General features: G+C 73.4%; 54 protein-coding genes. 39 read left to right on the top strand and 15 right to left on the bottom strand.

Annotated features, from left to right (window positions below):
- Positions 1-13: 13 nt before the first annotated feature.
- The 3 genes from AB0H57_RS23040 to AB0H57_RS23030 form a co-directional block, all read right to left on the bottom strand.
- The gene (locus AB0H57_RS23040) at positions 14-1,423 is read right to left on the bottom strand and encodes a PH domain-containing protein (protein ID WP_357509619.1); all 1,410 of its coding nucleotides are present in this window, start codon (positions 1,421-1,423) and stop codon (positions 14-16) included.
- 439 nt (positions 1,424-1,862) lie between these two features.
- On the bottom strand, positions 1,863-2,384 hold the full coding sequence (locus AB0H57_RS23035; protein WP_357509648.1) for a PH domain-containing protein: 522 nt from the start codon (positions 2,382-2,384) through the stop codon (positions 1,863-1,865).
- Positions 2,385-2,405: 21 nt separating this feature from the next.
- On the bottom strand, positions 2,406-2,636 hold the full coding sequence (locus AB0H57_RS23030; RefSeq protein WP_357509617.1) for a hypothetical protein: 231 nt from the start codon (positions 2,634-2,636) through the stop codon (positions 2,406-2,408).
- A 261-nt stretch (positions 2,637-2,897) separates the two neighbouring features.
- Between AB0H57_RS23030 and AB0H57_RS23025 the strand changes: the two genes are divergently transcribed.
- From AB0H57_RS23025 to AB0H57_RS22990, 8 genes are all read left to right on the top strand, one after another.
- Positions 2,898-4,001 carry a MoxR family ATPase gene (locus tag AB0H57_RS23025; RefSeq protein ID WP_357509615.1) on the top strand — a complete coding sequence of 368 codons (1,104 nt, stop codon included), beginning with the start codon at positions 2,898-2,900 and terminating at the stop codon, positions 3,999-4,001.
- Positions 3,980-4,960: a DUF58 domain-containing protein gene (locus tag AB0H57_RS23020; RefSeq protein WP_357509646.1), complete on the top strand. Its 981-nt coding sequence runs from the start codon at positions 3,980-3,982 to the stop codon at positions 4,958-4,960. Before AB0H57_RS23025 ends, AB0H57_RS23020 begins: the two co-directional genes overlap by 22 nt.
- A complete protein-coding gene (locus AB0H57_RS23015) occupies positions 4,957-5,907 on the top strand; it encodes a VWA domain-containing protein (RefSeq protein WP_357509613.1) in 951 nt (316 codons plus the stop codon). Before AB0H57_RS23020 ends, AB0H57_RS23015 begins: the two co-directional genes overlap by 4 nt.
- 665 nt (positions 5,908-6,572) lie before the next feature.
- Positions 6,573-6,737 carry a hypothetical protein gene (locus AB0H57_RS23010; protein ID WP_357509611.1) on the top strand — a complete coding sequence of 55 codons (165 nt, stop codon included), beginning with the start codon at positions 6,573-6,575 and terminating at the stop codon, positions 6,735-6,737.
- Between the two features lie 137 nt (positions 6,738-6,874).
- Positions 6,875-7,579, top strand: a complete 705-nt coding sequence (fabG, locus tag AB0H57_RS23005; protein WP_357509609.1) for a 3-oxoacyl-ACP reductase FabG — start codon at positions 6,875-6,877, stop codon at positions 7,577-7,579.
- Between the two features lie 24 nt (positions 7,580-7,603).
- Positions 7,604-8,371 (top strand): enoyl-ACP reductase FabI, encoded by a 768-nt coding sequence (fabI, locus tag AB0H57_RS23000; protein WP_357509607.1) that lies wholly within the window; start codon positions 7,604-7,606, stop codon positions 8,369-8,371.
- Between the two features lie 185 nt (positions 8,372-8,556).
- Positions 8,557-9,588 (top strand): ferrochelatase, encoded by a 1,032-nt coding sequence (locus AB0H57_RS22995; protein WP_357509605.1) that lies wholly within the window; start codon positions 8,557-8,559, stop codon positions 9,586-9,588.
- 33 nt (positions 9,589-9,621) lie between these two features.
- Positions 9,622-10,401 carry an HAD-IIA family hydrolase gene (locus tag AB0H57_RS22990; RefSeq protein ID WP_357509603.1) on the top strand — a complete coding sequence of 260 codons (780 nt, stop codon included), beginning with the start codon at positions 9,622-9,624 and terminating at the stop codon, positions 10,399-10,401.
- A gap of 13 nt (positions 10,402-10,414) precedes the next feature.
- Here the strand turns inward: AB0H57_RS22990 and AB0H57_RS22985 are convergent, their stop codons facing one another.
- Positions 10,415-11,209, bottom strand: a complete 795-nt coding sequence (locus AB0H57_RS22985; RefSeq protein WP_357509601.1) for a hypothetical protein — start codon at positions 11,207-11,209, stop codon at positions 10,415-10,417.
- A 219-nt stretch (positions 11,210-11,428) separates the two neighbouring features.
- Here AB0H57_RS22985 and AB0H57_RS22980 point away from each other — a divergent pair, with 219 nt between their 5' ends.
- Positions 11,429-12,241, top strand: coding sequence for a DUF3097 domain-containing protein (locus tag AB0H57_RS22980; RefSeq protein ID WP_357509599.1), 813 nt, complete (start codon positions 11,429-11,431; stop codon positions 12,239-12,241).
- A 403-nt stretch (positions 12,242-12,644) separates the two neighbouring features.
- On the opposite strand, the gene AB0H57_RS22975 is transcribed toward AB0H57_RS22980, so the two are convergent.
- Positions 12,645-13,964, bottom strand: a complete 1,320-nt coding sequence (locus tag AB0H57_RS22975; RefSeq protein WP_357509597.1) for a serine hydrolase domain-containing protein — start codon at positions 13,962-13,964, stop codon at positions 12,645-12,647.
- Between the two features lie 88 nt (positions 13,965-14,052).
- On the opposite strand from AB0H57_RS22975, the gene AB0H57_RS22970 reads away from it, so the two are divergent.
- From AB0H57_RS22970 to AB0H57_RS22955, 4 genes are all read left to right on the top strand, one after another.
- Positions 14,053-14,526: an NfeD family protein gene (locus tag AB0H57_RS22970; protein ID WP_357509595.1), complete on the top strand. Its 474-nt coding sequence runs from the start codon at positions 14,053-14,055 to the stop codon at positions 14,524-14,526.
- 4 nt (positions 14,527-14,530) lie between these two features.
- Entirely contained in the window at positions 14,531-15,640 is a 1,110-nt protein-coding gene (locus AB0H57_RS22965) for an SPFH domain-containing protein (protein ID WP_357509593.1), read from the top strand.
- Between the two features lie 152 nt (positions 15,641-15,792).
- Positions 15,793-16,596: a hypothetical protein gene (locus AB0H57_RS22960; RefSeq protein ID WP_357509591.1), complete on the top strand. Its 804-nt coding sequence runs from the start codon at positions 15,793-15,795 to the stop codon at positions 16,594-16,596.
- A gap of 212 nt (positions 16,597-16,808) precedes the next feature.
- The gene (locus AB0H57_RS22955; protein WP_357509589.1) at positions 16,809-18,989 is read left to right on the top strand and encodes a transglycosylase domain-containing protein; all 2,181 of its coding nucleotides are present in this window, start codon (positions 16,809-16,811) and stop codon (positions 18,987-18,989) included.
- A gap of 122 nt (positions 18,990-19,111) precedes the next feature.
- Here AB0H57_RS22955 and AB0H57_RS22950 read toward each other — a convergent pair whose 3' ends face one another.
- Entirely contained in the window at positions 19,112-19,714 is a 603-nt protein-coding gene (locus AB0H57_RS22950; RefSeq protein WP_357509587.1) for a dTMP kinase, read from the bottom strand.
- Positions 19,715-19,880: 166 nt separating this feature from the next.
- Between AB0H57_RS22950 and AB0H57_RS22945 the strand changes: the two genes are divergently transcribed.
- Genes AB0H57_RS22945 through AB0H57_RS22935 form a run of 3 tightly spaced genes read left to right on the top strand, consistent with a single transcriptional unit; the run spans position 19,881 to position 23,116 of the window.
- Positions 19,881-20,444 (top strand): dihydrofolate reductase family protein, encoded by a 564-nt coding sequence (locus AB0H57_RS22945; protein ID WP_357509583.1) that lies wholly within the window; start codon positions 19,881-19,883, stop codon positions 20,442-20,444.
- 25 nt (positions 20,445-20,469) lie between these two features.
- Positions 20,470-21,345, top strand: coding sequence for an RNA methyltransferase (locus tag AB0H57_RS22940; protein WP_357509581.1), 876 nt, complete (start codon positions 20,470-20,472; stop codon positions 21,343-21,345).
- A gap of 37 nt (positions 21,346-21,382) precedes the next feature.
- On the top strand, positions 21,383-23,116 hold the full coding sequence (locus AB0H57_RS22935; protein WP_357509579.1) for a PucR family transcriptional regulator: 1,734 nt from the start codon (positions 21,383-21,385) through the stop codon (positions 23,114-23,116).
- Between the two features lie 24 nt (positions 23,117-23,140).
- Here AB0H57_RS22935 and AB0H57_RS22930 read toward each other — a convergent pair whose 3' ends face one another.
- A complete protein-coding gene (locus AB0H57_RS22930) occupies positions 23,141-24,490 on the bottom strand; it encodes a hypothetical protein (RefSeq protein WP_357509577.1) in 1,350 nt (449 codons plus the stop codon).
- Positions 24,491-24,576: 86 nt separating this feature from the next.
- Between AB0H57_RS22930 and murD the strand changes: the two genes are divergently transcribed.
- Together murD and AB0H57_RS22920 are read left to right on the top strand one after the other, a co-directional pair.
- Complete coding sequence (gene murD / locus AB0H57_RS22925; protein WP_357509575.1) at positions 24,577-25,923, top strand: UDP-N-acetylmuramoyl-L-alanine--D-glutamate ligase; 1,347 nt, start codon at positions 24,577-24,579, stop codon at positions 25,921-25,923.
- A gap of 72 nt (positions 25,924-25,995) precedes the next feature.
- Positions 25,996-26,253, top strand: coding sequence for a poly-gamma-glutamate hydrolase family protein (locus AB0H57_RS22920; RefSeq protein ID WP_357509573.1), 258 nt, complete (start codon positions 25,996-25,998; stop codon positions 26,251-26,253).
- Between the two features lie 62 nt (positions 26,254-26,315).
- Here AB0H57_RS22920 and AB0H57_RS22915 read toward each other — a convergent pair whose 3' ends face one another.
- Both AB0H57_RS22915 and AB0H57_RS22910 read right to left on the bottom strand, forming a co-directional pair.
- Complete coding sequence (locus AB0H57_RS22915) at positions 26,316-27,263, bottom strand: DUF6528 family protein (RefSeq protein ID WP_357509571.1); 948 nt, start codon at positions 27,261-27,263, stop codon at positions 26,316-26,318.
- A 179-nt stretch (positions 27,264-27,442) separates the two neighbouring features.
- Positions 27,443-28,432: a hypothetical protein gene (locus AB0H57_RS22910; RefSeq protein WP_357509569.1), complete on the bottom strand. Its 990-nt coding sequence runs from the start codon at positions 28,430-28,432 to the stop codon at positions 27,443-27,445.
- A gap of 282 nt (positions 28,433-28,714) precedes the next feature.
- Here AB0H57_RS22910 and AB0H57_RS22905 point away from each other — a divergent pair, with 282 nt between their 5' ends.
- Together AB0H57_RS22905 and AB0H57_RS22900 are read left to right on the top strand one after the other, a co-directional pair.
- On the top strand, positions 28,715-30,019 hold the full coding sequence (locus tag AB0H57_RS22905) for an aminotransferase class III-fold pyridoxal phosphate-dependent enzyme (RefSeq protein WP_357509567.1): 1,305 nt from the start codon (positions 28,715-28,717) through the stop codon (positions 30,017-30,019).
- Positions 30,016-31,506 (top strand): CoA-acylating methylmalonate-semialdehyde dehydrogenase, encoded by a 1,491-nt coding sequence (locus tag AB0H57_RS22900; RefSeq protein WP_357509565.1) that lies wholly within the window; start codon positions 30,016-30,018, stop codon positions 31,504-31,506. Before AB0H57_RS22905 ends, AB0H57_RS22900 begins: the two co-directional genes overlap by 4 nt.
- Here AB0H57_RS22900 and AB0H57_RS22895 read toward each other — a convergent pair.
- Positions 31,478-32,824 carry an acyltransferase gene (locus AB0H57_RS22895; protein ID WP_357509563.1) on the bottom strand — a complete coding sequence of 449 codons (1,347 nt, stop codon included), beginning with the start codon at positions 32,822-32,824 and terminating at the stop codon, positions 31,478-31,480. The genes AB0H57_RS22900 and AB0H57_RS22895 overlap by 29 nt on opposite strands.
- A 204-nt stretch (positions 32,825-33,028) precedes the next feature.
- Here AB0H57_RS22895 and ngcE (AB0H57_RS22890) point away from each other — a divergent pair, with 204 nt between their 5' ends.
- From ngcE (AB0H57_RS22890) to AB0H57_RS22865, 6 genes are all read left to right on the top strand, one after another.
- Entirely contained in the window at positions 33,029-34,447 is a 1,419-nt protein-coding gene (gene ngcE / locus AB0H57_RS22890) for an N-acetylglucosamine/diacetylchitobiose ABC transporter substrate-binding protein (protein ID WP_357509561.1), read from the top strand.
- A 61-nt stretch (positions 34,448-34,508) separates the two neighbouring features.
- A complete protein-coding gene (locus AB0H57_RS22885) occupies positions 34,509-35,417 on the top strand; it encodes a sugar ABC transporter permease (RefSeq protein WP_357509559.1) in 909 nt (302 codons plus the stop codon).
- A 125-nt stretch (positions 35,418-35,542) separates the two neighbouring features.
- Positions 35,543-36,316 (top strand): carbohydrate ABC transporter permease, encoded by a 774-nt coding sequence (locus AB0H57_RS22880; protein WP_357509644.1) that lies wholly within the window; start codon positions 35,543-35,545, stop codon positions 36,314-36,316.
- Between the two features lie 52 nt (positions 36,317-36,368).
- Positions 36,369-36,743, top strand: a complete 375-nt coding sequence (locus AB0H57_RS22875; protein ID WP_357509557.1) for a VOC family protein — start codon at positions 36,369-36,371, stop codon at positions 36,741-36,743.
- Position 36,744: 1 nt separating this feature from the next.
- Positions 36,745-37,056, top strand: coding sequence for a metalloregulator ArsR/SmtB family transcription factor (locus AB0H57_RS22870; RefSeq protein WP_357509555.1), 312 nt, complete (start codon positions 36,745-36,747; stop codon positions 37,054-37,056).
- Positions 37,049-37,486, top strand: coding sequence for an SRPBCC domain-containing protein (locus tag AB0H57_RS22865; RefSeq protein ID WP_357509553.1), 438 nt, complete (start codon positions 37,049-37,051; stop codon positions 37,484-37,486). The genes AB0H57_RS22870 and AB0H57_RS22865 overlap by 8 nt, the downstream gene beginning before the upstream one ends.
- A 420-nt stretch (positions 37,487-37,906) precedes the next feature.
- Here the strand turns inward: AB0H57_RS22865 and AB0H57_RS22860 are convergent, their stop codons facing one another.
- Positions 37,907-38,908: a BadF/BadG/BcrA/BcrD ATPase family protein gene (locus AB0H57_RS22860; protein WP_357509551.1), complete on the bottom strand. Its 1,002-nt coding sequence runs from the start codon at positions 38,906-38,908 to the stop codon at positions 37,907-37,909.
- 197 nt (positions 38,909-39,105) lie between these two features.
- On the opposite strand from AB0H57_RS22860, the gene AB0H57_RS22855 reads away from it, so the two are divergent.
- The 9 genes from AB0H57_RS22855 to AB0H57_RS22815 all read left to right on the top strand — a co-directional run bounded on the left by AB0H57_RS22855 (position 39,106) and on the right by AB0H57_RS22815 (position 46,946).
- On the top strand, positions 39,106-40,068 hold the full coding sequence (locus AB0H57_RS22855) for a MurR/RpiR family transcriptional regulator (RefSeq protein WP_357509549.1): 963 nt from the start codon (positions 39,106-39,108) through the stop codon (positions 40,066-40,068).
- 45 nt (positions 40,069-40,113) lie between these two features.
- Entirely contained in the window at positions 40,114-41,523 is a 1,410-nt protein-coding gene (gene ngcE / locus AB0H57_RS22850) for an N-acetylglucosamine/diacetylchitobiose ABC transporter substrate-binding protein (RefSeq protein ID WP_357509547.1), read from the top strand.
- A gap of 22 nt (positions 41,524-41,545) precedes the next feature.
- Positions 41,546-42,487 (top strand): sugar ABC transporter permease, encoded by a 942-nt coding sequence (locus AB0H57_RS22845; protein WP_357509545.1) that lies wholly within the window; start codon positions 41,546-41,548, stop codon positions 42,485-42,487.
- A 160-nt stretch (positions 42,488-42,647) separates the two neighbouring features.
- Entirely contained in the window at positions 42,648-43,451 is an 804-nt protein-coding gene (locus tag AB0H57_RS22840) for a carbohydrate ABC transporter permease (protein WP_357509642.1), read from the top strand.
- A gap of 110 nt (positions 43,452-43,561) precedes the next feature.
- On the top strand, positions 43,562-43,972 hold the full coding sequence (locus AB0H57_RS22835) for a VOC family protein (RefSeq protein WP_357509543.1): 411 nt from the start codon (positions 43,562-43,564) through the stop codon (positions 43,970-43,972).
- 30 nt (positions 43,973-44,002) lie between these two features.
- The gene (locus AB0H57_RS22830) at positions 44,003-44,467 is read left to right on the top strand and encodes a helix-turn-helix transcriptional regulator (RefSeq protein WP_357509541.1); all 465 of its coding nucleotides are present in this window, start codon (positions 44,003-44,005) and stop codon (positions 44,465-44,467) included.
- Positions 44,464-44,967, top strand: coding sequence for a pyridoxamine 5'-phosphate oxidase family protein (locus tag AB0H57_RS22825; RefSeq protein WP_357509540.1), 504 nt, complete (start codon positions 44,464-44,466; stop codon positions 44,965-44,967). Before AB0H57_RS22830 ends, AB0H57_RS22825 begins: the two co-directional genes overlap by 4 nt.
- Before the next feature lie 150 nt (positions 44,968-45,117).
- Positions 45,118-45,705 (top strand): TetR/AcrR family transcriptional regulator, encoded by a 588-nt coding sequence (locus tag AB0H57_RS22820; RefSeq protein WP_357509538.1) that lies wholly within the window; start codon positions 45,118-45,120, stop codon positions 45,703-45,705.
- A complete protein-coding gene (locus AB0H57_RS22815) occupies positions 45,705-46,946 on the top strand; it encodes a nucleotide disphospho-sugar-binding domain-containing protein (RefSeq protein ID WP_357509536.1) in 1,242 nt (413 codons plus the stop codon). The genes AB0H57_RS22820 and AB0H57_RS22815 overlap by 1 nt, the downstream gene beginning before the upstream one ends.
- A 40-nt stretch (positions 46,947-46,986) precedes the next feature.
- On the opposite strand, the gene AB0H57_RS22810 is transcribed toward AB0H57_RS22815, so the two are convergent.
- Together AB0H57_RS22810 and AB0H57_RS22805 are read right to left on the bottom strand one after the other, a co-directional pair.
- On the bottom strand, positions 46,987-47,865 hold the full coding sequence (locus tag AB0H57_RS22810) for an aminoglycoside phosphotransferase family protein (RefSeq protein ID WP_357509534.1): 879 nt from the start codon (positions 47,863-47,865) through the stop codon (positions 46,987-46,989).
- A 93-nt stretch (positions 47,866-47,958) separates the two neighbouring features.
- A complete protein-coding gene (locus AB0H57_RS22805) occupies positions 47,959-48,849 on the bottom strand; it encodes a GNAT family N-acetyltransferase (RefSeq protein ID WP_357509532.1) in 891 nt (296 codons plus the stop codon).
- A gap of 193 nt (positions 48,850-49,042) precedes the next feature.
- Here AB0H57_RS22805 and AB0H57_RS22800 point away from each other — a divergent pair, with 193 nt between their 5' ends.
- Positions 49,043-49,438 carry a DUF4260 domain-containing protein gene (locus AB0H57_RS22800; protein WP_357509531.1) on the top strand — a complete coding sequence of 132 codons (396 nt, stop codon included), beginning with the start codon at positions 49,043-49,045 and terminating at the stop codon, positions 49,436-49,438.
- Positions 49,439-49,703: 265 nt separating this feature from the next.
- Here the strand turns inward: AB0H57_RS22800 and AB0H57_RS22795 are convergent, their stop codons facing one another.
- On the bottom strand, positions 49,704-50,531 hold the full coding sequence (locus AB0H57_RS22795) for an ABC transporter permease (RefSeq protein ID WP_357509529.1): 828 nt from the start codon (positions 50,529-50,531) through the stop codon (positions 49,704-49,706).
- Positions 50,528-51,460: an ABC transporter ATP-binding protein gene (locus AB0H57_RS22790; protein WP_357509527.1), complete on the bottom strand. Its 933-nt coding sequence runs from the start codon at positions 51,458-51,460 to the stop codon at positions 50,528-50,530. The genes AB0H57_RS22795 and AB0H57_RS22790 overlap by 4 nt, the downstream gene beginning before the upstream one ends.
- Before the next feature lie 150 nt (positions 51,461-51,610).
- Between AB0H57_RS22790 and AB0H57_RS22785 the strand changes: the two genes are divergently transcribed.
- The 3 genes from AB0H57_RS22785 to AB0H57_RS22775 all read left to right on the top strand — a co-directional run bounded on the left by AB0H57_RS22785 (position 51,611) and on the right by AB0H57_RS22775 (position 55,521).
- On the top strand, positions 51,611-53,041 hold the full coding sequence (locus tag AB0H57_RS22785; protein WP_357509525.1) for an AAA family ATPase: 1,431 nt from the start codon (positions 51,611-51,613) through the stop codon (positions 53,039-53,041).
- A 36-nt stretch (positions 53,042-53,077) separates the two neighbouring features.
- Complete coding sequence (locus tag AB0H57_RS22780) at positions 53,078-54,784, top strand: bifunctional 3'-5' exonuclease/DNA polymerase (RefSeq protein WP_357509640.1); 1,707 nt, start codon at positions 53,078-53,080, stop codon at positions 54,782-54,784.
- Positions 54,785-54,927: 143 nt separating this feature from the next.
- Positions 54,928-55,521 (top strand): NTP transferase domain-containing protein, encoded by a 594-nt coding sequence (locus tag AB0H57_RS22775; protein WP_357509523.1) that lies wholly within the window; start codon positions 54,928-54,930, stop codon positions 55,519-55,521.
- The last annotated feature ends 86 nt before the right edge of the window (positions 55,522-55,607 follow it).

Genomic DNA, 55,607 nt, shown 5'->3' with positions numbered 1-55,607 from the left:
AGGGGGTGCCGCCTCACCGGCGAGCGGCGTGCGCCCGCTCGGTCAGCTCGGCCGCCAGGGCCCACGCCTCGGCCAGGTCCCGGTGCGGCGCCGCCGCGCCCGCCCCGCCCGCCGTGTCCGCGTGCACCGTGGCGAGCCGCAGCAACCGCTGCACCGGCCCGCGCACCACCCGCACGCTCTGGATCCGGGCGTACGGCACCAGCGCCAGCTGGCGGGTGAGCAGGCCCGAGCGGACCACGAGGACCCGCTCGGTCAGCCCGGCGCCGAGCGCCTGCCGGCTCAGCGGCCGCAGCCACCGCGCCCGCCGCGGCGGCGGCGTCGTGGGCAGGTCCGCCAGCTGTACGCCGGGCAGCACCTCCGCCACGATCCGCTCGCCGGTGCCGGCGTCGCCGACCGGCAGCAACCGGTCCGGCCGGTTCCGGTCGTCCGGCTCGGCGGCGGAGTAGCCGGCCACCTCCAGTCGCAGCCGCAGCCAGCCCTTCGGCCGCCACAGCAGCGGCCAGGTGACCCCGACGGTCTGCACCCGGTTCAGCGGCACGGTCTGCGCCCGGGTCTCCAGCAACCCGTTGTGTACCCGTAGCCGGCCGTCGTCGCTGGCGAGCCGGAAGTTCCAGTCGTCCAGCACCCGCCGGATCGGTTGCAGCAGCACACCGGCCATCGCGGTCAGCGTGCTGGCCACCGCGACGAACGACCAGGAACCCTCCGAGAGGAACTGCGACACCACGAAGAGCACGCCGAACGGCAGCAGAAACGCCTGCGGGGTGAGCAACTGACTGACCAGCAGATCCTGGTTGCGTACCTCGTGCAGCCGGCGGCCGGGCGGCGCGACCCGGCCCGGGTAGGTGGCCGCCGCCGGTGCGCCCGGTGCCGGCGGTACGCCGGGTGCCGCCGGCGCCCCGGGCGGCGTCGCGACCGGCACCCGCCCGGCCAGGTCCAGCAGCCGTTGCCGCAGGGCGTGCGCCTCCGCCACACTCAGGTACGCCAGCGGCGCCTCGGTCTTGCCACCGCCCACCACCTCCAGGCGCAGCTCCGCCAGGCCGGTGAGCTGGGCGAGCAGCGGCCGGACCACCTCGACGGCCTGCAACCGCTCCAGCGGGATGGCCCGGGTACGCCGCCAGAGCAGCCCCTCGTGCACCCGCAGTTCCCGCCCGACCAGGTGGTAGCCGGTGTTGTACCAGCTGACCACGGCGAGCACGGTGGCGCCGAGGGCGAGCAGCGCCACCATCGCCGCGAACCAGCCGAAGCCCACCCGGGACAGCGTCGACCAGGAGAGCCCGGCGATCACCACCACCAGCGACTTCGCCCCGTGCAGGGCCGGGCTGAGCGGGTGCAGCCGCCGCCGCGGCTCCTCGCCCACCGGCCGGCCCGCCGCCGGCCCGGGCCACGGCGCGGCCCCGTACGGTCCGACCGGCCCGGACGGCACCGGATACCCGGGCGGCCACGGCGGACCGGCAGGCGGCGAGGGTTGCGGGGCGGGCGGCGGCCACGGCGGACCGGACGGTGCCGGCGGCGGCTGGGCCGGCCCCGCCTGCGGGTGGCTCGGCGTGGCCGTCGGGGACGCAGGGTGCTGCCCGGCGTCCGGAGCGTCACCCGTCGCCGGGTGCCGGTCGCCGGGGCGCCCCTCCGGTCCGGCCGGCCGGTCGCTCACCGCGCTCTCCTCGATCGCGGCGCCCCGTCCGGCCCCCACCACCCGGCGGCCCCCGGCCCGACCACCGAAGATCGTGCTCGATCCGCGGAACAGGGGCCTCCGCGGGCGGGCGATGCCACCACTTCCGGGAAGTAGCCGATCCGCGCCGGTGCTGGCGGGGCCGTGGTCGGCGACCGGCGGCCGGTGTGGGTCGGGCGTGGTGGGGCTGCGGTGGTCACAGGCCCTCCGCGCGGTTTTCGCCCAGCGCGGTGAGCCGGTCGCGCAGCCGGGACGCCTCGGCGGGGCGCAGCCCGGGTACCCGGGCGTCGCTCGCCGCGGCGGCGGTGTGCAGTTGGACGGTGGCCAGGTCGAAGGCCCGTTCCAGCGGACCGGCGCTGACGTCGACGAACTGCATCCGGGCGTACGGCACGATGGACAGCCGCCGAACCAGCAGCCCGTGCCGGACCAGCAGGTCGTTCTCCCGCTCGGCGTACCCCCAGGCGCGGACCGCGCGGACGATGGTGACCGCCCGCCAGCAGCCGCCCAGCACGACCGCGGCCAGGGCGAGGGCGAGCAGCGTGAGCCCGCTGACCGCCCAGGCCACCGAGAGGCCGAGCAGCAGGATGCCGAGGAGCACCGCCAGCCGGATCAGCTCCACCCAGATCTGGTCGCGGGAGATGGGCTGCCACCGGACGGTGTCCGGCCAGGGTTCCAGGGGGCTGGCCGGGGCCGGCCCGGCGGGGTGGTCACCGTTCACCGGGGCGTCCGTTGCGCTCACTCACCCTTCGAGGGTAGGCGATCCGGGCGCCGGCACGACCTCCCGCAGGAACCCGCGCGCGTCCAGGAAGCCGCCGAGCGACTCGCGGTGCGCGGCGCAGGCCAACCAGGTCTTGCGCCGGTCGGGTTCGTGCAGGCGGGGATTGCGCCAGCGCAGCGCCCACTCCGCCGGGGCGCGGCAGCCCCGCGCCGAGCAGATCGGCGCTTCGTCGACGGGGGAGTGAGTGGTCATCCGGGCGAGTCTAGGCGGCCGGGACCGGAGGCTTTAGCGCCGGGCGGCCACGGGGGGAGCCGCCCGGCGACGGGGTGAATCGTACACGCGCCGGGCCCCTTCGTGTCCACCCGTGCCTGGTGATTCCGCGCGGACCGGGGCGGCAGGTCTCGGCGACTGGACATGGTGGCGAAAATCGGGTTCTCCGCTCCTCGGCTGTCAGCCGGGCATGACAGTCTTGGTACGCACCACGCCCGACGACGATCATGCTGTGGAGGACCGGTGGCCCAGCCGACCACGCCCGATTCCCCGACACCGACCGGCGGCACCCAGGTCTCGCCCGTGCCGGTGACCACCCCGGCCGAGGACGCCACGTTGCTGGAGCGGGCGCTGTTCGAGATCAAACGGGTCATCGTCGGGCAGGACCGGATGGTCGAGCGGATGTTCGTCGCGCTGCTGGCCCGGGGGCACTGCCTGCTGGAGGGGGTGCCGGGCGTCGCCAAGACCCTCGCCGTGGAGACCATGGCCAAGGTGGTCGGCGGCTCCTTCGCCCGGATGCAGTTCACCCCGGACCTGGTCCCCGCCGACATCATGGGCACCCGGATCTACCGCCAGTCCAGCGAGAAGTTCGACGTCGAGTTGGGGCCGGTCTTCGTCAACTTCCTGCTCGCCGACGAGATCAACCGGGCGCCGGCCAAGGTGCAGTCGGCGCTGCTGGAGGTGATGAGCGAGCGGCAGGTCTCCATCGGCGGCGAGTCGCACCGGGTGCCGAACCCGTTCCTGGTGATGGCCACCCAGAACCCGATCGAGCAGGAGGGCGTCTATCCGTTGCCCGAGGCGCAGCGGGACCGGTTCCTGATGAAGATCGTGGTCGGCTATCCGACCGACGCCGAGGAGCGGGAGATCGTCTACCGGATGGGCGTCGCCCCGCCGGAACCGGCGCCGGTCTTCACCACCTCCGACCTGATCGCGCTGCAGCACAAGGCCGACCAGGTCTTCGTGCACAACGCGCTGGTCGACTACGCGGTCCGGCTGGTGCTGGCCACCCGCACCCCGGCGGAGCACGGCATGCCGGACGTCGCCCGGTTCATCCAGTACGGTGCCAGCCCGCGCGCCTCGCTCGGCCTGGTACGGGCCTCCCGCGCCCTGGCCCTGCTGCGCGGCCGGGACTACGCCCTGCCCCAGGACGTGCAGGACATCGCCCCGGACATCCTGCGGCACCGGCTGGTGCTCAGTTACGACGCGCTCGCCGACGACGTGCCGGCCGACCACGTGGTGCACCGGGTGATGTCGACGATCCCGCTGCCCTCGGTCGCGCCCCGGCAGCAGGCCACCGCACCGCCGGCCGCGCCCCCCGGCGCCGGCTGGCCCGGGCAGCGGCCGTGACCCGACCCGAGCTCTCGCCGGCCCTGGCCGCCGGTGGGCGTACCGAGGCGGTGCTGTCCCGGTTGCAGCTGATGGTGACCCGCAAGCTCGACGGCCTGCTCCAGGGCGACTACGCCGGGCTGCTGCCGGGGCCGGGCAGCGAGGCGGGCGAGTCCCGGGAATACCGCCCCGGTGACGACGTGCGCCGGATGGACTGGCCGGTGACGGCGCGGACCACCACGCCGCACGTCCGGCGGACGGTGGCCGACCGGGAACTGGAGACCTGGCTGGCGGTGGACCTGTCGGCCAGCCTCGACTTCGGCACCGGGCAGTGGCTCAAGCGGGACGTGGTGATCGCCGCGGCCGCCGCGCTGGCCCACCTGACCGTGCGCGGCGGCAACCGGATCGGGGCGGTGGTCGGCACCGGGGCCCCGGCTGGCGACCGGGCCGGCGAAGCGGCCGGCCGGGTGCTGCGGCTGCCCGCCCGCAACGGCCGCAAGGAGGCGCAGGGCTTGCTGCGGGCCATCGCCGGGGTGCCGAGCCAACCCGGCCGCGGCGACCTCGGCGCGCTGGTGGACCTGCTCAACCGGCCGCCCCGGCGGCGCGGCGTCGCGGTGGTCATCTCGGACTTCCTGGCACCGCCCGAGCAGTGGGCCCGGCCGGTCCGTAAGCTCCGGGTCCGGCACGACGTGCTGGCGATCGAGGTGGTCGACCCGCGCGAGTTGGAGCTGCCCGACGTGGGGGTGCTGCCGGTGGTCGACCCGGAGACCGGGGAACTGCACGAGGTGCAGACCGCCGACCCGCGGCTGCGCCGGCGCTACGCCGAGGCGGCGGCCGCCCATCGCGCCGCGATCGACGCCGCGCTGCGCACCGCCGGCGCCGCCCACCTGCGGCTGCGCACCGATCGAGACTGGCTGCTGGACATGGTGCGTTTCGTGGCCGCGCAGCGGCACGCCCGCACCCGAGGGACGACACGATGATCCGTTTTCTGCAACCGTGGTGGCTGCTGGCCGTGCTGCCGGTGCTCGCCCTGGCCGCCGCGTACGTCTGGCGGCAGCGCCGGCGCAAGGCGTACGCGATGCGGTTCACCAACGTGGACCTGCTGCGGACCCTGGCCCCGCGGGGGTTGGGCTGGCGGCGGCACGCCGCCGCGACCGCCTTCCTGCTCTGTCTGCTGGCGCTGGCCACCGCGATGGCCCGGCCGGCGATGGACACGAAGGAGCCGCTGGAGCGGGCCACCGTGATGCTCGCCATCGACGTGTCGCTGTCGATGCAGGCCGACGACGTGGCGCCGAACCGGTTGGAGGCCGCCCAGGAGGCGGCCAAGCAGTTCGTGGCGGAGCTGCCGCCCAGCTACAACGTGGGGCTGGTCTCGTTCGCCAAGGCGGCGAACGTGCTGGTCTCGCCGACCAAGGACCGGGCGGCGGTGACCGCCGGGATCGACGGGCTGGTGCTGGCCGAGTCGACGGCGACCGGTGAGGCGGTCTTCACCTGCCTGGAGGCGATCCGGTCGGTGCCGGCTGACGGGGCGGCCGGCATCCCGCCGGCCCGGATCGTGCTGCTCTCCGACGGCTACCGCACCTCCGGGCGTTCGGTGGAGGAGGCGGCGGCCGCCGCGCAGGCGGCGAACGTGCCGGTCTCCACCATCGCGTTCGGCACCGACTCCGGGCAGGTGGACATCGGCGGCCAGTTGCAGCGGGTGCCGGTGGACCGGATGGCGCTGGCCGAGCTGGCCGAGACCACCGAGGGGTACTTCTACGAGGCGGCGTCGATCAGCGAGCTGAAGCAGGTCTACCAGGACATGGGCAGCTCGATCGGGTTCCGGACGGAGCCGCGCGAGGTGACCCAGTGGTACGCGGGTGTGGCGTTGCTGCTCGCCCTCTGCGCGGGGGCGATGAGCCTGCTCTGGACCTCCCGCCTCCTCTGAACTCCGGCCCGGGGCGTACGCCCCGGGCTCCGGTGGGAGGCGGGCGGGTCAGTGGGTGGAGCCGGTGAGGACGAAGAGGACGGCCACCCAGACGGCGGCGAGGGTGAAGCCCAGCGGGGCGACGTAGCGGCTCATGGACAGCTCCGGGTGGCGACTGGGCGGTCCGGACGGGACCGCCGGTGGATCAGGACGCGCACACGAAGTCGTGACCGGGCGGCTCCACCACCGCGCCGAGGGGCGACCCCGGCCGACCGGCCGGGGCAGAGGTGGGGAGCGGGTCTGGGTCAGCTCGCCTGACTGAGTCGCGGCTCAGCGGGGCTGACGGTCGGCCCGGCCACGACTGGGAGGATCGCTATCTCGCACAGCGATCACCTCCAGCGGTCGGCGGGGCCCGGAAGCGCGGGCCACGCAGCGGCCCGCAACGTCGATCATCGTACACCCGGCGGGCCGGGCGGGCGCATCTGGGCGAGCCCCGCGGCCGACCGTCGCCCGGCGGCTCCGACCCGGCCGACGCCGGGCCGTCGGCCGGCCAGCAACCCGGCCAGGACCAGCGCGAACAGCGGCAGCCGGCAGAGCCGGGCGGTCAGCCGGCCCGGTGACGCGGGCGGGGTGTGCAGGCCCGTCCGGCCAGCACGGCCTCGGCGACCAGCACCGGGACGTATCCGGTGCCGGGGAACTGGAACGGTGCGACGCGGGCGACGAAGCCGGGGATCGTGGAGAACTTCGAGTCCCGGGTGTGGCGCTGGTATCTGAAGAACTCGGTCAGCGGTGGGACCGTCGACAAGTACTTCGACTACGGCAACGACGCCCCCAACCCCTACCCCTTCTGACCTGTCCCGACCGGGGGCCGCGCCGACTCGGCGCGGCCCCCGGTCGTTCCCCTGCCCGGATGGCGTCTGGTTAGCGGTTACCTGTCGGTAACGCCTAGGCTCGCCACCGAAAGATCAGCTGAGCTTCAGGGGGAACCGTGGCCCGTACCGTGCTGGTGACCGGCGGAAACCGGGGGATCGGCCTGGCCATCGCGCGGGCCTTCGCCAAGCAGGGTGACCGGGTGGCGGTGACCCACCGCAGCGGCGCGGCCCCGGAGGGGTTGTTCGGCGTCACCTGCGACGTGACCGACGGCGCGTCGGTCGACGCCGCGTTCGCCGCGGTCGAGGCGGAGCTGGGCCCGGTGGAGGTGCTGGTCGCCAACGCCGGCATCACCGACGACACGCTGCTGCTGCGGATGTCCGAGGAGCAGTTCACCCGGGTGCTGGACACCAACCTGACCGGCGCGTACCGCTGTGCCAAGCGGGCCTCGGGGAAGATGCTGCGGGCCCGGTGGGGTCGCATGATCTTCATCTCCTCGGTGGTCGGGCTCGCCGGCGGCGCCGGTCAGGTCAACTACGCGGCCAGCAAGGCCGGCCTGGTCGGGGTGGCCCGCTCGATCACCCGGGAGTTGGGCACCCGCAACATCACCGCGAACGTGGTCGCGCCCGGCTTCATCGAGACCGACATGACCGCCGTGTTGCCCGACGAGCGCAAGGCGGAGATCCTCAAGTCGATCCCGGCGGGCCGGATGGCCAGCCCGGACGAGGTCGCCGCGGTGGTCACCTGGCTGGCCGGCGACAGCGCCGGCTACGTCTCCGGCGCGGTCATCCCGGTCGACGGCGGCTTGGGCATGGGGCACTGAGAAAGCAACGGAGGAAACACCGATATGTCCGGATTGCTGGCCGGTAAGCGGCTGCTGGTCACCGGCGTCATCACCGACGCCTCCATCGCCTTCTCGGTGGCGAAGCTCGCCCAGGAGAACGGCGCCCAGGTGGTGCTGACCGGGTACGGCCGGCTCTCCCTGGTGGAGCGGATCGCCAAGCGGCTGCCCGAGCCCGCCCCGGTGATCGAGCTGGACGTGACCAACCCCGAGCACCTCGCCGGGCTCGCCGACAAGGTCCGCGAGCACGCCGACGGCCTCGACGGGGTGGTCCACTCGATCGGCTTCGCCCCGCAGAGCTGCCTCGGCGGCGGCTTCCTCGACGCCCCGTGGGAGGACGTGGCGACCGCCTTGCAGGTCTCCACGTACTCGTACAAGTCGCTGGCGATGGCGGCGTTGCCGCTGATGTCCGCCGGCGGCGCCGTGGTCGGGCTCACCTTCGACGCCACCAAGGCGTGGCCGGTGTACGACTGGATGGGCGTGGCCAAGGCCGGGCTGGAGTCCGCCTCCCGTTACCTCGCCCTGCACCTGGGCAAGCAGGGCATCCGCAGCAACCTGGTGGCCGCCGGGCCGCTGCGCACCATCGCCGCCAAGTCCATCCCCGGCTTCGATCAGTTCGAGGACGCCTGGACCGAGCGCGCCCCGCTGGGCTGGAGCCTGACCGACCAGGAGCCGGCCGCCCGGGCCTGCCTGGCGCTGCTGTCGGACTGGTTCCCGGCCACCACCGGCGAGATCGTCCACGTCGACGGCGGCTACCACGCCATCGGCGCCTGAGGCGCAAGGACGAACGGGCCGGGGGCGCCCCGGCGCAGCATGCGCCGCCGACCTGTTCGCGGGGCCCCTTCCTAACGCATTCTGCATAGGAAGGGGCCCCTGTTATTACACCTGCGGTTCGGCCGTTACCGCGCTGACCAGGGGGCGTCGCGGCGGCGTCACGGCGGGCGGGGGAGAATGGAACCATGGCGTACGACGCGTTGGTGCTGGTCTCTTTCGGCGGCCCGGAGCGGCCCGAGGACGTGCTGCCCTTCCTGCAGAACGTGACCCGGGGCCGAGGGGTGCCGCCCGCGCGACTGGCCGAGGTCGCCGAGCACTATCTGCACTTCGGCGGGGTGTCTCCGATCAACCAGCAGTGCCGGGACCTGCTCGCCGCGATCCGCGACGACTTCGCCGCCCACGGGCTGGACCTGCCGGTCTACTGGGGCAACCGGAACTGGGACCCGATGCTCGCCGACACCGTGGCGCACCTGCGCGACGACGGGATCAAGCGGGCATTGGCGTTCGTGACCAGCGCGTACGGCGGCTACTCGTCCTGCCGGCAGTACCAGGAGGACATCGCCGCGGCCCGCGCGGCGGTCGGCCCGGACGCCCCGGTGATCGAGAAGCTGCGCCAGTTCTGGGACCATCCCGGCTTCGTCGAGCCGCACGCCGACGCGGTGCGGTCGGCCCTGGCCCAGCTCGACCCGGCCCGCCGGGAGAGCACCCGACTGGTCTTCACCGCGCACTCCGTGCCCACCTCGGCGGCGGCCACCGCCGGGCCGGCCGGCGGCCGGTACACCGCGCAGCTGGCCGAGACCGCCCGGCTGGTGCACGCCGCCGCCGCGCCCGACCTCCCGTACGACCTGGTGTGGCAGAGCCGGTCCGGCCCGCCGCAGGTGCCGTGGCTCGAGCCGGACATCAACGACCACCTGGCCACGCTGCCCGAGCAGGGGGTGACGGCGGTGGTGGTCAGCCCGATCGGGTTCGTCTCCGACCACCTGGAGGTGGTGTGGGACCTGGACACCGAGGCCCTGGAGACGGCCAAGCAGCTCGGGCTGGACTTCGCCCGGGCCGGCACGCCCGGCACCGACCCGCGGTTCGTGGCCATGGTCCGGGAACTCGTCGAAGAACGCACCACCCCGGGCGGAGAGCGGCTGCGCCGCCGGCTCGGCGAGTTGCCCTTGTGGGACACCTGCCCCACCCCGTGCTGCGTGCCGGCGGCCCGCCGGCCCTGAACCGACCGATCCTCGACACCCCTGGGGCGACACATGCATGACCGCAAGCCGGTGCAGAGCTGGCTCACCGACATGGACGGCGTGCTGGTGCACGAGGGCCAGCCGGTGCCGGGCGCGCCCGAGTTCATCAAGAAGCTGCGTGCCTCGGGCAAGCCGTTCCTGGTGCTGACCAACAACTCCATCTACACCCCGCGTGACCTCCAGGCCCGGCTGGCCCGGATGGGACTGGACGTGCCGGAGGAGGCGATCTGGTCCTCCGCGCTGGCCACCGCGCAGTTCCTGGCCGACCAGCGGCCGGGCGGTACGGCGTACGTGATCGGCGAGGCCGGGCTGACCACCGCGCTGCACGCCGTGGGGTACGTGCTCAGCGACTTCGCCCCGGACTACGTGGTGCTGGGGGAGACCCGCACCTACAGCTTCGAGGCGATAACCAAGGCGATCCGACTGATCGACGACGGGGCCCGGTTCATCTGCACCAACCCGGACGCGACCGGCCCGTCGGTGGAGGGTGCCCTGCCCGCGGCCGGCTCGGTCGCCGCGATGATCTCCAAGGCGACCGGGGTGGAGCCGTACTTCGTGGGCAAGCCCAATCCGATGATGATGCGCTCGGCGTTGAACACCATCGACGCGCACTCGGAGAGCACCGCGATGATCGGCGACCGGATGGACACCGACATCCTCTGCGGCCTGGAGGCCGGCCTGGAGACCATCCTGGTGCTCACCGGGATCAGCTCCCGGGCCGAGGCCGAGCGTTACCCGTACCGGCCGTCGCGGATCGTCGACTCGGTCGCCGACCTGATCGACGAGGTCTGAGGGCGGGCGGCGCTCAGGGGCGCAGCGGGGCGTTGCACGCGGCGACGAGGGCCTGCCGGCAGGCGGTGGTGAGCGGGCGCAGGGCCGCGTCGCGCTGCTGGGCCTCGTAGTTGTTGATCGCCCCGCCGGGCGCGCTGTGCCCGGCCAGGGCGAGCACCCGGTCCAGCACCGCGGCCCGGGCGAAGAGCCGCCGGGACCGGGGGTCGAAGCCGGGCGGCAGGTCGGTGGTGCCGTCCGGGCGGCGCAACGCGGCGAGGGCGCCGGCCAGCTCGGGCCGCCACTGCGCCACGTCGAGGCGGGTCAGCGCGGCGGTGCTCTCGGCCAGCGCCGCGGCCAGTTCGGCCTCCGCCTCGGCGGCGCCGGGGGCGCTCAGGGACGCCTTCGGCGCGTCCGCCGGCAGCGGGTAGCAGCGCCAGAGCACCGTCTCCCAGGTCATCCCGGAGCCGGAGGTGTGCGTGCGGACCTCGGGGATGACGCCGATCCCGCCGGCCACCACGCCCTCCCCGGCGAGCAGGGCAGCTCCGGCGAAGTCACCCGGCCCGGGCAGGCCCCGCGGGTCGCCCGGCGCCGGCAGCACCAGGCGGATCTCGTCGGGGGAGAGCTTGGCCAGCGCGGGCAGCGCCTCCCGCAGCGGCACGTCCGTCCAGGTGCCGGGGGCGTCGGCGACCAGGTGCTCCTCGTCGCCCGCGATCTCGTCGGAGACCTCGTCGAAGGGCACCAGCCCGGCGCGCCACGCGCGCACCCAGGCGACGAACCGGCTCGACCGGCGCGGAGTCAGGGTGGCCGCGCCCGCTGCGGGGAGGGACATGCCGAAAGGGTACGTGCTGACGGCCGTCCCTGTCTCGGCTGCCGCCCGCCCGTCGCCAGCTGCCCCCAACTACGCCGTTCGCCCGCTTTGCCGCCCCCCGCACCCTCCTACCGCACCTGCGGGCCGCCGCGCAGCCGGATGCCCGGGTGGTGGTGCTCGGGATCCGTGGGGCGGCGCGTCGACGGGTGCCCGCCCGGCGGGCGGGTTAGCGTGATCGACATGGCCGGGCGATACAGCGAGGACGTGCTGGCGGGGAACTGGCGGCGGCGCAAGGCGATCCCCGAGGTGGACGCCGAGCCGGAGCTGGTGGTCGAGGACGCCGACTCGGGCTTCTGCGGCGCGGTGGTCGGTTTCGAGTCGGGCGCGGTGGTGCTGGAGGACCGGCACGGCCGGCGGCGCAACTTTCCGATGCTGCCCGCCGCCTTCCTGCTCGACGGCGAGCTGGTGACGCTGCGCCGGCCCGCCCGGTCGCCGGTCCCGGCGGCCCGCCGGCGTACCGCCTCCGGCTCGGTCGCCGTGGACAACGTCCGGGCGCGGGTCGCGCAGGCCAGCCGGATCTGGGTGGAGGGCGTGCACGACGCCGCGCTGGTCGAGCGGATCTGGGGTGACGACCTGCGGGTCGAGGGCGTGGTGGTCGAACCCCTGGACGGCATCGACGCCCTCGACGCCGAGGTACGCGACTTCGCCCCCGGTCCCGGCCGGCGGCTCGGCGTGCTCGTCGACCATCTGGTGCCGGGCTCCAAGGAGAGCCGGATCGTGGCCCGGGTGACGTCCCCGCACGTGCTGGTGACCGGCCACCCGTACGTCGACGTCTGGCAGGCGGTGAAGCCGCGGGCGCTGGGCATCCCGGCGTGGCCGGTGGTGCCCCCGGGGCGGCCGTGGAAGGAGGGGGTCTGCGCGGCCCTCGGGGTGGCCGAGCCGGCGGACATGTGGCGGCACATCCTGTCCCGGGTGGACAGCTTCGCCGACGTGGAGACGCCGCTGATCAACGCCATGGAGCGGTTGATCGACTTCGTCACCGAGCCGTCCTGATCGTGCGCCGCTCGCCGCTGCCGAGCGCGGGCCGCGACCGACCACGCGTTCCACGCGCACTGCGGGTGACCCGCCACCTGACCACTCTTCGTGACCGACGCGGGAACCCGGGGATACCCCTGCTGCCGCCTTTGCTCTGCTTCAGCCCGCGCAACACCGGCGCTGATCAGGTGCTACACCCGGGAACCGTCGCAAGGGTCAGCCGGCCGGCCGATCACATCAGGTGACTGTTGCCTCCGCTGAAGCAGAGCAAAGCGTCCAAGTGCGGGGTTGGCCGGGAGGAAGGACGCAACCCTCGGTGAAGGGCCGTGGCGATTCGTGCGCCACCTTTGCCGCGATCGAGCGGCCGGCCTGAGCCGGGCCCCGACGGGCCCGGCGGCCCGGCGGGCCCGGCGGGTGGGGGTCAGGGTTCCTGGTCGGGGCTGCGGGTGAAGACGAAGGTGCCGATGTCCAGGGCGACGGCCTGGCCGGCCTCGTCGCGCAGCACGGCCAGGATCTCGCCGTGCTGGCCGCCGGAGCGGCCCCGCCAGCGGTCCGGTCCCTCGGGGGTGAACCGCAGCGTGGGCAGCCCGACCGGCCCGCCGACCAGGTCGCCGGTGCCGGGGTCGGGCCGGAACTCGTACTCGATGCCCATCCACCACCAGCGGCCGGTGAGCTCGGTCACCTCCGGGCCGGGCGGCGTGGTCGCCGGACGCCAGGCCGGCGGCCGCGCCGGCTCGGCGTCCAGCACCTCGGTGAGCGCCTGCCGGGCCAGCCCGGAGATGTGGTGGCCGTTGCGCATCCCGTACGAGTTGGCGAAGCTGATCGCCGCGGTGCGGGTGGGCCGGTGCACGACCAGCCCGGCCACGTAGCCGGGCATCGAGCCGCCGTGGCCGACGTACACCCGGTCGCCGACCCGGTAGAGCTCGATGCCGAGCCCGTGCCCGCCGCGCCAGGAGTCCAGGTCGTTGATCGCCACCGGCACGCACATCTCGGTCAGCGTCCCGGGCGCGAGCACCGCCGGGTCGGGGTCGGCGAGGAACGCCGCCCAGCGGGCCAGGTCCGTCGCCGTGGACCAGAGCTGACCGGCCGGCGCCATCGCCCCGGCGTCCGTGCGGGGCTCCTCGCGCAGCGTGTCGTGGAAGGGGTGTACGACGTAGCCACGGGCGAACGGCTCGGTGGCCTGGTACGTGGTCCGCCGCAGCCCCAGCGGTTCGAGCAGGCGCTCGCGCAGCAGGGCGAACCACGGCGTCCCGGTCACCGCCTCCAGCACCCCGCCGAGCAGCCCGTACGCCAGGTTGGAGTAGTGGTACCCCCGGTGCGGCGGAAAGGCGATCTTGCCCGGGGTGAGCCCGGCGACCAGCGTGGCCAGGTCGGCGCCCTCGTGCCGTTCCCACCAGGGCCCGTCCGGCTCGCGTTGCAGGCCGCCGGCGTGGCCGAGAAGCTGCCGCAGGGTCAGCGCGCCGACCGGGGTGCCGGGCAGGTGCCGCTCCAGCGGGTCGTCCAGGGCCAGCCGGCCGGCGTCGCGCTGCTGCATCACCAGCACCGCGGTCATCGTCTTGCTGATCGAGCCGAGGCGGTACTGCAGGTCGGCGTCCGGCCGGGGGTGCTCGCCGGCGGTCGACACGTGGACCGGCGTGCCGTCCCGGACCACTCCTACGACCAGGGACGGGGCGCGCCCCTCGGCCTGCGTGCGAGCGACGAGGTCGTCGATCCGGCGGGCGGTTGCGGGCAGCAGTGACACAGCGGCATCTCCTCGGCGGCGGCGGTGCCCCGAGCCTACCGATCATGACAGTTCGATGACACGTGCCTTGACGTGTCACGATCAGGGGGTGGACGCGGTGTGGTGGATCGTTCTGGGTGCGGTGCTGGCGGTCGCCGAGATCTTCACGACGACCCTGTTCCTGATCATGTTCGCGGTCGGTGCGCTGGCTGCGGCCGGTGCCGCCGCGCTCGGCGCGCCGGTCGGGGTGCAGGCGATCGTTTTCGCGGTGGTGTCCGCGTTGACGGTGCTCGGGGTCCGACCGGTCCTGCGCCGGCACCAGCTGTCGGCGGTGGAGAGCGGCGATCAGGCGTTCGGCGTGGAGGCGATCGAGGGCAGCACGGCGCTGGTGCTGGAACGGGTCGACACCGACCACGGCCTCGTCAAGATCGACGGTGAGTTGTGGCAGGCCCGCGCGTACGACGCGACCCAGGTGTTCGCGCCGGGCGAGCGGGCGCAGGTGGTCCAGGTGCGAGGCGCCACCGCCCTGGTGTGGCGGGACGATATTTCTCCTTCCGGGGAGCTACCCGAAGCGAAAAGGTGAGTAGATGGAACTCGTTCTCCCGGTCCTGCTGATAGCCGTGGCCCTGGTCGCGGTCGTCACCCTGGCCAAGGCGGTACGCATCGTGCCGCAGCAGCGCCAGGACGTGGTGGAGCGGCTGGGCAAATACAAGAAGACGTTGAACCCGGGCCTGAACATCCTGGTCCCGTTCATCGACGCGGTGCGGACCAAGGTCGACATGCGGGAGCAGGTGGTCAGCTTCCCGCCGCAGCCGGTGATCACCTCGGACAACCTGGTCGTCTCGATCGACACGGTTCTCTACTACAAGGTGGTCGACGCGGTCCGGGCCACCTACGAGATCGCCAACTTCATCCAGGCGATCGAGCAGCTCACCGTCACCACGCTGCGTAACGTGATCGGTTCGCTCGACCTGGAGCGGGCGCTGACCAGCCGGGAGGAGATCAACCGGCACCTCTCCGGCGTGCTCGACGAGACCACCGGCCGGTGGGGCATCAAGGTCACCCGGGTGGAGATCAAGGCGATCGAGCCGCCGGCGAGCATCCGTGACTCGATGGAGAAGCAGATGCGTGCCGAGCGGGACCGCCGGGCGGCGATCCTGACCGCCGAGGGGCACAAGCAGTCGCAGATCCTCACCGCCGAGGGCGAGAAGCAGTCCGCGGTGCTGCGCGCCGACGGTGACCGGCAGGCCCGGATCCTGCAGGCGGAGGGGCAGGCGAAGGCGATCCGTACCGTCTTCGACGCGATCCACACCGCCAACCCGAGCCAGAAGGTGCTGGCCTACCAGTACCTCCAGGCGCTGCCGCAGATCGCCAACGGCACCGCCAACAAGGTCTGGATCGTGCCGGCGGAGCTGACCAAGGCCCTGGAGGGCATGGGTGGCGCGCTGGGCGGGTTGAGCCGGATGGTCGGCGACGAGCCGGCGCCGGAGGCGAAGCACAGCGCCGGCGAGGTGGAGCGGGAGGCCGCGGAGGCGGCCCGGGCCGCGGCCACCGCCGCGCAGCAGATCCACGACGAGGTACGCGTCGCCGAGGCGCAGGCCACCGGCAGTAAGGGCCCGCAGGGGCTGCCCGCGCCGGAGCCAGTCTCGCCGGCCAGCCTGGTGAACGACCCGGCGGACCAGCGCGAGCGGGGCTGACCCGGTCCGCCCGGTCCCCGGGCGGTAAATGCGAAAACTGCTCATACGGCGCCCCGGAGCCTGCCACCATCGGTCCAAGAGGACGGGTGGTGGCCAGGACCGGGGCGCCGGGTGCGTCCCCCGCCGCTTGTCGGAGCCGAGCGAGGTGACGCATGAAGGAACCGGCGAACCGCCTCTTCTCCACGACCCCGGTCCCCGGCGCGCACGATCCGGCCGGGCCGCTGGGCAGCCGGCGTACCGGGGGCGGGTTCGGGGTGCTGCCGTTCGTCGGCGACCCGGGTCCGGCCGCGCCGGCCACCAACGCCAGCTGGGCCTGGTCGGTGCGGCGCTTCGCCCGCGCGGCGGTCTGGCTGCTGCCGGCGTACGCGATCCTCTACGGCGTGGTGGCGATGGCCAGCGACGGCGGCGTGGGCCGCGCCCCCTATCCCGCCGACGGCAGCCCGCTGTACCTGGTCGGCTGGGTCGCGGCGGTCTGGCTCGGGCTGCTCGCCCTGCTGGCGCTGACCGGCCTGCTGGCCGCGACCCGCAGCCGGCGGGTCGCCGCGGCCGGCCTGCTGGCCAGCATCGCCGGCACCGTGTTCATGCTGCCCTTCGCCGGGCTGGCCGAGCAGACCCCGGTCTTCGGCGTCACCGCCCGATCGGTGGTGCTGGCCGGCGCCACCTGCTACAGCGCGGGCTGGCTGCTCGTCGGCTGGTCGGTGGCCCGGTCCGGGGCGTTCTCCTACGGCGACGGGGTGATGCTCATGATCGCCGCCCCGCTGCTCGGCCTGGGGGGCGCCCTGATCGGCTCGTTGCAGACCTTCGGCGCGCTCTTCGTGCTGGTCGCCGGCATCGGCATCGGCTACCGCTCCGGCCGGCTGGTCCCCCAGGTCATCGCCCGCGACGCCGCCGTCGCCAGCGTGGTCGCCGCCCCACCGCCGCCGGACACCCCCCAGGGCCCGCTCCCCGCCGGCTGACCCCGCCGTCCAGCGGGAGGCTTGCGGCGGCCACATCGCCCTTTGCGCCGCAAGCCTCGCGATCGACGCGGCGGGGCCGGCCGGGGACGGGGAGGGACGCGGGGGACGGGAGGGGGGCGTGGCAGGGAGAACGCTGGCAGGTCACGGTGAGTTAGCTGACAATCGCGGGCCGGAGTAGCCCACTTCCGTTGCCGCTGGACATCCTTGCAGCCATGCCCCGACCCCGGTCGCCGCTGACGCGGCTGTTCACCGTGCTGCTGGCCGGCCTGCTCGTCGGCCTCGCCGTCGCGGTCGCCGCGCTCCCCGGCAGCCTGCTCGGCGGGTACGCCGCCAAGGCCGGCCTGGCCGCCTACGACGACCTGCCGGACGCGCTGCGCACCCCCGCCCAGCCCCAGCGCTCCTACCTCTACGCCAAGGACGGCCGGACGCTGCTCACCACGTTCTACGACGTGAACCGCAGCGACGTGCCACTGGCCGAGATCGCGCCGGTGATGCGGCAGGCGATCGTGGCCGCCGAGGACCGACGGTTCTACTCCCACGGTGGCACTGACCTGCGCGGCATGGCCCGGGCGCTGGTCGCCAACGTGACCGGCGGCAACACCCAGGGTGGCTCGACGCTGACCATGCAGTACGTCCGCAACGTGCTCAAGACCGACCCCAGCCGCACCGCGGCGGACCGGGCCGCGGCCACCGAGCAGACCCTCGGCCGCAAGCTCCAGGAGATCCGGTACGCCACCGCGCTGGAGGACCGGCTCAGCAAGGACGAGATCCTCAACCGCTACCTCAACATCGCGTACTTCGGCTCCGGGGCGTACGGGATCGCGGCGGCCAGCCAGCGCTACTTCGCCAAGTCCCCGGCAGACCTGACCCTGGCCGAGTCGGCCCTGCTCGCCGGCCTGGTCCAGTCGCCCGACCAGTACAGCCCCATCGGTGGCGACCAGCGGGCCGCGCTGGACCGGCGCGGGTACGTGCTGGACGCGATGGCCGAGACCGGCAAGATCACCGCCGAGCAGGCCGCGCGGGCCAAGGCCGAGAAGCTGGCGCTGCACCCGACCGCCCAGCCCAACGGGTGCGCCGCCACCGCCGCCGCCGACACCGGCTTCTTCTGCGACTACCTGCGCCGCTGGTGGCTGGAGCAGCCGGCGTTCGGCGCCAGCGTCGACGAGCGCGAGCAGGCGCTGCGTCGCGGCGGCTACCGGGTGGTCACCTCGCTCGACCCCGACGTGCAGGCCACCGCGGTCGCCGAGGCCCGCAAGATCTACCCGGCCGACGACAAGCGGGCGCTGCCCGTCGCGGCCGTCGAGCCGGGCACCGGCCGGGTGCTGGCCATGGCGGTCAACCGCCGGTACGGCCTGGGCAGCGGCGAGACGGTCAACCCGCTGGTCTCCGGCGGCGGCAGCGTCCAGGGCTACCAGGCGGGGTCGAGTTTCAAGCTGTTCACCATCCTCGCCGCGCTGGAGTCGGGGCGTCCCCTGGCCACCGGCTTCGACGCCCCCAGCAAGCTGCCCACCCGGTACGCCGCCGAGGGCGAGGGCAGCTGCGACGGCACGTGGTGCCCGGCCAACGCCAACCCGGAGTGGATGGACGGCTACCGGATGATGTGGGACGGCTTCGGCCGCTCGGTGAACACGTACTTCGTCTGGCTCGCCGAGCAGGTCGGCGAGGACAAGGTGGTGGAGATGGCCCAGCGCCTCGGCATCACCTTCCGGGCCCAGGCCGACGCCGACTTCGCCCAGCACGACGCGCGCAACTGGGGCGCCTTCACCCTGGGCGTCGCCGCCACCACCCCGCTCGACCTCGCCAACGCGTACGCCACCGTGGCCGCCGAGGGCACCTACTGCACCCCGACGCCAGTGGTCTCGGTGACCACGCCGGACGGCACCAACGTGCCGGTGGGGCAGCCGTCCTGCAAGCAGGTGCTGTCGCCGGACGTGGCCCGGGCCGCGACCGACGCGGCACGCTGCCCGGTCGGCCAGCAGTCGGCGTACGGGCAGTGCAACGGCGGTACGGCCACCGCGGTGGACCGGATCGTCGGCCGGCCGGTCGCCGGCAAGACCGGCAGTTCGGAGCAGAACGCCACCGAGACCTTCGTCGGCTTCACCCCGCAGGTCGCCGTCGCCGGCATCGCCGCCAACCCGGACGACTCCACCGACCTGGTCGGCTCGGCCGTGCAGCGCAAGGTGATCGACGCGGTGGCCCGGACCATCCGTACCGCCGTCGACGGGCTGCCGGTGCGGGACTTCACCGCGCCCAGCCGCGAGCTGGCCGGCGACCCGCAGCGCCCCGAGCCGCCGCGCCCGTCGTCCCCGCCCGCCCGGCCCCAGCAACCGCAGCAGACCGACCCCGGCCTGCCGCCGGACGTCCTGCGCTGGCTCCAGGGCCGCCGCGGCTGAGTTGTGAGGAGGGGCCCTTGTTAACACCCCTCTTTAACAAGGGCCCACTCCTAACACGAGCGCGCCGACCCCGCGCCGCTGCCGCTCACAACCTGGTGCGGCCGCCGGCAGCCGGCAGCCGATCAGCGGGCGACCAGCGCCCCGACCACCCGGTCCAGGGCGCTGGCGACCTCGCCCGGGGTGCCCGCACCGTCGATCACCAGGAAGGACCCGAACTCCGGCAACGCCCGGTAGCCGGCGTCCAGCGCCGTCAGGTACGCCAGTTCCTCGGTGTCGATGCCCCGGGCCAGTACCCGCTGCTGCGCCGACCCGGGCGGCACCGCCAGGAAGCAGACGACGTCCGGCCGGGGAAAGACGGCGTACGCCGCCCGCACCAGCCGCCGGCCCCGGTCGCCCCGGACCGCCATGACCACGTGCTGGCAGTACGTCCACCGGTCCAGTACCCCGAGCCGTCCGGTCAGCCGGCACCACAGCAGGGTGCGGCCCATCGCCGCCGCGCGCACCGCCGCCTCCAGCAGCGGATAGAGGGTACGGCCGAACAGCGCCACCCCGTCGGGCCGGCCGAGCGCCCGCGCCAGCCGGTTCCACAGCGGGCGCCCGCCGGCGTTCTCGAAAGAGCGGGCCGGCTCGCCCCGCTCGGTGAGCCGGCGGGCCAGCGCCCGCGCCTGGGTGCTCTTGCCGGATCCGTCGACGCCGACGAGCGCGATCATGAGGGGGCGGGCCACGGCCCCGGACAGTAGTCGTCTCCGGCAAGCTGCCGGCCCGCCGGAGCGACCCCGCCGGAAATCCGTCGAGAAAGATGCCGGCCCGGCTGTCGGATCCGGCTCGCCGGCTCCGACCCACTGCTGAGAGCGCCCCGGACCGGGGCGCGCACCGCGAGGGAGTGGACGGATGCGCAAGGTCATCTACTGGGTGCACCAGTCGGTCGACGGCTTCATCGAAGGCCCGAACGGCGAGTTCGACTGGCCGGTCATGGGCTCGGAGCTGTCGGCGTACTCGCTGGGCCTGACCGAGCGGGTCGGCGCGTTCGTCTACGGCCGCAAGGTCTGGGAGATGATGTCCTGGTACTGGCCCCGGGCCGAGTCGATGTTCACCGACGCGCACGACCTCGCCTTCGCGCCGATCTGGCAGCGCACCCCCAAGGTCGTGGTGTCCCGCACGCTGACCGGCGCCGAGCACGGGGCGCGGGTGGTCGGTGGCGGTGACCTCGGCAAGGAGGTCACCATGCTGAAGGAGGAGCCCGGCGGCGACCTGCTGTTGACCGGCGGGGCCGGTGCCGCCGCCGCGCTGACCGCGCTCGACCTGATTGACGAGTACCAGGTCATCGTGCATCCGGTGGTGCTCGGCGGCGGCAAGCCGGTCTTCCCGGGCGGGACGGACCGGCTGAAGCTTCGGCTCACCGGCTCCCAGGTCTTCGACGGCGTCTCGGTGCTGCTCCGCTACCAGCGGGCGTGACCCGCCCCGGGGGCGTCGGCCGTGGGTGGCCCGTGCCGCTTCCGGCCACCGCAGCGACCGGCGGTGGACGGGCAACCGGCAGAATCGTCGGGTGCCCGTCCACGAGATCACCGACCCCGACGACGAGCGGATCGCCGACTACCGCGCGTTGACCGACGTCGAGCTGCGTACCCGGTGGGAACCTCCGCACGGGCTGTTCATCGCCGAGGGGGAGCTGGTGCTGCGGCGGGCGCTGCGGGCCGGCTACCCGGCTCGGTCGTACCTGGTCGACGCGAAGCGGGTGGACCAGCTCGCCGACCTGGACACCGGGGACGCGCCGGTCTACGCGGCCAGCCAGGAGGTGCTCCAGCGGGCCACCGGCTTCCACGTGCACCGGGGGGTGCTCGGCTCGTTCCACCGCACGCCGCTGCCCACCGCCGCCGAGGTGCTCGCCGCGGCCCGCCGGGTGGTGATCCTGGAGGACGTGAACAACCACACCAACCTCGGTGCGATCTTCCGGGCCGTGGCCGGGCTGGGCGTGGACGCGGTGCTGCTCTCACCGACGTGCGCCGACCCGCTCTACCGGCGCAGCGTACGGGTCAGCATGGGTGAGGTCTTCGCCGTCCCGTACGCGAAGCTGGCACCCTGGCCGGACGCCCTCGGGCAGGTCCGGGCGGCCGGCTTCACCGTGCTGGCGATGACCCCCGCCCCGGACGCCGTGCCCATCCAACGGCTCACCGCCGGCCAGCGGGCCCGCGCCGCGCTGCTGATGGGCGCCGAGGGGGCCGGGTTGACCGGGGCCGCGATGGACGCCAGCGACGTACGGGTGGTGATCCCGATGCGGCGTGGCGTCGACTCGCTCAACGTCGCCGCCGCCACCGCCGTGGCCTGCTGGGAGCTGGGCCGCGACGACCCGCTCTGACCGCGCCCCATTTCCGGCGGGCGTCACGGACGGTAGCGTGTCGCCCGTGTTCCCTACCGTCCGTGAGGTCCTCGCGCTCGATCCGGTCCGGCACGGCGCCCCGCGCCTGGTGGCCGGCGAGGGCGGGCTGGACAGGCACGTCCGGTGGGTGCACGTGGCCGAGGTGCCGGACATCGCGACCCTGCTCGGCGGCGGCGAGCTGGTGCTGACCACCGGCATCGGACTGCCCGCCGACGACGCCGGGGTGCGCGCGTTCATCGGCGACCTGGCCGACGTCGGCGTGTCCGGGCTGGTGGTCGAGCTGGGCCGCCGGTACGTCAGCGCGGTGCCCCGGGTGATGGCCGCCGCCGCCGAGCGGCGCGGGCTGCCGCTGGTGGAGCTGCGCCGGGCCATCCCGTTCGTCCGGATCACCGAGGCGGTGCACGCGCTGATCGTGGACGCCCAGCTCACCGAGCTGCGGGCGACCGAGGAGATCCACCAGCGGTTCACCGAGCTGTCGGTGGAGGGGGCCGGGCCGGCCGAGGTGATCCGCCAGGCCGCCGAGCTGTCCGGGTGCCCGGTGGTGCTGGAGAACCTGTCCCGGCAGGTGCTCGCGTACGACCCGGCGGGGGAGAGCGCGGAGCTGCTGCTGGACGGGTGGGAGCTGCACTCCCGGCGGATCCGGCCGGCCGGCCGCACCGCGTACCACGCGGACAGCGGGTGGCTGGTGACCACCGTCGGCGCCCGGGGCGAGGACTGGGGGCGGCTGCTGCTGCGCTGGCCGGGCGGGGGTGACCTGGCCGGTGCCGGCCCGGGCGCGAGACCGGCCGGCGACCCGCCGACCCGGTTGACCATCCTGGTCGAGCGGGCCGCCTCGACGCTGGCGCTGGGCCGGTTGATCCGCCGCGACGTCGAGGGGCTGGAGCGGCAGATCCACCGCACCCTGCTCACCGCGCTGCTGGACCACTCCCGGCCGGTGGACGAGGTGGCGCTGCGGGCCAAGGCGCTCGGGGTGACCCTGGAGCGGCGGCATCTGGTCGGCGTGGTGGTCCGGCACCGCGCCGACGAACCGGAGGACGCCCCGCCCGGGGAGGGCGGCCTGCCGGCGGAGACCCCGGCGGCCGGCCCGGCCCGGCTGCGGGATCTCGCCGAGGCGGTCGGCCAGGCGTTGCGCGAGGCCAAGCTCATTGCGCTGACCAGCGCGGTCGACGACCAGGCGGTCGGTGCGCTGGTCGTGCTGCCCGACCCGGCCGCCGAGGAGCGGGCGCTGCTGGCCTTCGCCACCGCCCTGCGCCGGCTGCGCGACGAGGCCACCGCGGCCCGCCCGACCGCCGGGCGAGCCGGCGCGGTGATCGTCGCGGCGGGTGCCGGGGTCGGCAGCCTGCGGGAGGCCGGCCGGTCCCTGGTCGAGGCGCGGCAGATCGCCGACGCGGCCCGGCGGGACCGGCGGGACCTGCCGATCGTCCGGCTGCCGCAGGTGGGGCTCACCGGGCTGCTGCACCTGCTGCGCGACGAGCCGCGGGTGCAGACCTTCGTCGAGCGGGAACTCGGCGCGCTGCTGGCGCACGACGCCCAGCACCCCCGGGAGCAGCTGCTCGGCACCCTGCGGGCGTACCTCGACCAGGGCCGCAACAAGTCCGCGGCGGCCGGGGCGGCGCACCTGTCCCGTCCCGCCTTCTACGAGCGGCTGGCCCGCATCGCCCGCATCCTCGACGCCGACCTCAACTCGGTGGAGACCTGCCTCTCCCTCCACGTCGCCCTGCTGGCCCTCGACGCCATCCGCACCCCCTGACCCACCCACCCCTCCCCGGGTGGGTCAGGTGAGCGCTTCGAGGGCCTTCGCGTACACAGGGGGGATGTGGTTGGGGCCTCCGGGGGTGAAGACGTCGGAGGTGGCCGCGGTGGACCAGGCCGTTTCGGGTACGGCGGCGGCCAGGGCCCGGACCACCGGGGCGGCACGCCACTGGTCCTGCTCGGCGAGGAGGCTCAACGCCACCACCGACTCCTCGACCTCACCGACGCACTCGAACGGCTTGTGCCCGTCCACGCCGAGCAGCTCGCGGTAGCCGGCGAGCTGGGTCTCGTCGGCCAGCAGGTCGCCACCGAAGATGCGTACCACCCGCTCCCGGGGCATGAACGGCGCCATGGCCAGGAAGACGAACCGGCACTTCGGGCAGTTCCGGCACCAGCGTTCGCTGGCGTCGCGCAGCTTGAACGCGGCGTTGCAGCTGGTCACCACGGCGTCGTACCGGTCGATGGCGGCGAAGAGCCGGGCGATGTGCAGCTCCGACAGCGAGCGCAGCAGCGAGAAGTACGGCTCGGTGAGCCCGGCGTGCTCGGCCAGCGCCGCCCGCAGCAGCCCCTCCGCCTCGACGCCCTTGGACCACTGGTGGTTGATCTCGTGGCCGTCCCAGACCAGGTTCGGGTCCGACGCCGAGCGCTCGTTGGACATCACCACCGGGCCGAGCCCGTGCAACACCGCGGTGGCCACCGCGATCAGCGAGTTGATCGCGGTGACCGGGATGTGCCCGTTGCGCGCGCCCGCCGCGTTCAGGTCGAACAGCACCGGGTCGATCCGCCGGCGGGCGGCCAGCGCGGGCAGCCCGGACGCCTCGTTGACCGCGACGATCACGTGGTTCGGGTTGACCGAGAAGGGCACCGGGTCGAAGCCGGCCCGGCGCAGCGCCTCCAGCGTGACGATCGAGTCCTTGCCGCCGCCGACGGCCGACAGCGGGCGGCGGTCGGAGTTGTCCAGCGGCGCGGCCGGCGCCACCGAACCGGCGGGGACCTCCGGACGTAGTTCGAGCACGTGGGGCAGCTGGTTGCGGTAGGCGTACTCGGCGAGGCCCTTGGTGTAGACGGCCGTGACCAGCTCGACGGCGGCCGCGCCCAGCGGCGTGGGCAGCACCAGCCGGTGCGGCGCGGCGGCCTTGTAGTAGCTCACCCCGGCGACCACGTGCAGCAGCTCCAGCACCCGTTCGAGGGTGGCCACCGTGGCGTCCGAGGGCGGCTCGGCCGGCAACGGCAGCGTGATCACCTCGGTGAACCGCTGCTCGCCGTCGGGGCCGGTCAGGGCGTAGTCGAACAAGGCCTCGCCGGTGGCGAGATCGATCGAGAAGGACGGAAAGGTGAAGGCGTCCATCCGCCGGAGCTGCTCGTTGGGCACACGCCATACTAGGCCCTGGTTCGTCCGCCGTGCCCGAGTGCGCCGGACCTGACCGCCCGCGAACCGGCCGACCGGAGGAGTTACCTGTGCGCTTGTCTGACCTGCGCGGACGGAAAGTCGCAGTCTGGGGCGCCGGCCGGGAGGGCCGGGCCGCCGTGACCGCCGTCGCCGCGCACGGGCCGGCCGACCTGGTCGCCGTCGACGACAGCGCGAACTTCCTCACGCTGCCCTGGGAGGGGCCGCTCGCCGCGGCCGCCCCGCTGGTCACCGGCGAGGAGGGCTTCGACCGGCTGGCCGCCGCCGACGTGGTGGTCCGCTCCCCGGGCGTGCCGAGCACCCACCCGTGGATGGTCGAGCTGCGCCGCCGCGGGGTGACCGTCACCCAGGGCAGCGCGCTCTGGATGGCCGAGCACGCCGACCGGACGGTCGGGGTCACCGGCAGCAAGGGCAAGAGCACCACCTCCAGCCTGATCAGCCACCTGCTCACCGCGATGGACCGGCCGAACGTCTTCGGCGGCAACATCGGCGTGCCGCTGCTCGACCTGCCGGAGGCCGAGCTGTACGTGCTGGAGCTGTCCAGCTACCAGTGCGCCGACCTGACCGACTCGCCCCGGGTGGCGGTGGTCACCGCGCTCTTCCCCGAGCACCTGGACGCGCACGGCGGCGAGCGGGAGTACTACCGGGACAAGCTCAACCTGCTGGCCCACGGCCCGCAGGCCGTGGTGGTCAACGGGGCGGACCCGCGGCTCGCCGCCGAGCTGGGCGACCGCCCGGCGGTCCGCGCCGGCTCACCGGACACCACCCACGTCGCCACCGGCCCGGACGGCACGCCCTGGTTCCACCTCGGCGACCAGCCGCTCTTCCCCCGGGCGGTGCTGCCGCTGGTCGGCCGGCACAACGAGGGCAACCTCTGCGTCGCCCTCGCCGTGCTGGACGCGCTCGGCGTGGACGTGACCGCCCGCAAGGACAGCCTGGCGGTGGCCGTCGCCGAGTTCCAGGGCCTGGCCCACCGGCTCACCGAGATCGCCGACCCGTCCGGGCTGACCTTCGTCGACGACACCCTCGCCACCAGCCCGTACGCGGCGATGCACGCGATCGACGCGTACGAGGGCCGGCCGTTGACGGTGATCGCGGGCGGCACCGACCGAGGGCTGGACTACGGCCCGCTGCGGGCGCACCTGGCCGACCGGGAGATCACCGTGATCGGCATCCCGGACAGCGGCCCGCGCATCGTCGAGGCCCTCGCCGGGCTGTCCGGGGTCCGCGCCGAGGTGGTCGACGACCTGGTGGACGCGGTACGCCGCGCCCGCGAGCTGACCCCGGCCGGCGGGGTGGTGCTGCTCTCCCCGGCCGCCCCCAGCTACGGCCGGTTCCGCAACTTCGAGCACCGCTCCGAGGTGTTCGCCAAGGCGGTCGCGGACACCGCCGGCTGAGCCCATCGGTGGCGCAGGGCGTCGCGGGCCGGTAGCCTCTGCCGGCCCGGTTCCCTCCTGATCGGAGCGACGATGCCCGCACGGCGGCGTACCGCCAGGGTCAACATCACGCTCGCCGGTGGCGGTGCCGCCGACATCGACGGCACCGACCCGCGCAACATCTGCAACCGGACGGTCAGCCGGGCCGGCGGCCAGTTGGAGCTGACCACCGCGCTGCGTTCCGCGATGTTCGGCACCAACACCCGGGCCGAGCGCAAGAACACCACCCTGCCGCTGTTCTGGGACTTCGTGCGGGCCACCCGGACGGCGATCGCTCGCCGCGCCGGCTGACCGGGTACGGCACACTTCGGGGAAGGCAGCGGGCACACCCGCCTCCGGCCCCCAGGTGTGGCTTAGCGGTAGCTCCAGACCACCGGCCGGGCCTTGTAGATCGCCGCCCCGGAAAGGTAGCGGTTGCCGACGTAGGAACCGTTCAGCCGGTACAGCCAGACGTTGCCGTTGCCATAGGTGCCGTCGCCGTTCGCGCCGCCGACCTTGGTGGTGAAGACCAGCCCGCCGGAGTGGTTACCGACGCTCTTGATCTTGCTGGTGTCGATGTACCCGGGGGCCCGCTGGAACCGGTTGCGGTTGATGTCGTACCGGTAGACGTGGCTGGTGTTGCTCATCCACAGGTTGGCGGAGGTGCCGTACACCGGCGCCAGGTCGTGCACGTTCCCGGTGACCGACCGGCAGGCGGCGTTGGTGAGCCGGGGGGCGGTGGCCGTGCCGCTGACCTGGTAGCTGCACAGCCGGGTGCCGCCGGCGGCCCAGAGGCGCTTGAGGCTGCTGTCCCAGTAGACGGCGTGCGCCTTGGCGAACGCCTTCGTGGCGGCCGGACTGGTCCGGCCCTTGCCGTAGAGGGCGAGCTTGCCGGGGTCGGACGAGGCGACCACCACGGCGCCGTTGGGCAGCAACTCGATGGCGTGCGGGTTGCCGCCCGGCGTGACCTGGTACCGCACCTTGCGGGTGGAGTAGTCGACGATCCCGGCCCGGCCGCCGGAGGCGGCCACCAGGACCACGTACCGGGTGCCCTGCTTGCGGAACTTGACGTCGGAGAGGTTCTTCCAGCCGCTGCCGGTGGGTCGCTTCCACGACCACTGGGCCGAACCGGCCGTCCACCGGCTGGCGCCGGCGCTGAAGATCCTGACCCCGTACCGCTGGTCGACCACGGCGACCCGGTCGCTGGCCGCCTGCGCGCCGGTCGGCGCGACCAGCACTCCCACCATGCCGACCGTCGCCGCGCCGAGCGTGGCGCCGATCGCGCGCCACCGCCGTCGCGTCCTGTCTGCCGATCGCATCATCGCCATGAACCTCCCGGGTGGCGAGCCCCGGCTGGGGCGTTGACGGGTGCGGTCCACGGAATGCCGGCCCGCACCACGACTGACGGTGCTCGAACCTATGCGGTTGGTGACCGGCTGGCAATGATGATGTTGGATAGGCGACAGCGTGTTAAGCGGGGTCCCCTCCTATACAAAACGCGTCAACCGGGGGCCCCTCCTTGCGTCACGGCGCGGTGCAGTGCCCGCATGGAGCGGATCGCGGAGCGGATCTCCTGCAGGTAGCGGCCGGGGCTCAGCACCGGCTCGGGCAGCACGGCCACGTCGGGCAGGGCCGGGTCCACCCCGACGGTCTCCACCCCGCAGCCGTACGGCAGGGCCAGCGTGCGCAGCGCGTCGCAGTGCTGGAACGGCACGTAGATCGGCGCGGTCACCATCAGCACCGAGTCGTCGGGGGAGAGCCGGACGTGGCCGGCCCAGAACCGTTGCGTGTCGGCGGTGTGCGCCCGCCGCCGGTCCGGCTCGCTGGACGGGGCGGCGAGCACCCGTACCGGGGGCAGCCCGGCCGGCCGGTAGGTCCGCGAGGACCAGGAGTGGTGCGGATGCCCGGCGTCGTGCCCGTCCTCGTCGGCCGGGGCCGGGGTGTCGAAGACCCGGCGCACCGCCAGGTCCAGGGCGTCGACCTCGGTGTCGCACGGCGGGAGCCCGGCCGCGGCCAGGGTCCGGCGCTCCAGGTCGGACAGCGGCCGGAAGCTGCCCAGCACGGCCGTCTCGCCGGTGACCGCCGGCCCGTGCCGCAGCAGCTGACCGGCGTACGCGACGCGACGCAGGCAGGCGTGCGCCAGCCCGCCGAGGATCACCTGGTGGGCGTACGCCGCGCGGGCCGGCGGGACCGGCCGGACCAGGCCGAGCGCGCCGGCGGCGTCCTGCACCAGCCGCGCGGTCGCCGCGTCGAGGTCGGGCTCGGTGGCGTCGGGGCGTTCCCGGCCGCGGCGGAAGTCCCAGTGCCGGGCGGAGAAGTCGTCCAGGGCGGCCAGGGCGGCGGCCAGGTCCCCGGCCGGCCACTCGCCGCCGAACCGGCCGACCAGCCCGCGCAGCGGCGCCGAGCGGATCCAGCCGGCGATGCCGGCCGTGACCTCGTCGGGCCCCGCCCCCGCCGCGCCCGTGGGCAGGGCCACCTCCGCGATGCGCACTCGCCGGATCGTACCGGCGGGGCGGCTCGCGGCCGGAAGCCGGCGTGGCGGTGTCGCCCGGCCGGGCGAGCCAGCCACCCCGCCGGTACGAGAAGCACGGCCGTCCGGCCTTTCCGCGCCCGGAAAGGTCGGTCGCCCCGCCCCGATGGCGGGGAAAGCGTGGCGTGCGGGTTGACGCGCTGTCAGGTGCGGCCGGTCGCTGCGCTACAGAGTGACAGTTGTCCCTGCCGAGCGGTGGTGGAAGCGTGCGGGGAACGCGAATCCGCCGCTGAAGGGTGCGAGATGACCTCCGACGACCTGCTGGCCCGGCACCGGGCCGTGCTCCCGTCCTGGATGCCGCTCTACTACGACGAGCCGATCGAGCTGGTCGCCGGCTCCGGTCGCCGGGTCACCGACGCCCAGGGGCGCAGCTACCTGGACTTCTTCGGCGGCGTGCTGACCAACATGATCGGATATGACATCCCGGAGATCCGGGAGGCCGTCGAGCGGCAACTGCGTACCGGCATCGTGCACAGTTCCACGCTCTACCTGATCCGCCAGCAGGTCGAGCTGGCCGAGAAGGTGGCCCGGCTCTCCGGCATCCCGGACGCCCGGGTCTTCTTCACCAACTCCGGCACCGAGGCCAACGAGGCCGCCCTGCTGGTCGCCACCAATCACCGCCGCTCGCACCAGATCCTCGCGGTGCGCAACAGCTACCACGGCCGGTCGTACGCGGCGATGGGCGTCACCGGCAACCGGGGCTGGTCGGCCAGCGCGCTCAACCCGCTCCAGGTGGCCTGGCTGCACTCCGGCGAGCGGGTCCGCGGTCTGCTGGCCCGGCTGGGCGAGGCGGACCGGGTCGACGCGGCGGTGGAGGATCTGCGCGAGGTGCTCGCCACCCAGACCGCCGGCGACGTGGCCTGCCTGATCGCCGAGCCGATCCAGGGCGTCGGCGGTTTCGTCGCCCCGCCGGACGGGCTCTTCGCCGCCTGGAAGAAGGTCCTCGACGAGCACGGCATCCTGCTGGTCTGCGACGAGGTGCAGACCGGGTGGGGGCGTACCGGCGAGCACTTCTGGGGCTACCAGGCGCACGGCGTCACGCCGGACCTGCTCACCTTCGCCAAGGGCGTCGGCAACGGCTTCGCGCTGGCCGGCGTGGTGGGCCGGGCCGAGGTGCTGGAGTCGGTGCCGGCGATCAGCTTCTCCACCTTCGGCGGGAACCCGATCTCCACCGCCGCCGGCAACGCCGTCCTCGACTATCTGCGCGAGCACGACCTGCAGGCCAACGCGGCCCGGGTCGGGGCGATCCTCGCCGACGGCCTGCGCGCCGCCACGGCCGGCCTGGACCACGTGGCCGAGGTGCGCGGCAAGGGGCTGATGCTCGCGGTGGAGTTCGTCCGCCCGGGCACCACCGAACCCGACCCGGCGACCACCGCCCGGGTCTTCGAGGCGTGCCGGGCCGGCGGCCTGCTGGTCGGCAAGGGCGGCCTGTACGGCAACGTGGTCCGGATGGGCCCGCCGCTGACGCTGACCGAGTCCGAGGCCCGGGAGGGCCTGGCGATCCTGGTCGAGGCCATCCGCTCGTCCGTTGGCAGCGTGGCCGCATGAACCGGATCGGGCACTTCGTCGACGGCAAGCGGGTCGCCGGCTCCGCCGAGCGGCTCGGGGACGTGTTCGACCCGGCGACCGGCCGGCGTACCGGCCAGGTGGAGCTGGCCTCGGCGGCCGACGTCTCTCGGGCGGTGGAGGCCGCCGACCGTGCGGCGCGGGCCTGGCGGGACGCCTCGCTGGCGAAGCGGACCCAGGTGCTGTTCGCGTTCCGGGAACTGGTCCACGCCCGGCGGGACCGGCTCGCCGAGGTGATCACGGCCGAGCACGGCAAGGTGCTCGCGGACGCCGCCGGGGAGGTGCAGCGCGGGCTGGAGGTGATCGAGTACGCCTGCGGCATCCCCTCGGCGCTGCGCGGCGGGTTCAGCGAGAACGTCTCCACCGAGGTCGACTCGTACAGTCTGCGGCAGCCGCTGGGCGTGGTGGCGGTGATCTCGCCGTTCAACTTCCCGGTGATGGTGCCGCTGTGGTTCGTGCCGGTCGCGGTGGCCTGCGGCAACGCCGTGGTGCTCAAGCCGAGCGAGAAGGACCCGAGCGCGGCGCTGCTGCTGGCCGAGTGGTTCGCCGAGGCGGGCCTGCCGGACGGCGTGCTGAACGTGGTCAACGGCGACAAAGAGGCGGTCGACGCGCTGCTGGACCACCCGGCGGTGCGGGCGGTGTCCTTCGTCGGCTCCACCCCGGTGGCCCGGTACGTGCACCAGCGCGGCTCGCTGGCCGGCAAGCGGGTGCAGGCGCTCGGCGGCGCGAAGAACCACATGGTGGTGCTCCCCGACGCGGACCTGGACCTGGCCGCCGACGCCGCGGTCAACGCCGGGTTCGGGTCGGCGGGGGAGCGGTGCATGGCGATCTCCGCGCTGGTCGCGGTGGAGCCGGTGGCCGACGCCCTGGTCGCGCGGATCGCCGAGCGGATGGCCGGGCTGCGCACCGGCGACGGCCGGCGCGGCTGCGACATGGGACCGCTGGTCACCGCCGCGCACGCGGCGAAGGTCCGCGGGTACGTCGAGGCGGGGGTGGCCGCCGGGGCGCGGCCGGTGGTGGACGGCCGGGACGTCGAGCCGGACGGGGACCCGGGCGGGTTCTGGCTCGGCCCGACCCTCTTCGACGACGTCACCCCGGACATGTCGGTCTACACCGAGGAGATCTTCGGCCCGGTGCTGAGCGTCGTCCGGGTCGGCTCGTACGACGAGGCGGTCGAGCTGGTCAACGCCAACCCGTACGGCAACGGCACGGCGATCTTCACCAACGACGGCGGCGCCGCCCGGCGCTACCAGCACGAGGTGGAGGTGGGCATGGTCGGGATCAACGTGCCCATCCCGGTGCCGATGGCCTACTACTCGTTCGGCGGGTGGAAGGCGTCGCTCTTCGGCGACCTGCACGCGCACGGCGCCGACGGGGTGGCGTTCTTCACCCGGGGCAAGGTGGTCACCAGCCGCTGGCTGGACCCGCGTCACGGCGGGGTCAACCTCGGCTTCCCCACCCAGACCTGAGCAGCCGCAGCAGTCCCGCCCCGGCCAGGTACGCCAGCAGCGCCGGGGCGGGCAGCCCGAGCGGCTCGGCGGCGGTCTTGCCGGTGAGGCTGTTGACCAGCAGCCCGGCGACCACGCCCCCGTACCCGGCGGCCGCGAGGACGGTCCGCCACGGCGTGGACGGGGCGTCCCGGGTCCGGCTGCGGCGGCTGCGCGCCTCGATCGGGCCGAAGACGGCGACCAGAGCGGACAGCATCACGGCCAGGGCGAGCAGCCAGGGGACCCGCCAGGCCCACCAGGCCGCGGTGCCCACGGTCGGGGTGGGCAGCACGCCGAGGGCGTCGAGCAGCCCGATCAGCAGGATCGCGGCGGTGAGGTGCCAGAGGAAGACGGTCAGCACCACCGCGTTCACCGCGATCACCGCCTGCCAGGGGCGGCAGCGGCGCAGCCAGCGTTCGGCCGGCCCGCGCAGCAGCAGGAGCAGCCCGAGCTGGGCGGTGGCCGCGGCGAGCAGCGCCAGGCTGGGCGGGGCGGCGTTGTCCAGCCGCTCGCCGGGCACGTTCAGCATCACCACCGGGTACGGCCCGACGACGGTCAGCAGGACCAGCAGCACCAGCCCGGCGGCCAGCAGCAGCGCGCCGGCCCGGCGGGTGAGCGGCAGCCGCCGCCGGCGCGGGGTGTCCGGGTCGCGGGTGTCGTACCAGGCGAAGCCGATCTGGTGCACGGCCAGCCAGCCGAACAGGTAGTTGCCGGTGGCCAGCGCCTCGGGCCCGAGCAGCCGGCCCAGGTCGCCGAGGGCGACGAGGCCGACAAGCACCGCCGGCACGGCCAGCCCGAAGCGGCGGTGCAGCGCGTACATCGGCGGGGTCAGCGGGACCACCACCAGGTAGGCGACGAGGAACCAGAGCGGGATGGTGGCGAACCAGGCCGCCGTACGGATCTGGGTGGGGTCGGCGTGTCGCAGCCAGGCCACGGTGGCGCCGGCGGCGAGCACGACCAGCAGCGCCGTGGTGGGGCGGACCAGCCGGGCGCTGCGGTCGACCAGCCAGCCGGTGGGATCGCCGCCGCGAGCCCGGTGGGCGGTCAGCGAGGCGGCGTTGGCGAAGCCGCCGACCAGGAAGAACACCGGCATCACCTGGGCCACCCAGGTCAGCGGCCAGACCCACGGCAGGTCGCCCAGCGCGGAGTGCCCGCTCGGCCGCCCGGCCCGGTCGTGGGTGATCACCGTGATGCCCCAGTGACCGAGGACGACCATGGTGATCGCGAGCGCCCGGAGCAGGTCGACGTAGCGCTCCCGACCAGCCGGGGTGCGTTCGGCGAGCTGGCGCAGGCGGCGCATGGGCCCAGGCTATGGCAGCGGCGGCCGGCCGGTGCTGATAACGGTTCGGTCGTCGGGTCTTGTGGTGGGCACCCCACTGCCGTAGAAAATCTTCGGAAACCTTTGTTGCACTGAAGACAAGCATCAGGCGACACCCCCGTGCCTCGATCCAGCGGCCGCCGTCCCCCGGGCGGCCCGCACCGGTACCGACACCGAGGAGCTGTGATGAACAGGCGTGACATCCTCCGGCGCACCGCCGCCGCCGGACTGCTGGCCACTCCCGCCGCCGGTCTGCTCGCCGGCTGCGCCACCGCCGGCGGTGGTGACGACAAGAAGGACGGCGACACCTACCAGGGCACCAAGAGCGAGCAGAACCCGCTGGGCGTCAAGGAGGACGCCCCGCTCGAGGTGGTGATCTTCAACGGCGGCTTCGGCGAGGAGTACGCCAAGGCCCACGAGGCCATGTACCGCGAGAAGTACCCCAAGGCGGAGATCAGGCACTCCGCCACCCAGGAGATCAGCAAGACCCTGCAGCCCCGCTTCGTCGACGGCACCCCGCCGGACGTGGTGAACAACTCCGGGGCCGGGCAGATCGACTTCAACGGCCTGGTCTCCCAGAACGCCCTCGCCGACCTGGGCGACCTGCTCGCCGCGCCGAGCCTCGACATCCCGGGCAAGACGGTGCGGGACACCCTGCTGCCTGGCGCCGTCGACGTCGGCTCGTACGACGGCAAGTTCCTGGTGATGAACTACACCTACACCGTCTACGGCATCTGGCACTCCACCAAGCTCTTCGCCGACCGCGGCTGGCAGTACGCGAAGACCTGGGACGACCACATCGCGCTCTGCAAGCAGATCAAGGCCGCCGGCATCGCCCCCTGGACGTACGCCGGCGTGCATCCGCGTTACATGAGCTGGCCGCTGATCTCCACCGCGATCAAGTTCGGTGGCCCGCAGGTCGCCCTGGCCATCGACAACCTGGAGCCGAACGCCTGGAAGTCCGACGCGATGAAGGCCGCCGCCGACGCCTGGCACCAGATCGTCAAGGACAAGTACATCCTGGAGGGCTCGCCGGGCCTGGACCACAAGCAGTCGCAGACCGCGTGGTGCCAGGGCAAGGCGGCCTTCATCTCCTGCGGCTCCTGGCTGGAGAGCGAGCAGGCCGATGTCACCCCGGCCGGGTTCGACATGACCGTGCAGCCCACCCCGAGCCTGGGCAGCGGCGACAAGCTGCCGTTCGAGGCGGTCCGCGGCACCGCCGGTGAGCCGTTCATGGTCCCGGCCAAGGCGAAGAACGTAGCCGGCGGGCTGGAGTTCTTCCGGACCATGCTGTCCAAGAAGGGCGCACAGGACTTCACCAAGAAGGTCGCCAGCCTCACCGTGGTGGCCGGCGCGACCGAGGGCGTCGAGCTGCCGTACGGACTGAACACCGTGGTCAAGGCCCTGGAGGCGTCCGGCGCCAACGGTTTCAACTGGGTCTACAACAACTACTACCGCAAGCTGGAGCGCAACCTGGTCGACGCCGCCTGCGGCGAGTTCTTCAGCGGGCGGATCGGCCCGGCCGAGTTCCTCGACCAGTGCCAGAAGGGCGCCGACTCGATCGCCCAGGACAGCTCGGTCAAGAAGTACAAGCGGGCCGCGTGACGTACCCGGTGGGGGCGGGAGACACCCGCCCCCACCGGCCGAACCAGGGAGGGTCGCGCAGGTGCGACAGGGCCGACTACCGCTGATCATCAGCTTCCTGCTGCCGCCGCTGGCGCTGTACGGCGTCTTCGTGCTCTCGCCGTACCTCCAGGCCTTTCAGATCTCGACCACCGGCTGGCTGGGCTACTCCGCGCAGGCCGACCCGGTCGGCCTGGCCAACTTCCGCACCCTGCTGCACGACGGGTACGTCTGGAACGCGTTGAAGAACAACGCGATCCTGCTGGCCCTGGTACCGGTGCTGACCATCGCCCTCGGCCTCTTCTTCGCCACCATGCTCGCCATGGGCGGACGGAAGGGGCGGGCCGGCGTGCGCGGCGTGCGCGGGACGGCGGTCTACCGGCTGGTCTACTTCTTCCCGCAGGTGCTCTCGGTGGTGATCATCGCGCTGCTCTGGAAGGAGATCTACAACCCGCGCAGCGGCCTGCTCAACGGCGCGCTCGGCGCCCTGGGCCTGCCCACCCCGGCCTGGCTGGGTGACCCCCGGTTCGCCTTCTGGTGTGTGCTCGCGGTGATGGTCTGGAGCAACGTCGGCTTCTACGTGGTGCTCTTCGGCGCCGCCATGCAGGCCATCCCGCGCGACATCTACGAGGCGGTGCTGCTCGACGGCGCGTCCCGCACGGTGATGCTGCGGAAGATCACCATCCCGCTGCTCTGGGACACCGTGCAGGTCGCCTGGATCTATCTGGCCATCGCCGCGCTGGACGGGTTCATCCTGGTGCAGCTGATGACCAACGGTGGCCCGAACTTCTCCTCGGACGTGATCGGCAACCGGATGTACGACACCGCGTTCGGCAGCGAGACCAAGTTCGGGTACGCCTCGGCGATCGGCGTGGTGATGTTCTTCCTGACCCTCTCGGTGGCGGTGCTGGCGCTGCGGGCCGCCCGGCGCGATCGGATCGAGTACTCGTGACCACAGTGGACGAAACCGCCGGCGCGGCGGTCGACGCGCCGGCCCGGACGGCCGACCGGCCACTGCGCCGCGAACTGGGCGTGGCGAACGTCTTCTCGCACGGCTTCCTGCTGCTCTGGGCGGCCATGACGGTGCTGCCGCTGCTCTGGATGGTGGTCAGCTCGCTGAAGACCAACGGCGAGATCCTGGCCGACCCGTGGGCGCTGCCCGAGGCGCTGCGGCTGGAAAACTGGACGCGCGCCTGGACGAAGGCGCACATCGGCCGGTACTTCGTCAACAGCGCGGTGGTGGTGGCCGGCTCGCTGACGCTGACCATGCTCTTCGGCGCGACCGCCGCGTACGTCTTCGCCCGGTACGAGTTCCGCTTCCGGCAGGTGGTCTACTACCTGTTCGTCGGCGGCATGATGTTCCCCGTCTTCCTCGCCCTGGTGCCGCTCTTCTTCGTGGTGCGCAACGCCGGGCTCTTCGGCACCTGGACCGGGCTGATCCTGGTCTACTCGGCGTACTCGCTGCCGTTCACGGTGTTCTTCCTGACCGCGTTCTTCCGGACCCTGCCCACCTCGGTCGCGGAGGCCGCCATGATCGACGGCTGCGGCCACTTCCGGTTGTTCTTCCGGGTGATGCTGCCGATGGCCCGGCCGGGCCTGATCAGTGTCGGGATCTTCAACTTCCTCCACCACTGGAACCAGTTCCTGCTGCCCCAGGTGCTGATGCAGGGCGACGAGTCGAAGTGGGTGCTGGCCCAGGGGTTGAACGCGCTCGCGGTCAACCAGGGCTACGCCGGGGACTACGCCCAGCTCTTCGCCGGGCTGGCCATCGCGACCCTGCCGGTGCTGGTGGTCTACGTGACGTTCCAGCGGCAGATCCAGGCCGGCCTGACCGCCGGCCAGCTGAAGTGAGGTGGGCGGGGGCGCTTGACCGGTAGGAAATATCCTACCTATTGTGGGTGGCATGACCGTCACCCACGTGAAGCTCGTCTCCGTGCCCGTCGCCGACCAGGACCGGGCCCGTGACTTCTACCTCGACGTCCTCGACTTCGACCTGGTCTTCGACAACCCGATGGGGCCCGGCGGCCGCTGGGTACAGGTCGCGCCGAAGGGCAGCGACACCGCGCTGACCCTGGTCACCTGGTTCCCGAGCATGCCACCCGGCTCGCTCAAGGGGCTGGTGCTGGAGACCGACGACCTGGACGCCGACGTGGCCCGGCTGCGCGAGCGGGGCGTCGACCTCGCCGACGGGGGGATCCAGACCGCGCCCTGGGGCCGGTACGCCACCTTCGACGACCCGGACGGCAACGGCATCGTCCTCCAGTCCACCCGGGTCTGACATGGACGTCTTCGCGGCGCTGGCCAGCCCCACCCGCCGGGAGGTGCTCCGGCTGCTGCGGGAACGGGGCGAGCAGCCGGTGCAGCTGCTCGCCGACCACTTCGCCATGCGCCGGCCCAGCCTCTCCGAGCACCTGCGGGTGCTCAAGGACGCCGGCCTGGTGACGGAACGGCCGGCCGGCCGGCAGCGGCTCTACTCGCTACGGCCGGAGCCGCTGCGCGAGGTGGCCGACTGGCTCACCCCGTACGAGCGGTTCTGGCGCGAGCGGATGGCCGGCCTGCGCGAGGTGCTGGACGGGTTGCCGGATGACTGAGCCCACCACCGTCGTCCGAGTCGACGGCTTCCTGCCCCACCCGCCGGCCAAGGTGTGGCGGGCGCTCACCGAGCCCGAGCTGCTCAGCCGGTGGCTGATGTCGACCGACTTCGCGCCGGTGCTCGGTCACCGGTTCACCTTCCGCACCACGCCCCGCCCCGACCAGGGCTTCGACGGGGTGATCCACTGCTCGGTGCTGGAGATCGACCCGCCGTGCCGGCTGCGCTGGTCCTGGCGGGGCGGCCCGCTCGACACCGAGGTCGCCTGGACGCTGGCGGCCGAGGGGCGGGGCACCCGGCTCTTTCTGGAACACTCCGGCTTCGACCCGGACGACCCACTCCAGCAGCGCACCGCCACCCTGCTCGGCGGCGGCTGGCGCTCACACGTCTGGCGCCGCCTGGCCGAGGCGGTACGGTCGCTCGCCCCCTGACCCGCGGTGTCGGGTCGGCGGCGTCGGGTCGGTGTCGTCGGGACCGGCGGCGGGTTGCGTCGGTGGGCGGGGGTGTGGCGGGGTGCGGCGGCGGTCGGGGCGCGCCGGCGGCCGAGGGGTGAGGATGGCCTCTCGGACGCCTACCAACTTGATGTCGTAAACGAATCACCGGGGCGGGCAAAGCGGGCAAAGTCGTCGCTCTGGGTGGCTGCCTGACTCGTCTGTGACATCAAGTTGGTAGGCAGTGACCGGGCCTACCGCCGGTCGCCGGCCAGTGGCGGTCGGGTGAGTTCGGTGCGCACAGCGAGCGGGGCTGCCGCCGGTTGGCGGTCGGTGAGTTCGGCGCGCGCGGCGATCGGGGCCACCGCGTGTGCCGGTCGGCGCCGGTTCGTGTGGCCCGGCACGGCCGGCGGCGGGCCGTCAACCGGGCCGGGCGGCGGGGCCGGGAAGCAGCCGGGCATGTAGGGCGGCCGGATCCGTCACCTCGGGCAGGTCCCGGGCGGCGAGCCAGGCCGCCGCGGCGGCGCCGTCGCCGGCCGGGTGGACCGGCGCGCTCGGCCAGCGGTGGGTCGCCTCGGCGCGTACCGCGGTGGCCAGCGGGGTGTCGGCGGTGAGCAGGCCGCCGCCGAGCACCAGCGGCGCCGTGGAGCCGGCGGGGCGGATCCGGCTCGCCGTCTCGGCGAGGTGCTCGGCCGCCTCGGCGATCAGCGCCACGGCGGCGGGCTCGTCCCGGCGGGCGGCGTCGACCACCAGTGGCGCCAGCCGGGCCAGTTCCACCGGCGGGCGTCGGGTCACCGCCTGGATCGCCGCGTCGACGGTGTGCCGGGGGCGGGCGGCCACCTCGTCGGCGCCGAGCAGTTCGGTGAGCACCCGCCGGTCCAGCGGGCCGGGGGACCCGGCGGCGTCCAGGGTGGCCAGCAGTCGGCGGACCGCCTCCCGGCCCAGCCAGAACCCGGAGCCGGCGTCGCCGAGCAGCCAGCCGTGTCCGTCCGCCACCCGGTCCAGTCGCAGGTCGCGGACCTGGGCGGCGATCGCGCCGGTGCCGGCGATCAACACCGTGCCGTCCGGGGCCGGGGTCCCCGAGGCGTACGCGACGAGGGCGTCGCCGTGCACCGCGTACGGGCAGCGCAGGCCCGCCTCGCGCCAGGCCCGGTCGAAGGCGGCCCGGCCGTCCGGGTCGGCGAGCAGCCGGCCTGCCCCGGCCAGCCCGATGGTGCCCGCGCGGGCCCGGGCGGGATCCACGCTGGTGAGTGCCTCGCGCAGGGCGGCGAGCAGTTCGCCGGCGGCGCGGTCGGCGCCATGGGTGGTCGGGTTGCCGCCGCCGGCCCGGCCGGTGCCGACGCGGGTTCCGTCCAGGGTGAACGCGGCCGCCCGCGTGGACGTACCTCCGATGTCGAGACCGACCACGACGTCGCCGGGCATCGCTGCGGCCTCCCCAAGGTCGACGGTGCGGGCGCATCCATGCTGGTGGGCCGGCCGTCGCGGGGCAAGGCCCGGGCCGCGGCGGGCGGTGCGCGGCAGGTAACGGTTTGAAAACTTCGCCCACACCCTTGACAGGAAGGGCCCCGTAGTAAGAACTTTTACCACTAACAGTTAACACTCTTTCCGAAAGGCTGTCGATGGCCGATCACGAGCTCGACACCGGTGCGGGCACCGCGGTGGTCGACGCCGACACGGCTGATCGGCGGACGGCGGCCGGGGTCGCCGCCGAGGGCGTGCTGGCCCGGGTCCGGGCCGGGACGGAGGAGCTGACCGGCGCGCTGCGCCGGGTCGCCGAGCACGTGCTGAGCGACCCGGAGGCGGCGGCCCGGGCGACCATCGTGGAACTGGCCGAGCGCAGCGGCACGTCGCCGGCCACCATCACCCGGTTCTGCCGGGCGATGGGCTTCGACGGCTACGCCGACCTGCGGCTCGGCATCGCCGCTGAGACCGGCCGGGCCCGCTCCGCCGGGTGGACGGTCGACATCGGACGTGAGATCCAGCCCGGCGACCCGCTGTCCCGGGTGCTCGACCAGATCATGGCCGCCGACACCCGAGCCATGCACGACACCGCCGCCCTGCTCGACCTCACCGAGGTGGAACGGGCCGCGGTCGCCATCGCCGGGGCGTCCCGGGTGAACATCTTCGGCGCCAGCGGCAGCGCTCTGGTCGGCCGGGAGATGCAGTTCAGCCTGCACCGGATCGGGGTGGCCGCGTGGTCGTGGAGCGAGGTGCACGAGGGGCTGGCCAGCGCCGCGCTGCTCGGCACGGGGGATGTCGGGCTCGGCGTCTCGCACACCGGGCAGACCCGGGAGACCATCGAGATGGTCGCCGAGGCCGGCAGCCGGGGCGCCACCACCATCGCCGTCACCGGTTTCCCCCGCTCACCCCTGGCCGAGCTGGCCGATGTCGTGCTGCTCACCGCCAGCCAGGCCACCACCTTCCGGCCGGACGCCCTGTCGGCCCGGCACCCGCAGCTGGTCGTTCTCGACCTGCTCTACATCGCGGTCGCGCAACGCACTCACGACCGCGCCCACGCGGCCTTCCGGCGTACCGCCCAGGCCGTCGACGGGCACAAGGCCGCGAAGGGGGCCACCCCGTGATCGCGGACGCACTCCACCTCGCCCCACCTCACAAGGAGAGATGACATGGCGGACACCAACCCGGCCGACCTGAGCCGCCGGACCCTGCTGCGGCGCGCCGCCGCCGCGGGCCTGCTCGTCACCCCGGCCGCCGGCCTGCTCAGCGCCTGCGCCGGCAGCGAGCCCAGCAAGTCCACCGACACCGGGGGGTCGACGAGCGCGGACAACCCGTTCGGCGTCAAGGACGGCAGCGCCGTCAAGGTGGTGATCTTCAACGGCGGCCTCGGCGACCAGTGGGCCAAGGAGGACCAGACCGTCTTCAAGGCCAAGCACCCGAACGTCACGGTCAACATGAGCTCCACCCAGAAGATCAAGACCGAAGAACAGCCGAAGATGGCCACCCAGCCGAGCGACCTGGTGATGAACTCCGGCGCCGACATGATGGACATCAGCACCCTGGTCAACGAGGGCGCCATCGAGCCGCTGGACGACCTGCTCAAGGCCCCCGCCTGGGAGGGCGAGGGCACGGTGGCCGACACGCTGCTGCCGGGCACCGTCGAGGACGGCACCTTCCAGGACAAGTTCTACGTGGTCAACGTGGCCTTCACGGTCTGGGGCAACTGGTACAACGGCGCCCTGTTCGACAAGGAGGGCTGGCAGCCGCCGAAGACGTTCGACGAGTTCTTCGCCCTCGCGCCGAAGATCAAGGCCAAGGGCATCGCCCCGTACGTGCACGACGCGGTGCACGGCTACTACCCGCGCTGGGCGCTGATGGCGACCATCTGGAAGTCCGCCGGCAAGCAGGTGGTGGTCGACATCGACAACCTGAAGGAGAACGCCTGGAAGGCCGACGGTGTCCTGCCGGCCCTGCAGGTCTGGGAGAAGATGGTCAAGGACAAGCTGCTGCTGCCCGGCAACCTCAACCACACCCAGTCGCAGCAGGCGTGGCTGGACGGCAAGGCGGCCTTCATCCAGGTCGGCACCTGGCTGAAGAACGAGATGGCGGCGACCATCCCGCCGGGCTTCGAGATGAAGCTCTCCGACTACTGGGGTCTGGGCGCGAGCGACAAGGCGCCCGGCGACGTCTTCGCCGGCGCCGGCGAGGGCCTCGTGGTGCCCAGCAAGGCCCCGAACAAGGCGGCGGCCAAGGAGTTCCTGCGCGCGGTGCTCTCCAAGGCCGGCGCGGCCAAGTACGCCGAGCTGACCAAGTCCCTGGCCTCCACCAAGGGCTCGGGCGACAATGTGCAGGACTCGGCGCTGACCACCGCCAACGAGCTGATGAAGAACGCCCCGAAGACCCTGATCAAGACCAAGTTCTGGGACTTCTACGCCGACCTGGACAAGGAGAGCCAGAACCTCTCCGAGGAGCTGATGGCGGGGCGCATCACCGCGCAGCAGTTCGTCGACAAGATGCAGGCGGCCGCCGACAAGGTCGCCAAGGACTCGTCCATCAAGAAGCAGACCCGCACCGCCTGATCCGTACGAGGAAGTGAGTCCCATGCGGCACGGTGTCGCGCGTTTCGTGACGGGGTTCCTGGCCCTGCCCGTCGCGCTGTACCTCTTCTACGTGGTGTGGCCCTTCGCCCAGGCGGCCGGCTACTCGCTGACCGACTGGGGAGGGTACTCCGACCGGCAGAACTTCGTCGGGCTGGACAACTACGTCCGGCTGCTCTCCGACGAGCTGATCCGGAAGGCGTTCTGGCACAACGTGTTCTTCCTGGTCACCGTGCCGCTGTTCACCATCGCGCTGGCCCTGTTCCTCGCGTTCCTGCTCAACGTGGGCGGACGCGAGGACAGGGCGGGCATCCGCGGGGTGTTCGGCTCCGGCGTCTACAAAATCATTTTCTTCTTCCCGCAGGTGCTGTCGCTGGTGGTCATCGCCGTGATGTGGCAGCAGATCTACCGCTCCGACAACCAGGGCCTGATCAACGGCCTGCTCATCAAGATCGGGCTGGTCGACGCGGACAACCCGATCGCCTTCACCGCCGACCCGGAGCCGTTCCTGGGCGTGCCGGCGGTGCTGTGGTGGCTGCTGCTGATCGCGGTGTGGAGCGGGGCGGGCTTCTACATGGTGCTCTTCTCGGCGGCCATGCAGTCCATCCCGAAGGACATCTACGAGGCGGCCATCCTCGACGGGGCCAGCCGGGTGCACACCTTCTTCCGGATCACCCTGCCGCTGCTGCGCGACACCATCTCGGTGGCCTGGGTCTACCTGGGGTTCATCGCGCTGGACATGTACGCCCTGGTCTTCGTCATGACACCCAGCCAGGGCGGTCCCGACCACGCCAGCGAGATCTTCGCCTCGGTGCTGAACTTCACCGCGTTCCAGAAGGGCCAGTTCGGCTACGCCTGCGCGATGGGCGTGGCGCTGGCGATCTTCACGATCCTGCTCGCCGCGGCGCAGCTGAGGATCACCCGCCGTGAGCGGATCGAGTTCTGAGGAGGCCTGGACGATGAGCACCACGACCCATCCCCGTACCGATCAGGCCCCACCGCCCGCCGGCCGGGACTCCGACGGCGCCGCCCGGACCCCCGGCGCCGGCCTGGGCGGACGCGTCTTCAACGGCTTCTCCCACCTGTTCCTGCTGGTGTGGGCGGTCATGGTGATCTACCCGCTGGTCTGGGTGGTGATGTCGGCGCTCAAGAGCGACTCGGAGGTGATCCGCAAGCCGCTGTCGTTGATCCCCGACAAGCTGCACTTCGACAACTTCGGCCGGGCCTGGGGGGAGGGGCACCTCGGGGCGTTCTTCCTGAACACCGTTCTGGTGCTGGCCGGCAGCGTCACCCTCACCATGCTGCTCGGCTCGATGGCCGCCTACGTGCTGGCCCGGTACGACTTCCCGGGCAACCGGGCGATCTACTACATGTTCCTGACCGGCCTGACCCTGCCGATCTACCTGGCGGCGGTGCCCCTGTTCAAGGGCGTCTACAACATGGGCGTGGTCTTCCCGCTGCTCGGGCCGAACAAGCACCTGATGCTGATCGTGGTCTACGTGGCCTGGTCGCTGTCGTTCACGATCTTCTTCATGCACTCGTTCTTCCGGACGCTGCCCGACTCGATCGCCGAGGCGGCCCTGGTCGACGGGGCCTCGCACAGCCGGCTGTTCTTCAGCGTGATGCTGCCGATGGCCAAGCCCGGCCTGATCAGCATCGGCATCTTCAACGTGCTCGGCCAGTGGAACCAGTGGTACCTGCCGACGCTGCTCATGCAGTCGGTGGCGGGGGAGCCGAAGCACCAGGTGATCTCGCAGGGGCTGATCGAGCTGTCGGTCAACCAGGGCTACAAGTCGGACTGGTCGGGGCTCTTCGCCGGGGTGACCATGGCGATGCTGCCGGTGCTGATCGTCTACATCGTGTTCCAGCGGCAGGTGCAGTCGGGCCTGACGGCGGGCGTGGGGAAGTAGCGGGCGCACCCGTGCGGTGGCGACCCGTCTCGCGGGTCGCCACCGGTGACCCGGCAGTCGATCAGGAATCAAGAAGCCCAGGTCACCGGGCTGCTACTAGCCTGATCGTCATGAACCTCACCATTCACACCACCGCCCTCCCGCACGTCGACCCGGACGCCTCGCTGGCCTTCTACCGGGACGTCCTCGGCTTCGAGGTGCGCAACGACGTCGGCCAGGGCCGGATGCGCTGGATCACCGTCGGCCCCGCCGGCCAGCCCGACACGTCGATCCTGCTGGCGCCGCCGGCCGTCGACCCCGGGATCACCGACGACGAGCGCCGCATCATCGCCGAGATGATGGCCAAGGGCACCTACGGCTGGATCCTGCTGGCCACGCCGGACCTGGACGGCACCTTCGAGAAGGTACGGGCCGGCGACGCCGAGGTCGTCCAGGAGCCGACCGAGCAGCCGTACGGCATCCGCGACTGCGCCTTCCGCGACCCCGCCGGCAACCTGATCCGTATCCAGGAGCTGCGTTGAGCGGCGGCTGACGGACGTAGGGAGCTGATCATGTGCCACCCCTCCTGGGGTCGCGCCCGCAGCGCGGCCCGGCACCTGGACGACCTCGCCCGGCTGCGCCGGGTGCGGGACCGCATCGACCGGGAGTACGCGCAGCCGCTGGACGTCGAGGCGCTGGCCCGTGGCGCACACGTGTCCGCCGGGCACCTCAGCCGCCAGTTCCGGCTGGCGTACGGCGAGTCGCCGTACGCGTACCTGATGACGCGGCGCATCGAGCGGGCGATGGCGTTGCTGCGCCGGGGCGACCTGAGCGTGACCGAGGTGTGTTTCGCGGTGGGCTGCGCGTCGCTGGGCACCTTCAGTACCCGCTTCACCGAGCTGGTCGGGATGTCGCCCAGCGCCTACCGCCGGGAGGCGGTCCGCGCCACCGCGGGGATGCCGTCGTGCGTGGCGAAACAGGTCACCAGGCCGCTGCGGAAGCAGGAGGCACGGGTGGCCGAGCCGCAGCCGGCGTGACCACGTACGCCGCGACGAGTTTCGACGAGATGAACGGGGGAGACATGAGGGACGCGCCGCCGCGAGGCATTGCGGAGAGGCTGCGGGACACCCGCGCCAGACTGGAGAACGACGTCGATCTCTGGGTCGCCACGTCGGGCCCCCGGGGCGGCGTCCACCTCGTGCCGCTGTCGTACCTCTGGGACGGGACGGCGTTGCTCGTCTCGACGCCGCGTGACTCGGTCACCGGCCGCAACCTGCGGGCCGACGGCCGGGTGCGGCTCGGTCTCGGGCCGACCCGCGACGTCGTCATGATCGACGGCATCGCCGAGGCGCTGGGCCCCGCCGACCTCACCCCGTCGATGCGGGAGGCGTTCGCCGCCAAGACCGGGTTCGACCCGGCCGGGCTCGCCGAGTCCTATCAATATTTCCTGATTCGGCCCCGGCGCATCCAGGCCTGGCGGGAGGCGAACGAGCTGCCCGGCCGCGACCTGATGCGCGACGGCCGCTGGCTCGGCTGATCGCGTACGCGCAAGGGGCTGGCCCGCCCGGGCGGGCGGTACGGCTCGGGCGGGATTCCGCCGTGCGCCGGTCGGGGCGGGGCCGGCCCTTCCGTTCCGGGCCGGGTGGTGTGGCCGTGCCGGCGGCATTTTCATGTTAATATGACTAACATGAACCGGCGAGAGTACCGCCAGGGTGCGCGGGCCGTCACGGCCCGGCTCACCGGCGAGCGCATCATCGATGCGCTGGTCTCGCTCTTCCTCGAACAGCCACTGAGCGAGATTCGGCTCGCCGACGTCGCGCAGCGTGCCGGGGTGACGGTGCAGACCGTGATCCGCCGGTTCGACAACAAGAACGGCCTCGTCGCCGCCGCGGTCGAACGGGTCAGCGCCGAGATCGCCACGACGCGCGCCACCGTGCCGCCCGGCGATGTGGGCGCGGCCGTGGCGAACCTGGTCGAGCACTACGAAAAGGCGGGCGACCTGTCGCTCAAGCTCCTGGCGGAGGAACCGTTCGACCCGTCCGGGCGCTCGATCGCCGACATCGGGCGGGAGGTGCACCGCAGGTGGTGCGAGACCGCGTTCGCGTCCGCGCTGGACCGGTTGACCGGCTCGACCCGGCAGCGGCGGCTGGCCCAGCTCGTCGCGATCTGTGATGTCTCCACCTGGAAACTGCTGCGCCGGGACGCGGGCCTGAGCCGAGGCCAGACTGAGCTGGCGCTCACCGAGATGCTCGCCCCCCTCACCGAGGAGACCTGATGGCAACGGTGCTCGCCTACACCTCACCCGCGAAGGGACACCTGTTCCCCGCCGCGGCCCTGCTCCTCGAACTTCGTCGCCGTGGACACAGGATCGTGCTGCGCACCCTCGCCTCCGAGGTGGAGACGATGCGCCGGCTCGGCTTCGACGCGGCGCCGATCGATCCTCGCGTCCCGGCGATCGTGGAGCCCACCCGACTGCCGCGGGGGACCGTCGCCGCGCTGCGGGCCGGGATCGGCGTCTTCGCCCAACGCGCCCCGCACGAGGCCGCCGACCTGCGCCAGGCCATCGCGGAGCACCAGCCGGACGTCGTCCTCGTCGACGTGAACTCCTGGGGTGGCCTCGCCGAGGCCGAACGCTGGGCCGCGGCGACCGGCGGCCTGTTCGTCGAGTTCTCCCCCTACACGCCGGCGATCCCGTCCCGGGACGCGCCCCCGTTCGGCCCCGGACTGCCACCGGCCCGCGGCCCGCTCGGTCGACTGCGCGACCTGGCGTTGCGGCCGCTGGTCTTCGGCACCCTGGAGCGGGCCGTGCTCCCGATGCTCAACAAGGTGCGTCGCGACCTCGGCCTCAGCGACCTCGCCGACGCCCGGGACATGTTCACCCGGGCCCAGTTGATGCTGGTCACCACGGCCGAGCCGTTCGAATATCCGCGCCGCGACTGGCCCGAGCAGACCGTCCTGGTCGGGCCGTGCGAGTGGGAGCCGCCCGTCGCGGAGCCGAGCTGGCTGGCCGACCTCACCGACCCCGTGGTGCTCGTCACCACCTCGTCCGAGGCCCAGGACGACGGCCGCCTCGTGCAGGTCGCCCTGGACGCCCTCGCCGATGAGCCCGTCCAGGTGGTGGCGACCCTACCGGCCGGCATCCGGGACTCGTACCGGATCCCGGCCAACGCCCACGTCGAGGAGTTCGTCCCGCACTCCGCCGTCCTGACCCGCAGCGTGGTCGCGGTCACCCATGGCGGCATGGGGGCGACCCAGAAGGCCCTCGCCCGCGGCGTGCCGGTGTGCGTCGTGCCCTTCGGACGCGACCAGCACGAGGTCGCCCAGCGGGTCCGGGCCAGCGGCGCCGGCACCAGCGTCAAGCCCGCCCGGCTCACCCCCGAACGGCTCCGGTCGGCCATCCTCCAGGCCCGCGACTGTGCCGACGGCGCCCACCGCATCCGGGACGCCTTCCACGCCTCCGGCGGACCCCAGGCCGCCGCCGACGCCATCGAGAAGCGCGGAGCGCAGGGTCGATGAGGTGACCGGATTGGTAGCCGTGGGTGGCGACCGTCGACGGCTATCGGCGGTCGGCGAGGACCTGGTCGACGGTGCGCCGACCGATCCGGCCGACCAGCGATCCGGCGCAGGCGTGGGCGCACATCAGCCCGAAGCCGAGCGCCCGGCCCCGGGCCCGCCGCCAGGTCGCCTCGTCGGTGCCGGACGCGGCGCGGAAGTGCTCGCGGGCCGGCGGGGAGAGCACCGTCCAGGCCACGACCACGTCGACGGCCGGGTCACCGACGCCGAGCAGGCCGAAGTCGAGGACGGCGCTCAACCGGCCGCCGACGACGAGCAGGTTCGCCGGATGCAGGTCCCCGTGGGTCCACCCGCCCGCGCCGGACCACGGCGGTGCGGCGAGGGCCGACTCCCACACCGCCGTCAGGGCCGCCGGCTCCGAGTCGGTTGTGGCCGCGATCGCCGTGCGGACGGCGGCGTCCCGTTCGGCGAGGGGCCGGCCGCGCAGGTGGCTGGGCGGGCCGCCTTGGGGGTCGACGGCCCGGAGCGCGGCGAGGAACCGGGCGAGCTCGTCGGCGGTCCGGGCCTCGTCGCGTACGGGCTCGAGCGCCGCGACCGCTCCGGGTAGCCACCGGGTAACGGCCCAGTGCCACGGGTACTCCGCCGACGGCACGCCCCGGCCCACGGGCTCCGGCACCGGCAGCGGCAGGTGCGGCGCCAGCACCGGCAGCCACCGGATCTCGGCGTCCAGGTGCCGGGCGCCGAGTTCGCGGCGGGGGAGCCGTACGCCGAGGTCGGCGCCGAGCCGGAAGATACTGTTGTCCCGGCCGTCCGCGTCGACCGGCCGGACCGGCAGGTCGGCCCACTCCGGGAACTGGGCGGCCAGCAGCCGGCGCACCAGCGACACGTCCACGTGCCGGTCGTCCTGCCCGGGTTGCGTCACGACGTACCTCATTCCATGGATGCCCCCGACCACCATGATCGGACCTGCCGGCCCTCCCGGCCCGCCCGTTGGGACGGGCCGGGAGGGCGGGCGTCACACCAGGTCGACGCGCTCGCTCTCGACCGGGTACCCGGCGCGGGCGAAGGTCGCCGCCATCGGCTTGTTGGGCTGGTCCGTGGCCGCCACGATCCGGTCCGCGCCCTCCGCGACGAGCATGTGGGTGGCCTCGACGAGCAGGTCGTAGGCGTACCCGTGGCCGCGCTGCGCGGGCAGGACGCCGATGAACGCCACGATGGGATCGGCCAGGTTGCGGCTCGGCACGGTGAGCCCGACGAGCTCTCCGTCGGGGGCGAAGGCGAGCCGCCACCAGTCGCGCGGGCCCGGCAGCCAGCGCAGGAGGTCCAGGTCCTCCTGGGCCGCCGCCTCGGGGCCGTGCCGGTCGGCCGCGTGCCGGAAGTGGGCGTCCAGGCTGCCCTCGCCGATCCGACGCAGCAGGTCCAGGATCACTGTGTCGTCGGGTTCGGGTCGGAACTCGAGCCGGCCGGGCCGTTCCGGCAGACCCTGGTCGGGCGTCCAGCGGTAACGGTACCGATGGACCAGCACCCGCATCCCGGCGGCGACGGCGGCGTCGATGCGGGCCTGCGCCTGGGCACGGACCGTCTCGTCCTCCCGCCAGCCCGCCGGCAGCGCGATCGAGTACTCGGTGCGGAACGGCGCGGTGCGCAGCAGTTCGACGGCCGCCTCGGCGTCGGTGAAGTCGAACCAGTTCAGGGCGAGCGGGGCCGGGTCGTCCGGCCCGGCCCACCAGGCGGCCCGGGCGACGACGACGCCGTCGCGCAGGGCGACCCAGGACCATTCGGGGCGGTAGTGGCCCTCGGCGTACGTCTCGCCGAAGATCGCCCGGCCGACGAGGCCCGGGTCGGGCAGGGAGTCGAAGAGGTGTTCCTCACCCGCGACGAGCGGGCGGATGACCAGATCGGTCATGGGGTTCCTTCCGGGGAAAGCTCTGTGCTCCCGGTTCAGTAACCCGGTGTCCTCTCGGCCGGGTGGGAGCACATGACGGTCGTGCGGGTCATGGCGCTCACCTCCTTGCCGGTCGTGATCGAGGACGCGCCGGAACAGTAGCAACGGTCGCGGCACTCGGTCGAGCCGGTATGCCGGTCGTTAAGGTGGTCCGGTGAATCCGGTTGCGGTGCAGCGCATCGAGGCGGGCGTCGTCGCGGCCCTCGCCGTCGTGGTGACCGTCGCCGTCGGCTACCCGTGGTGGTGGCTGCTGGTTCTCTTCCTCGCCTTCGACCTCTCCATGCTCGGCTACCTGCGCGGTCCCCGGGCCGGCGCGTTCTGCTACAACCTCGGGCACTCCTACGCGCTGCCGGCGCTGGTCGGCGCGGTGGCGGTGATCGCGGCGGCGCTCGGCGACCCGATCGACTGGCTCGGCGTCCTCGCCGTCGCGTGGTTCTTCCACATCGCCGTCGACCGCGCGCTCGGCTACGGGCTGAAGGCCAGCGAGGGGTTCGAGCACACCCACCTCGGCCGGATCGGCAAGGCGTCACGCGGCCACTCCCGCCGCTGAGGCAGGGCAAGGGTCGGGCAGCCCGACGAGCAGCCGAAAATGCGCCTCGAGCGCCTCGTGCGGGGCCGGTAGGTTCTGGCCGTGACAATGGATTCGTTGCGGGCGGCTCTCGAAAGGGCATTGCCGACTCGGTCGACGGATAACGCGGCGCCGGACAACCCTCACCTGCTGCCACTGCTTGCCCTGGCCCGCCTGCGCCGGCGGGCGGAACGCCTGGCGGCAGGCCAGCCCCCGTCCTGCTGACCTGCCTCCACGCCTGGCCGGGTCAGCCGTTGCGGGGCTCCCAGCGGAACCACTGCCGGGCCGCCAGCAGCCCGAGCACCAGCCAGCCGACCAGTACGCCGACCGCCGGCAGCGCCGCCACGACGCTGGCCGCGAGGTCCAGCCCGTTGCCCTGGTCGTCCTGGCCCAGCCAGCCCACGCGGAGCAGTTCGGTGAACGGCCCCGTCGGCAGGAACCACAGGATCCGGTCCAGCGCCGGTGGCAGGGTGTCCAGCGGCAGCAGCGCGCCCGGCGCGGCCAGGAAGACCACCATGGAGGGCAGGGTGGTCAGCATGGCCGCTTCGGAGCTGCGGGTGACGGCGGACAGCGCCGCGGAGTACGCGGCCATCACCGCGGCGCCCAGCAGCAGCGCCACCAGCATGATCAGCGGGTTGACCGGTACGGGTAGGTCGAGCACCACGACGGCGTAGAGGACCAGCGCGAGGGCCTGCCCCAGGAAGGTCAGCAGGGTGCCGCTGGCCGTGCCGAGCAGGATGGTGCGGTCCGCGGGCAGGCCGGTGCGCAGCCGCTTGAGCACCATCTCCTGCCGGCGTGCCGCGTACACGGTGGTCAGGTGGTGGTGCACCACGAAGGTCAGCAGCACGGCGCTGACGGTGGCGACCCGGCGGACGCCGGGGACCGGCTGGCCGCCGTACCCGCTGGTGAGCAGGATGGCCACCAGCAGCGGGGTGACCACGGACATCCCGGTGGCGGTCCAGTTGTGCCGCAGCACCAGCAGTTCCATCCGCAGCAGGGCCAGGATCTGCCAGGTCGGTCGGGTCGCCCGGTCGCGGGCCGCGGTGGCCGGGCCGGTCGTCGTCGTACGGCTCATCGGGCGGTCTCCCGTTCCTGCTGCGGCACGCGCGGCTGCTGGTCGGCGGCGAGGTCGAGGAAGACGTCCTCGAGGGTGGCGGGGCGGGCGGAGAGCCCGGCCAGTCGGATCTGGCGGGCGGCGGCCCAGCTCAGCAGCCGGGCCAGGTCGCCCTGGAGGTCCCGGGTCTGGTAGCTGACCCGGTCGCCTCGCACCGACCGGGTGGCGTGCGGCAGGTCGGGCGGGGCCGGCTCGGCCGGTAGCCGGAAGGTGATCCGGGCGGGCAGGGCGGCCACCACGTCCTCGGGGGTGCCGGTGGCGACGACGTGCCCGCCGCGCAGCACCGCGACCCGGTCGGCGAGCACCTCCGCCTCCTCCAGGTAGTGGGTGGTGAGCAGGACGGTGGTGCCGGCCCGCTGGAGTTCGCGGACGATGTCCCAGGTGCGGCGTCGGGAGGCCGGGTCCATGCCAGTGGTCGGCTCGTCGAGGAAGAGCACCTCGGGCCGGCCGAGCACCGCCAGCGCCAGTTCCAGTCGCCGGCCCTCGCCGCCGGAGAGTTGGTCCACCGCTACCGTCTCCCGGTCGGCGAGTTCGACCAGCTCCAGCACCTCGCGGGCGGGGCGTGGCCGTACGGTGAGACGGCGCCAGACCTCGACGGTCTCCCGTACGGTCAGCGAGCCGGTGAACCCGCCGTGCTGGAGCATCACCCCGGTCCGCCGGCGCAGGGTGGTCCGGTCGCGCACCGGGTCCAGCCCGAGCACCCGGACCCGGCCGGCGGTCGCCGTCTGGAGCCCTTCCAGCACTTCGATGGTGGTGGTCTTGCCGGCGCCGTTGGTGCCGAGCAGGGCGAACAGCTCGCCCCGGTGGATCCGCAGTGACACCCCGCGGACGGCTTCGAACTTTCCGTAGCTGTGCCGCAGGCCAGCCACGTCGATCACGACGTCTTCCATGCCCCTGACGATGCGGGCGGAGTTGTCACCGGGCCCACCCCCGCGATGTCATCTCCTGACCATGAGGAATCCATGGCCGACCCGGGTGCCGCCGCCGCGTTGGCCGGATCTCGGGTGACAACGGATCCTCCGGCGGTGCATCCTCCGGGCATGGAGATCGGCTCGTCGGGTCGGCCCGAGGTGGTGCTGCTGTGCGGGGTGGCCGGTTCGGGCAAGACCACCTACGCGAAGGCCCTTGAGGCCGAGGGGTATGTCCGGCTCAGCGTCGACGAGGAGATCTGGCGCCGGTTCGGCCGGTACGGCGTCGACTATCCGCCGCAGCGGTACGAGCAGCACACCCGGGTCGCCAGGCAGGCGGTGGATCAGCGGCTGCGCGCGCTGCTGGCGGACGGCCGGGACGTGGTGCTCGACTCCAGCCTGTGGCAACGGGCCCGGCGCGACGAGGTGAAGGAACTGGTCGAGCGGGCCGGGGCGCGGTGGCGGCTGGTTCACCTCGACGCCGACCCGGCGCTGTTGCGGCGGCGGCTCGGCGTCCGGGCCGGCCGGTTCGACGCCAACGCCGCCTTTCCGGTGACCGGGGAGCTGCTCGACCACTACCTCGACGCCTTCGAACGGCCCGAGGGTGAGGGCGAGGAGGTCGTCGTGGTGGTGGACGACCGGCCAGCGGTCCCGCTGTCCGTAACGCCGCGGGCTCGGCTGCCGCGTGGAAGACTGCTGCGGGTGACCACTGCACTCGTCCTCGCCGGTGGTGGCGTCGCCGGGATCGCCTGGGAGCTCGGTGTCCTGCGCGGACTCGCCGACGCCGAGCCCGCCCTGGCCGGCCGCATCCTCGCCGCCGACCTGGTCGTCGGCACGTCGGCCGGCGCCTCCGTCGCGGCCCAGATCACCAGCGGCACCCCGCTCGACGACCTGTACGCCGCCCAGCTGAGTTCGGAGACCGCCGAGGTGGCGGTCGAAGTCGACACCGAGCAGCTCCTCGCCCGGCTCGGTGAGGCGGTGGCCGGCGCGTCGACGCCGGAGGAGTCCCGCCGCCGGGTCGGCGCGGTGGCGTCGGCCGCGGAGACGGTCGATCCGGCGGTGCGCCTCGCCGCGGTCGACGCGCGGCTGCCGGTGAAGCAGTGGCCGGACCGCAGTCTCGTGCTGGCGGCGGTGGACGTCGAGACCGGCGACCGGGTCGCCTTCACCCGCGACTCGGGGGTTTCCCTGCTCGACGCCGTCGCCGCGAGCGCCGCCGTGCCCGGCGTCTGGCCGCCGGTCACCATCGACGGCCACCGGTACATGGACGGGGGTGCCTGGTCGACGGCGAACGCCGACCTGGCCGTCGGGGCGGAGCACGTGCTGGTGGTGCGGCCTGCCCTGGAGGGTGCGCCGGACCTGTGGGGCGACCTCGCCGAGGAGATCGAGACGCTGGCGCCGGCGAAGGTGCACGTGATCAGCGCGGACCAGGCGTCGGTGGCGGCGTTCGGCGCCAACGCGCTGTCGCCCGCCACCCGCCCGGCGTCGGCCCGTGCCGGTCGCGCGGTGGGCGCGGCGCACGCCGCCCGGGTGGCCGCGCTCTGGCCGGTGACCCGCCCGGCCTGAGCCGCTGTCAGGTCCGCCCCGGTGGCTGCGGCGACGTTGTCGCACCGGCGAGGCAGAATCACGTTCGTGCTGGTGGCGGTGGAGGCGGACGACCGGGGCGGGGGAGTGCTGCAACCCCTCGACCCGGCCGGGGCGCCGTGCGGCCCGGCCGAGCCGGTCGCCGACCTGGCCGCCGCGGTGGCCGCCCGGGAGGCCGCCGCCCATCCGCGCTGGGTCTGGGCCACCGGCGCGACGAGCTATCCGCCGCTGCTGCGCGCCGGCGTACGCCTGGACCGCTGTCACGACGTGGAGCTGACGGAGTCGTTGCTGCTGGGCCACGCCGGCCGGTGGGGTGAGCCGCGGTCGTTCGCCGCGGCGTGGGCGCGGCTCACCGGCGCCGCGGTGCCGGCGGATCCGCCGCCCCGGCCGGCCGAGCCGCCCGGGCACGCCCAGGTCGCGCTCTTCGACACCCCGGCCGGGCCGCCGGGCCCGGGCATCGCGGCGTTGACCCGGGTGTACGCCGATCAGCTCGCCCGTGTCGCCGCGACCGAGCACCCCGGCCGGTTCCGGTTGCTGGTCGCCGCCGAGTCGGCCGGTGCGCTGGTCGCGGCCGAGATGGGCGCGGCCGGCCTGCCGTGGCGGGTCGACGTGCACGAGGCGGTCCTGGCCGAGTTGCTCGGTGAGGCGTCCCCGGTCGGCGGGCCGCCGCGCCGGTTGGCCGAGCTGTCGGCCCGGATCGCCGACCTGCTCGGCGTGCCGGGGCTGCATGCCGACTCCCCGGCCGAGTTGATCAAGGCGTTCGCCCGGGCCGGGGTGGAGCTGCCGAACACCCGGGCGTGGGTGCTGCGCGGGGTGGACCATCCGGCGGTGCCGCTGGTGCTGGAATACAAGGAGCTCTACCGGATCTGGACGGCGCACGGCTGGGCGTGGCTCGACGCCTGGGTCTCCGGCGGCCGGTTCCACCCGGAGTACGTGCCGGGTGGCGTGGTTTCCGGCCGGTGGGCCACCCGGGGCGGCGGCGCGTTGCAGATCCCGAAGGTGATCCGGCGGGCGGCGGTGGCCGACCCGGGTTGGCGGTTCGTGGTGGCCGACGCGGGCCAGCTCGAACCGCGGGTGCTCGCCGCGGTCTCCGGCGACGAGCGGCTGGCCGCCGCGGGTGGCGCCGGCGACCTGTATGCCGCGCTGGCCCGGGACGCGTTCGGCGGTGACCGGGCGCGGGCCAAGGTGGCCCTGCTGGGCGCGATGTACGGGCAGACGGGCGGGGCGGCGTTGCCGGCGCTGGCGGTGTTGAAGCGCAGCTACCCGACCGCCTTCGGCTATGTGGAGGCGGCGGCCCGCACCGGCGAGGCGGGTGGGCTGGTCCGGTCCTGGTTGGGGCGCACCTGCCCGCCGTCGTCGGCTGGGTTCGGCGACGGGCTGCCGGGGCTGGATCCGGAGCCGGCGGCCGATCCGCAGAGTCCGCGGGCGCGGGCGGCGCGCTCCCGTGGCCGGTTCACCCGCAACTTCGTCATCCAGGCCACCGCCGCGGAGTGGGCGTCGACGCTGCTGGCGATGGTGCGTACGGAGTTGGTCGGCACCGGCGCCGAGTTGGTCTTCTTCCAGCACGACGAGGTGGTGGTGCACTGCCCGGCGGAGCGGGCGGACGCGGTGGCCGAGGTGGTGACGCGCTGCGGCGAGCGGGCCACGGCGCTGCTGTTCGGGGACACGCCGGTCCGGTTTCCGCTGGATCTGTCCGTCGTGGATCATTACGCCGACGCCACCTGATCGGCATTATTTCCGTTTTGCCCCGCTACCCCGGCAGGCGGGTGGTCGTTGGTCCCGGTGTGCGTACGAAGGGACGGACCAGACGACAGCGTGCCCGGTCCGCCCCCACGGTCGAGGGGGCGCAGCTGAACCGGATCGCAGCAATGATCATCGCAGCGGGTGGCGGACGCCGGATCGGTGGACCCGAGGCGCTGCTGCACCAGGGCGAGAAGCCGCTGGTGAACCGGATGATTGACACGATGACCGAGGCGGGCTGCGCACAGATCGTGGTCGTGCTGGGTGCCGCCGCGGACCGGGTCCGCCAGACGGCCGACCTGACCGGGGCCACCGTCGTGGTCAACCGCGCCTGGGGCACCGGGGTCGGCTCGTCGATCCGCGCCGGGCTGGCCGCGCTCACCGACGACGACGTCGAGGCGGTCGTGGTGGTGCCGGTGGACATGCCGGGCCTGACCGCCGCCGCGGTACGCCGGGTCGCCGCGCTGCCCTACCCGGACGTGCTGGTCTGCGCCACCTACAACGGGTTGCGCGGCTACCCGATGCTCTTCGGTCGCCGGCACTGGTCCGGCATCGCCACGCTGGCCAGCGCCGACGTCGGCGCCCGGCCGTACCTGCTGGCGCACAAGGACCAGATCGTCGACATCGCCTGCGACTCGGTGGCCGACGGCAGCCGGGTGGACAGCCCGGAGCTGATGCTGCTCTACGGCCTGACCGTTCCCGAGCAGCGCGTCGGCGCCTAGACGAGTAGTTCCGATGTCAGGGGTCGATGTCTGGGCATGAAGAGAGGGTGTCGATGATCATGTTGTGACGCAAGACCTCGACACCC

The organism is Micromonospora sp. NPDC050686 (assembly GCF_040654475.1).
GTDB lineage: Bacteria > Actinomycetota > Actinomycetes > Mycobacteriales > Micromonosporaceae > Micromonospora.
Note: the sequence above shows the minus strand (reverse complement) of the source record. Positions and strands in the feature narration are given on the sequence as shown.

Excerpts from the sequence above, each read along its gene's own strand:
- AB0H57_RS23030 (WP_357509617.1), bottom strand. The coding sequence starts at position 2,636 with ATGACCACTCACTCCCCCGTCGACGAAGCGCCGATCTGCTCGGCGCGG.
- AB0H57_RS23015 (WP_357509613.1), top strand. The coding sequence starts at position 4,957 with ATGATCCGTTTTCTGCAACCGTGGTGGCTGCTGGCCGTGCTGCCGGTG.
- fabI (WP_357509607.1), top strand. The coding sequence starts at position 7,604 with ATGTCCGGATTGCTGGCCGGTAAGCGGCTGCTGGTCACCGGCGTCATC.
- AB0H57_RS22995 (WP_357509605.1), top strand. The coding sequence starts at position 8,557 with ATGGCGTACGACGCGTTGGTGCTGGTCTCTTTCGGCGGCCCGGAGCGG.
- AB0H57_RS22990 (WP_357509603.1), top strand. The coding sequence starts at position 9,622 with ATGCATGACCGCAAGCCGGTGCAGAGCTGGCTCACCGACATGGACGGC.
- AB0H57_RS22985 (WP_357509601.1), bottom strand. The coding sequence starts at position 11,209 with ATGTCCCTCCCCGCAGCGGGCGCGGCCACCCTGACTCCGCGCCGGTCG.
- AB0H57_RS22980 (WP_357509599.1), top strand. The coding sequence starts at position 11,429 with ATGGCCGGGCGATACAGCGAGGACGTGCTGGCGGGGAACTGGCGGCGG.
- AB0H57_RS22965 (WP_357509593.1), top strand. The coding sequence starts at position 14,531 with ATGGAACTCGTTCTCCCGGTCCTGCTGATAGCCGTGGCCCTGGTCGCG.
- AB0H57_RS22960 (WP_357509591.1), top strand. The coding sequence starts at position 15,793 with ATGAAGGAACCGGCGAACCGCCTCTTCTCCACGACCCCGGTCCCCGGC.
- AB0H57_RS22955 (WP_357509589.1), top strand. The coding sequence starts at position 16,809 with ATGCCCCGACCCCGGTCGCCGCTGACGCGGCTGTTCACCGTGCTGCTG.
- AB0H57_RS22945 (WP_357509583.1), top strand. The coding sequence starts at position 19,881 with ATGCGCAAGGTCATCTACTGGGTGCACCAGTCGGTCGACGGCTTCATC.
- AB0H57_RS22920 (WP_357509573.1), top strand. The coding sequence starts at position 25,996 with ATGCCCGCACGGCGGCGTACCGCCAGGGTCAACATCACGCTCGCCGGT.
- AB0H57_RS22915 (WP_357509571.1), bottom strand. The coding sequence starts at position 27,263 with ATGATGCGATCGGCAGACAGGACGCGACGGCGGTGGCGCGCGATCGGC.
- AB0H57_RS22905 (WP_357509567.1), top strand. The coding sequence starts at position 28,715 with ATGACCTCCGACGACCTGCTGGCCCGGCACCGGGCCGTGCTCCCGTCC.
- AB0H57_RS22900 (WP_357509565.1), top strand. The coding sequence starts at position 30,016 with ATGAACCGGATCGGGCACTTCGTCGACGGCAAGCGGGTCGCCGGCTCC.
- AB0H57_RS22895 (WP_357509563.1), bottom strand. The coding sequence starts at position 32,824 with ATGCGCCGCCTGCGCCAGCTCGCCGAACGCACCCCGGCTGGTCGGGAG.
- ngcE (WP_357509561.1), top strand. The coding sequence starts at position 33,029 with ATGAACAGGCGTGACATCCTCCGGCGCACCGCCGCCGCCGGACTGCTG.
- AB0H57_RS22880 (WP_357509644.1), top strand. The coding sequence starts at position 35,543 with ATGACGGTGCTGCCGCTGCTCTGGATGGTGGTCAGCTCGCTGAAGACC.
- AB0H57_RS22875 (WP_357509557.1), top strand. The coding sequence starts at position 36,369 with ATGACCGTCACCCACGTGAAGCTCGTCTCCGTGCCCGTCGCCGACCAG.
- AB0H57_RS22870 (WP_357509555.1), top strand. The coding sequence starts at position 36,745 with ATGGACGTCTTCGCGGCGCTGGCCAGCCCCACCCGCCGGGAGGTGCTC.
- AB0H57_RS22865 (WP_357509553.1), top strand. The coding sequence starts at position 37,049 with ATGACTGAGCCCACCACCGTCGTCCGAGTCGACGGCTTCCTGCCCCAC.
- AB0H57_RS22860 (WP_357509551.1), bottom strand. The coding sequence starts at position 38,908 with ATGCCCGGCGACGTCGTGGTCGGTCTCGACATCGGAGGTACGTCCACG.
- AB0H57_RS22855 (WP_357509549.1), top strand. The coding sequence starts at position 39,106 with ATGGCCGATCACGAGCTCGACACCGGTGCGGGCACCGCGGTGGTCGAC.
- ngcE (WP_357509547.1), top strand. The coding sequence starts at position 40,114 with ATGGCGGACACCAACCCGGCCGACCTGAGCCGCCGGACCCTGCTGCGG.
- AB0H57_RS22845 (WP_357509545.1), top strand. The coding sequence starts at position 41,546 with ATGCGGCACGGTGTCGCGCGTTTCGTGACGGGGTTCCTGGCCCTGCCC.
- AB0H57_RS22840 (WP_357509642.1), top strand. The coding sequence starts at position 42,648 with ATGGTGATCTACCCGCTGGTCTGGGTGGTGATGTCGGCGCTCAAGAGC.
- AB0H57_RS22835 (WP_357509543.1), top strand. The coding sequence starts at position 43,562 with ATGAACCTCACCATTCACACCACCGCCCTCCCGCACGTCGACCCGGAC.
- AB0H57_RS22830 (WP_357509541.1), top strand. The coding sequence starts at position 44,003 with ATGTGCCACCCCTCCTGGGGTCGCGCCCGCAGCGCGGCCCGGCACCTG.
- AB0H57_RS22820 (WP_357509538.1), top strand. The coding sequence starts at position 45,118 with ATGAACCGGCGAGAGTACCGCCAGGGTGCGCGGGCCGTCACGGCCCGG.
- AB0H57_RS22815 (WP_357509536.1), top strand. The coding sequence starts at position 45,705 with ATGGCAACGGTGCTCGCCTACACCTCACCCGCGAAGGGACACCTGTTC.
- AB0H57_RS22805 (WP_357509532.1), bottom strand. The coding sequence starts at position 48,849 with ATGACCGATCTGGTCATCCGCCCGCTCGTCGCGGGTGAGGAACACCTC.
- AB0H57_RS22795 (WP_357509529.1), bottom strand. The coding sequence starts at position 50,531 with ATGAGCCGTACGACGACGACCGGCCCGGCCACCGCGGCCCGCGACCGG.
- AB0H57_RS22790 (WP_357509527.1), bottom strand. The coding sequence starts at position 51,460 with ATGGAAGACGTCGTGATCGACGTGGCTGGCCTGCGGCACAGCTACGGA.
- AB0H57_RS22785 (WP_357509525.1), top strand. The coding sequence starts at position 51,611 with ATGGAGATCGGCTCGTCGGGTCGGCCCGAGGTGGTGCTGCTGTGCGGG.
- AB0H57_RS22775 (WP_357509523.1), top strand. The coding sequence starts at position 54,928 with ATGATCATCGCAGCGGGTGGCGGACGCCGGATCGGTGGACCCGAGGCG.